Source organism: [Clostridium] aerotolerans DSM 5434, from assembly GCF_000687555.1.
Classification (GTDB): Bacteria; Bacillota; Clostridia; order Lachnospirales; family Lachnospiraceae; genus Lacrimispora; species Lacrimispora aerotolerans.
Genome location: NZ_JHWJ01000006.1, coordinates 115,063 through 172,733, shown reverse-complemented (window position 1 = coordinate 172,733; position 57,671 = coordinate 115,063). Strand labels below are relative to the sequence as shown.

Below are 57,671 nucleotides of genomic sequence, written 5' to 3'. Positions count from 1 at the left end.
ATCAGGAAACAATCAGGTACTGTCTTGGATCAAAGCCCAAGGTTTGAAATTCAGAGCACAAATAATCGATGCGCAACGGCGTGATTTTAATCAGGTATAAGGCAGTGGACAATTTTTTTAGGTTCTCCGGCGGAATCATTTTATATGCCAGTAAATCCATGTATTCCGCCGTCCATGGCTCTACAAGCTCTGCTGTGCCTGTGACCTGCATTCCTCCCAGCTGGCCAAAACCAGTATAGCTGTTAAAAATGGCAAGGCAAACATTATGATTTCCCTCCAGCCCCCGAAATTTAAGCCCCCCTTCAGAAAACAGCCAGAATTTCTTATCCTTAAATTCGTACTCAATGGGAGTACAGCGTACAAAATCGTTACAGCCCGTAGAGAGCGCACAGGTGTTGTGGGCCTTTATAAATGATTCCATATGCTGCCATAGAGTAATCTCATCCATTCGGACGGACTCTTTCTCTTTTTCCAGCCAATAGCTGGCAGCTTTCTTATAATCCATAAAAAATCCTCCTTTGATTTCGTCCAGTAACCACCTGCAAGTAACTATATTACTTCATTGTATGTATTTACTTTTCTTGTCATGTGCTCAATAATATAGGAAAAGACGAAGTAAGAAAGGTGATGCTTATGAAAACACTCGTAATTCTAGCACATCCCAATATGGAACATTCCAGAGTGAACAAAAGATGGAGGCAGGAACTGCTATTAAATCCCGATGAGGTGACCGTTCATGAATTGTATCAGGAATATCCTGATTGGAACATTGATGTATCTAAGGAACAGAAACTGCTTGAGACCCATCAATGCATCATTCTCCAGTTTCCATTGTACTGGTATAGCTATCCCCCATTGTTAAAGAAATGGCTTGATGACGTATTGACCCGTGGATGGGCTTATGGTTCTATGGGCAATGCGCTCCATGGTAAGAAATTTGGCATAGCAATCTCGATTGGGAATAAAAAGGAGAATTACTCACAAAATGGTTCCATTACATTTACTGTAGATGAGATTATCGCTCCTTTTAAAGCAACTACAATTTATATTGGAGCTACTGCATTGCCGCACTTTTCATTCTTTGGAGCATCCTTTCAAGTCACTGATGAGGAAATTGAACAGAGCGCTAAAGATTATATGGATTATATAAGGAAATATAATTTTCTATCCATGATAGAATCAAAACCAGAGATATTCCGTAAGCTGTAGAAAAGAGCTTGACGCCCAATGATTAAAATCAGTGGACGTCAAGCTCCTTTTTATAGAGGTCCTTCGCTTTAACGGACCAATATCCATATAAAATTGCCATAAAGAAAAAGAGTATCATTGGCGCAACCCTTAAAATTACAAAGGGTGTTTCAAAGAGAAATGCCTTCCAAAATAAGGAACCAGGCATATCCCAAAGCCCGGGAGTAAAATACCAGCTTTTCACATTCCAAATTTTCCAGTTATCTGAATTTAATACAAAAAGCCAGGTAATCATTAACATCAGGGACGCAAAGCATTGGGAGGAATACCGTTTGTACCGTCCTGCTTTCGATTCTTTATCTGAAAATATATCATCTGTCTGTGCTCTCCCTGGTATGGGAAGAAAGTATTGGGAACCGGAATGACGGGTGCCGTAAACATGTTCCCAGCCTGCATCCTCAAACAGAGCACAATAGTCTTCAAACTGCTTTTTGCTGGAAAATGTACGGTAATCAATTCTGTAACACAGACTTTGTGGTGCCTCTTCCCGAAATGTATATACGCCAAGTGAATTGTATTTTTCCAAATAATATCCCTGTAGGGCCATTTCATTTAAAAACTTTTCTTCATTTACAAAGTCTGGAATAATTTTAAATTTTTTCATCGTTCCTTGCCTCCAAGCTCTATTCCTTCTGATATTTGAATCAGGTGTCTTAACCGCTCAATTTCAAGCTTTAGTAACTCCTTCCCTTCTGGGGTCAGAGTGTATACTCTGCGGCGTTTGTCTTCGCTTTTCACTTCGATAATCAGCTTCTGTTTTAATAGATTTTCTATCGCTCCGTAAAGTGTTCCAGCAGCTACCTTTACTTTGTTTTCGCTTAATAACTCAACATTCTGCATGATGGCATATCCATGGGACGGAGTTGCCAGAGACAGCATAATGTAAAATGTCGTTTCTGTGAGAGGTAACAGCTTGTTATAATTCATTATCGTTCTCCTTTATATCGTATCACTTTATATCGTTTGCATTTATACAGTTTAACTGTACATTTTGATTATATATCGTCCAACTGTATAAGTCAAGTAAAAAATAAAAATGATATCTGTCTTCCGATATAGTGTTAAGACATAGTGATCCGAAATAATTCTACCAGACTATTGGCAATTGACAGAAGTGGTAATATATGATATTGTGTTTTTACTTACTAGTAGGTAAGTTTTGTAAAAAGGAGCGTGAAATAATTATGGCTGGTAAAAAAGATGATATTGTATCTTTGTCTATGCGGCTCATTAAAACAAAAGGATTTTTGTCTTTGAGCTATGATGATATTTCTAAAGATTTGGGCATCACAAAGGCTGCGGTGCATTATTACTTTGAGAAGAAAGAAGATTTGGGTGTCGCGGTCTGTGAGAAAATACAAGCTGGTTTATTGGAAAGCTATGAACATACTTTAGAGCAGATGACCAATAACAAGGAGAAGCCCTGGTTGTTTATTAAAAATAGAATTGATAAGATAATGCCCGATGAAATATGCCCTATCTCAAGTTTGCAAAGTGACTATGAATACTTACCAGAAAGTATGAAAACGATTTTGGAAGAAATCAGTAAAAATGAAATTGAGCTGTGGGCAGCTCTGGTAAGAAAGTATAACCCCAACCTGGATAACGATGACATTGCAAGAACGATACTTTTGAGTGTGAAAGGCGCTCTTCAATACAGAAGGGTTCTAAATGACAGTTCCTTCGAAAAAATGATTTCATCAATCCAAGCGCAATTCAACAAGGCGTTAAGTACGCAAGGAGGCAGCTAACATGAGAAGAGTGGTTATTACAGGCTACGGTATTATTTCGTCGTCTGGCAATACGGTAGATACGCTGTGGGATAATGTTGTCAATGGAAGGTCTGGAATTAAGAAAATAGAAGACCCTTCCTTTTCTAATATCTCCTCTCGCATTGCCGGGTATATAGATAATTTTGTTCCTGAAAATTATTTGGAAAAAAAGGAAGTAAGGCAGTATGATCTGTTTGTACAATATGCATATGCCGCGGCAAAGCAGGCAATTGATATGGCACAGGTACACGATGAAAGCTTTGATAAGAACAGGGTTGGCGTTTATGTGGGTTCTGGAATTGGTGGAGTCGGCACTCTATTAAAGAATCACGAATCTTATTTAGATAAAGGGACACGCCGGGTATCCCCTTTTATGATTCCGATGATGATAAGTAATATGGCATCTGGATTTATTGCAATTAAAACTGGATTTAAAGGGCCGAGCTTTGCTCCAGTTTCAGCGTGTGCTACCGCCAATCAGGCGATAGGAGAAGCATTTTTAAGTATCCGATATGGTCATACCGATGCAATCATTGCAGGGGGAGCAGAAGCTCCCATTAATACGCTCGCATTTTCAGGCTTTGCCAACATGAACGCAATGTCCACAAATAATGATTGTCCCGAAAAAGCCAGTCGTCCATTTGACAAATTAAGGGATGGTTTTGTCATGTCCGAGGGTTCGGCAATTTTATTTTTGGAAGAACTGGAACATGCAAAAAGCCGTGGAGCAGACATATTAGGAGAAATTATAGGATATGGCTCAACCACCGATGCCTACCATATCACCACACCAGATTATCATGGCGCTGAACGGGCGATGGAACTGGCATTACAAATGGCAAATATTTTGCCCTCACAGGTGGATTATATCAATGCTCATGCCACTGGTACAAAAGAGGGGGATAAATCAGAAACAAAGGCAATCAAAGCTCTATTCAAGGAACATGCCAAAAAAATCAAGATTAGTGCAACAAAATCCATGACAGGTCATTTGTTTGGGGCTGCGGGTGGTATAGAAGCTATTATCACATTAAAGGCGCTTCAGCATGGTGTAATACCACCAACAATCAATTTGACAAATGCAGATGACGAATGCGACCTCGACTATGTTCCCAATGCCGCCATCAGGCACACACTTGATTTTGCAATTTCTAACGGATTCGGCTTTGGTGGTCATAACGCTTCTCTCCTATTTAAAAAGTGGAAGGCAGAAGACAAATAACATTACATAATACTGAGAAAATGCATACCAAATGTCTCGTCCCTTACCAGCCAGCGCCAATCGACGCTGGCTTATACTATTGGCCATTAAAATAGCCATTTCTTTATGGTATATTACTATTTATTTTTTGTTTCACTTAATTCAATGGCAACTTTAGAGACCATTAAAATTTCCTCTTTTTGCTCCTGGATATCATACGCATGATAAAATCCTTTTTCCACCATATAGTTTGATATGACTTCCTGGGTGTCCAGGGCATCGTTTAGCTGTTTTTTAAGAATCTCTCTTATTTCAGGTGAAGCGACCTCGGTAATTGCAATGCCATAATTCTGAATTGCGCTTTTGAGGGAAGTAACAAAATCAGTTACAATAATCTGATCGGTGAGACCTGCCAGATGAGCAACCCCACTTAATACGGTCATGTTTCATTCCCCCCATCTTCTGTAAAATGATTTATAGTTTCTACGCCTTTTACGGTAGATTGTTCCATAAGGCCTCTTAGCTCCTTCACATGGCTTTCGCAGATGCCTGCGTCCTTTAAAAGTATTTCTTTTAAATCCGGGTCTGCGATCATGGGGGACATGAGGAGTGTTTTAGACAGGCTCAGGCTTTTTAATATCAAAAGTTCATTTAGCTGAAGTGTTTCGTTTGGCATTATCATATTGATCTGATTTCCTCCTGTCATGGTTTTAGTATAACTTTGATGCAGTCTTCTGTCTTTGTATCAAAAGCATGATATCCGTGTTCGGCATCATCTAAGGGCAGCCGGTGAGTTATGATATCCGTTGGATCGAACTTTCCGTCAGCCACAAGATCATAAAGCTTTCTCATATATGGGATAACAGGAGCCTGTCCAGTCCTGATGTTTATATTTCTATTGATGATATCACCAAAGGGGAATCCGTTATAACGCCCGCCATAAACTCCTGTTACCTGAATGGTACCGCATTTTCTCACGGCCTGGGTCGCCATAATGAATCCTCCCAGAGCACCACTTTGCAGCTTGGCTCCTGAAGCAACAAATTCAAGCGGCGTCATCTTTCCGTCCATACCGACACAGTCAATGACTATATCAGCACCGCCTTTTGTTAATTCCTTTAAATATTCACCCGTATTTTCATGCTGCTCGAAATTAACGGTTTCCACCTGATTATGATCCTTGGCATGCTTTAACCGGTAATCAATATAATCAACTCCAATGACTCGTTCTGCTCCCAACATCCAGCAGAATTTCTGTGCCAGAAGACCGACGGGTCCGCAGCCTAAGACGATGACGGTATGGCCTGGGCCTACCCCTGCATTGACGACGCTCCAATAGGCAGTTGACATCGCATCTGATATGAGCACCAGCTTTTCATCTTCCAGTTCACAATCTTCCGGGATAAGAAACGGTGTGAAATTTCCGTAGGGAACTCTTAAAAACTCTGCCTGCCCTCCAGGATATCCACCAAAGGTTTCAGAATACCCAAAGAATGCACCGCTTTCACCGTTGGGATTGGAATTGTCACACATACTGGTATAGCCATGCTCACAAAAATAACAGTGGCCACAGCTGATATTAAAGGGAATTATTACCCGATCCCCCTTTTTTACCTTTGTAACCTCTGATCCAACCTCCTCTACAATTCCCATTGGTTCATGACCAATAATATAATCCTGATATATGTTAGGAATCATATCGTGAATGAGATGAAGATCGGAACCGCAAATAGCAGAACTTGTTATTTTAACTATGACGTCATCTTTTTTTCTGATCTTGGGCTCAGGTACATTCTTTACCTCTACCCGTTTTATCCCCTGAAATGTTACAGCTTTCATGTTTTTTCACCTCTTTACTTTTCCGGAGTGGCAAATGTACCAAGACGGCTCGTATCTCCTGGGAACAAATCAAGAGCAGCAATCTGGCTCAATGTGGTTGACGATTCAATATCCATATTAAATTGTTTCTTTAAATCCACGGGATGAAACCAGCCTTTTGATATCATCAGACTGGCAATCTGCCCATGCAAGTCAATCCCTTTATTCAGCTGATTCCGCAGAACCTTTCTCACCTGGGGAGATGCGGTTTCTGATAAAGCAATGGCTGTGTTTCGTACACCGTTTTTTGAGTTGAGCAAAAGCATCAGTGCCATATTGGTATCGATAAGCTTTGGCATCCCTTCTGAATTTCTTATTTCCAAATAATCATTAATCATTGATCTCCCTCACACTTTGATTTCCGGGGCCATTTGTAACAGCTCCTGAAGTTCCTTAATGTCTGTCATGGTTGATTGTACACACGTTTCAAGCAGTTTTTTTAAGTCCTGGTCAAATACTACACCTTCTGTCAGCTTTGATGACGTCATGCAAACCGTCTTCAAATTCAGTAATTCATGTATCTGCATGGTCTCGTTCAAAGCCAGATTACTTTTTTCCATATAACATCTCCTTTGAATACATAAAATTTATATTGTCTAATGTATCCAAAGTTTTTGTTATTACTCTCATAATTACTATAAAATGGAATTTATTCATTCTGCCTTATGAATATACAAAGAAAAAGAGGCACTCATCTTATTCACGATGAAATGCCTCTCTTATGTTTAAATGTATAAGGGTTATATATGCTATCTAATTTTAACGAAATTGATTTAACAGACGGATAAAATGATTGGCTTCTCTCAGCACATGGTCACCAAGAAGGGGTAGAATAATACTGCGTATTTTGCATTCAGAGATTCCACTGGTACCGGCTTCCTTGAAATCTTGATACCTAAGAGTTTCCTCCAGAGTCTCTCCTGTAATCTGTTCCATGGTAGTATCTGTGGCATTTCTGGCCTTTTCCAAAAGATCTGCGTACTCATGAGCAAAATTATTTGATGTATTGATCAGTTCCCCTTCCGTAGGGTCTAAAAGTCCCCGGATGAATAGAGCATGCTCCATCATGATCTGATCCCAGAATAGTTCTGTGTCTTTTACATCGTTATAGGGATTCTCTCCACTTTCCAGCGCGGCAAGCTGACTCCGGTACATATTGGCTTCCCTCAGAATATGATCAATGAGCAGCGGATAATTCATGGTAAACATATTGCATGTCAATACATCATTTAACACTCTTGTCTTAAATTCAATTAGGCCGTCCAGCAATGGTACGGTCTGAGTATTTAACTGTCGTACCTGCTGTACCATATCCGATGTGATTTGAGGATTCTCAATGCCATAAAGGTCCGCTTCCATTCTCGTAATATCCTGATTGATTACGATACCAGTAAAATTCTGAGTCTTTTGTTCCGTACCTAAGGTATACTCTGTTACGATTTCACCGGAAGATACCACACCCGGAGTAATGATCCCATTGCCTAAAACGACTGCTCGATACAAAATATGTTCAAATTGTTCTTTGAACTGATCTGCTACATTGCTAAAATTGGGATTTGCAGGCGTAAATCCGGCTTCCAGAAAAATAGAATGTTCTTTCATGATGCGGCCGAAAAACAAATGTAATTCCAGAGATAAAATGACGTATTGCTGTTGATCGATCATTCATAACTTCCTAAAACAGTTTTTAATATAATATGATTGAAAAAATGGTTCCGTGTCTTCGTCTAAAGTGTCCGTACCACTCCCTTTTTCTCTCTCTTAACCTCATACATGGATTTATCCGCTTTTTCTATCAATACTTCGATTTCAATTCCATCCTCACTGAAAAGAGCATATCCGATGCTTGCGCTTAGCTTTACTTCCTTTCCCTCAAATTCAAAGGGCTTCTTAATCTCGTCGTCAATCCTGCGAATCATTGCCTTTACATCATCCCGATTGGTAATTGCTCCCGTAATAATACCAAACTCATCTCCGCCAAGTCTGGATACCGTATCCTCCTGGCGTATGGAATGAGCCATGCGGACTGCAATTTCTTTTAAGGCCGCGTCTCCCATCCGATGGCCCAGATTATCGTTGATCTCCTTTAATCCATCCATGTCCAGGGAAATGATTCCGAAACTTTCACTCTTTCTAAGGGACATGGATAATTTCTGACGCAAACGGTCGTAAAAAATAGACCGGTTGGATATCCCTGTGAGACTGTCATGAGTGGCCTGATAAAACAACTCGCTTTCCTCGTTCTTCATGGCACTAAACATTTCTGCTGCAATCAGTCCTGATATCAGCTCTAAAATCCTCATATTTTCATCATTAAAATGATTCACCTTTTTCGATAACACCTTAATGACACCAACCACATCATCTCTGCAGATCAAAGGCATGACAATCATAGAATTAAGGCCAATCTGACGGCAGGCATCTTTATTCACCCTGTCATCCTTCTCAATATCATTGCTTATGAGAGCTGTTTTCGCTTTGATACATTCTCCGGAAAGACTGTTTTCCACGCCAAGCCTGAGTCCAAGGAATTTTTCAGCGATTCCAGATGCCGCACTGTATACCAATTCTTCCTTTTGAATCAGCTCCACACAGGCTCCATCTGCTTCTGTTATCTTCTGAGTTTTTTCTGTTACCAGATCCATGATATTGCCTAAATCCAGACCTTGTTGAGCGATTTCTGTCTGGACATTTATAATCTCCATTAATTTGTGATTGCTGATTTTTTTCTGATTCAAAAGCTAAAACCACCCTTTCCTGCACTTCATTTGGTTCATTCCATCAAACTTTTATTTCACTGAAACGTTTTCATTTTCTTTGATATAAAATCTCCAGGGAAAGTCTTTTGCTTCCTCTGCATAATCAATACCAACACGTTTTGTAGTTACGATATCAAACTCTTCCTCAATTCCTTCTTCTATATATAACTCATTGCTGCACAAATCCATTCCATTTAAGCTCCTGTCTATGGAACATGCTCTGCATAGTTTTCCGGGTCCATTGGTAAGGTTTTTTCGCTGGCTCCTAGTCAATGTTTCATATGATGTTCCAAATCGCTTTTGTGCCATCCAATCCTTTCCATCCATTGGTTCCACTGCTCTGACTAAAACGGCCTGGGGCGTTCCTTTTTTATTCACTACCACATTAAAACAGGAGTGCATGCCATAAATCATAAAAACATAGGCAAATCCAGGCTCTCCGTACATGACTTCCACTCTGGGCGTTCTTCTTCCCTCATAGGAATGGGCCGCCTTATCTTCGATTCCCATATATGCTTCTGTTTCAACGATTTTGGCCGAAATCCTGTTACCGTCAATTTCATGAACAAGGACTTTGCCAAGAAGTTCCCTTGCTACTACAATAGAATCCCTATTATAAAACTCTCTGTCCAGCTTTTTCATTCTTACCGCCTTTTATCCAATCACATTTATTTGATTCATCACTACATTGATTTATACTCCAGCACGTCCATCTCTTAACAGAAGGAAAGCCTTCAAAATATTTCTGCATTTGAAGGCTTTCCTTGTATTATATTATTAATCGTTCAAAAAATTATTCATGGATATAGGAACAGCAATAATCTGCCACATCATCGGCAGAAACCTTAAATTTACTGTTTGAAGGAACTTCAAAAGCCTGTCCTTCCCCATAGCTAGTCCAATTTTCTTCCCCTGGCAATAAAACATGCAGTGTTCCTGCCAGCACTTCCATCTTTTCTCTCTCGTCGGTACCAAATTCGTATTCTCCAGGAAGAATGATTCCAAGTGTCTTTTTTGTTCCGTCTTCCAGATATACGGTACGGCTGGTTACTTTCCCATTGTAATATACATTTGCCTTTTTAATGACTGTTACATGCTCAAACATATTCATGATGAATCCTCCGCTTTCCAATCAAATCTTATGCTGTAATGTTATTAATTCTAATCATGAGTCCGCTGTTTCTCAATTACATAGGAAGCACCTGATCTTAAAGAAGATTCTACACTATATATTTCATTCATGCAATTTCATTATTCACGAATTTTCGGAATTTTCTGCTCCATAATTGGACATTTCTATGATTCGTTCTCTCCCAGCAGTATATCTGCGATTCGTTTGCTGGCAAAGCCATCCCCGTAAGGATTACTGGCCTGACACATCTTATTGTAGGCTGCTTTATCGTGAAGCAAGTTTCTTATGGATTGGTAGATCGCTTCTTCTTTCGTCCCTACCAGGGCAAGTGTACCTGCTTTGATTCCCTCCGGCCGTTCTGTGGTATCCCGCAGGACAAGTACCGGTTTTCCAAGGCTTGGCGCCTCTTCCTGGATTCCTCCGCTGTCTGTTAAAACGAGATAGGCTCTTGCAAGAATGTTGTGAAAGTCCAGTACATCCAAAGGCTCAATCAGATGAACCCGTTCCTCATCCTGAAAAACAGAGCCTGCAATCTCCCTGATGAGAGGATTTAAATGGACGGGATAAATGACTTTTACATCCGGATTTTCTTCCAAAATCCTTTTAATTCCGTGAAAGATACCTTCCATGGGCTTTCCGATATTCTCCCGCCTATGGGCAGTCAAAAGGATCATTCTGCTTCCCAAGGCCCATGTCAGCTCCTCATGGCTGTAATCCTTTCTTATGGTTGTTTTCAGAGCATCAATGGCGGTATTACCGGTCACATATATGTTGTCCCTGTCTTTTCCTTCCTTTATGAGATTTTGTTTTGCCTGTTCCGTTGGCGCAAAATGATACCGGGCGACAATGCTGACTGCCTGTCTGTTATATTCTTCCGGATAGGGAGAATAGATATCATAGGTTCTAAGTCCTGCCTCTACATGACCAACGGGAATCTGTAAATAAAAGCTGGCCAGGGCCGTGGCAAAGGTCGTGGTGGTATCTCCGTGAACCAGTACCAGATCCGGGCGCTCCTTTTCCAAAATACTTCTGATCCCATTTAGTATGTTGGCTGTAATTTCAAACAATGTCTGTTTTTCCTTCATAATAGAAAGATCATAATCCGGAATTACTTCAAAAGCATTTAGCACCTGATCCAGCATTTTCCTGTGCTGACCTGTGACCAGAACACTTACTTGTGCATTTTTCCGTTCTTTTAACTCTTTGATAAGAGGGCACATTTTAATGGCTTCCGGCCTTGTCCCAAATACCACCATAATGCGTTTCATGCAATATCACCTCGTTTTCATTTTCACCTGGTATATTCATAAGCCAGCATAGCCATGATCTGATCAAAGGCAATGATACCGGTTCCATCAGCCATGCCAAAGGCTCCATGATAGGCATAAGATGTATTAACAATTCTCATGGTTTCCATTTTCTTTAAGGCTTTTCCCTGCAGGTCTTTATCCCCAATTTCTCTGGCAATCATCGCTGTCAGGGCATAGACAGCTGTGGAATCATAATGGTAGCCGTTCACTGCCTTGCCTTCCACCGTATAGCGGGCTTTGATTCCTTCCCTGGAAATCTCTTTTTTCAGCCAGGCAACGCTCTCCTTAGGAAGCATATCAGCTTCTGCCAGATGTAACAGCGTGATAAGTGCCTCCGCCGTATTTAAATCGTCCCTCTCATACTCCCTGGTCTTATAATTATACCAGCTGTAATACAAAGGAAAGCTGTCACTGATTCTGCCTTCCTCAATCAGCTTTCTGGCTTTTTCATATGGCTCCTTTAAGGTTTCATCCCGCTTTGCTAATTCAGACATTGTCTTAAGATCTCCGTAGCATAGAGTGAACCGCGTTGCGTACTGCCTGTATTTCCTGTCATAAAAATCCACATACTGTCCATTATTTACACCATACCTGGCAATCGCAGCGGTGTATTCTCTCATTGCTTCCTCATAGCCGCCCCACAAATGGTCTGCTGATATGAGGGCACTGACAATTCTGAAATCATCAAGCAGGGCATTGGAATCGGCAGGCACATCTCCTGAAATCTTCCAGGCGTTCAGCCCATTAAAGTTCATCTTATCGGTAATAAAGGAAAAGACTTTATCAAACAGCTGTTTGTCATCGTTTAATACTGCAAATTCCAGCATCCCGCCCTGGGTCTCGCTCAGAACATCGCTCTTTTCTGTTTGTTCTTTGGAGCTTTCATAGCTTGTGTGGATTCCGCCTTTGTCATCCATCATATTTCCTGTAATAAAATCGCAGGTCACCTTACCGCTTCCTTCTATGGTATCCTTTAAATATCCCTCCAATACAGAAGCCTCTGTGATCTGTCTGGGACTCCACGCCCGGATAATCCCCTGTTCATCAAGAAATATTGAGGTTGGAATATTGTGTAATCCCAGTGTTTTATAGGCAGACAGACCATCGTCATAATACGTTTTTAAGCCTATCTTCTGCTCTGTCAGGTACTGGCTGGCCTTTTCCCTGGTTTCTTTCCTATGATCCAGCTTATTGATCAGTATAAAATTGATATCCCCGTATTTTTCGGCTGTCTTAAGCAACTCCTTCATAACCGACAGCTCCTCCTGGCAATCCGGGCACCAGCTGGCCCAGAACGTAAGGATAGTAGTTTTTCCTTCAAAGTCCCGGATGGATACCTCTTTTCCGTTTTCATCCTGAAATGAGATATCCGGTATTTTTTCATTTAAATTACAATATTCCGGCAGAAGGCTTGTTTTATCATCAAGAAGATTATCCTCTGTCTTTTCTTCCTCCCCTTGATTTAGCACCTGTTTTTTTGCTGGTGGGTAGACAAGAAGCAGTATGCCGCCTGAAATTACAGTGACAGCCAGAATACAGAGGATAGCAAATAAGACTTTTTCTGGTTTTGACAATGGATGGACTGGTTTCATTTTGGCTTTCTCCAAAGACTTGAGTTCGCTTTTCTTTTTCTTTCCCATAATTTTGGGGGCTTTTTCGTATGCTTTAAGTTTCCTGCAGTCTTTTTCTTAAGAGCATTCACTTTTTTTAATAATTCCTGATTGGAGCTTTCCAGGGTTTGTATCTTATTGATCAGCTCTTCTCTTTCCTTCTCATGAGATTTAGGGGGCATTGTTTCTGTCTCCCCAGTGATATCATTCTCTTTCACAGGAGCGTCTTCCATGTATTTCTTCGAAACGGTTACAATTACATTTCCTTTATCAATGGCTGATTTCATATCAAAGGCATTGGTCATTTTCTGGTAGCGGGTTTTAATTGCCTCATGCTCTTCTTCCTCAAAATGCTTTAATAAAAGATCTTCTTTAAGCTTTACTTTATCTCTATCCTGCTTTATAAGATCCTGGGATTTCACAAATCCTACGGCATTTTCAAAAATATATCCAATTCCCACGGAAGCAACTATCATAAAAACCGGAAGCACATGAAAATGATACCTGTTTTGGCTCTCCACCAAAAGGTGCATTCCTACGGTTCCAAGATAGATAAGAATGGGGACATACAGATAAGAAGCGCTTCTCTTTAGCAGATATATGAGGGTCATAAAGGAAAACAATGCAAATACCATATAGACCATATGATTTGTTTCTCTGGCCCAATTAAGAAAACCTGCCCGCTCTGGAGTGAGATGATTCTGCTCCTTTAAAAACGCCTGATTCCAGGTAACACCGTAATCATCATTTCCCCAAAGTAATTCATATTTGTTTATAAATAAATCAAACAAAGCCTTTGGATTTTCATTGATACGCTTCATCGCCTCATTCCGGCAGGCAATCTGAGCTTCTATGGGAGAACCGGTTCGCTCCAGATTTTCATATAAAAACTTAGAATCCTCCTCATTCCAGCCCCCCCTTGATTTCTCATTTAATCCCACCAGAAGATTGTAGCCAAAGGATTCTGAAAAGGAAGGAACGGAACGGTTAATGGTAAGCTCTGTATTTGTGGTCAGCACGTTTGATAGAATCAGATAGGAAGCCAGAATTAGAATCCCCCGGACCCAGCCTTTTCCCAAAAGCTGAGCCAAAACAGGAATGCTGTTCTGGGGGATATTGGGCAGCCTCATTTTCAGGGGGAGTATGCATATGAGAATGGCAACCAAAAGAATCAATGCCATCGGCCTTATGGCAGAAGTTACAGCAATCAAACAGCCTAACAGAATATGAAGGAGGAACCCTCTCACTCCATGCTTCGTATCCCCATGATAATCCATGACAAGATGAAGAAATAAAAGGAGAGATAAATAAAGGAAAAATGAAAAGGAATACTCAGATGCCAGCATATTGATATAAAGGATCTGAGACGGCCAAAAAGCTGCTGCAGTCAGTGCAATTACACCTGGAAGCCTGCCACCTATTTTCCTGGCGATCCGATAAATGATAAAAACGGTTCCAACAGAAAACAGAACATTGGCAAGCTGTCCATGAAAGACGCTGGTTCCAAATAGCACAAACACCTGCTTTAAGATATAGCAATAGCCAATGATATGAGGAAACATGGCAATGTAGTTGCAATATCCCTCCCCTTTCTCCTGTAACGTACCACGTTTCATCATTTCTGCAACTTCATAATAAGTTTTGTAGTCAGAGGCCGGCTCCATAGGCAGATGGGTTATCACTGCGTAACGAAGGAAAAAAGCCGCGCAGAGAACCAGAACCACGTAAGCGCCTTCTGTCACCATCATTAATGTTTTTTTCTTTTCCAGCTTCGTCCCGATATCAAGCCTTGCTAACAGCAATGCGATAAAATGAACTCCAACCCAGGTAAGGAAAAAGACAAGGATGAGCATGCCTTTCCTTGCATAGGGATATTCCTGACTATTTCCTATCTCCGAAACGCCGCAGATCAATATATAGGCAAAGCCCACAATGGACAGTGAGATGCATAAATAATAGAACCAGTTTTTTTCTAATTTCATACCATTCCTCATTCAAAACTTGTTATTCGTCTCGTTTCCGATACATCCGGATACGCAGCAATATGATGATAACCGCAACCAGCATCATGGACATAGCTGAAGTTGCAACAATGGTAAATATCACAGACCTTTTGTTTTGGACCAGTTTTTCCATAGGGGCTGGTTCTGCATTTGCTGCTGTGCCTTGAATGAATTGAAAGGCAGTGGTGCTGGAATCAGGTGCTATGATCACACAATCCTTCTTAAGCTCATCCCGTTTCTTGCTTTGCCTTAGATATTCCTGGATGTGAGATATGGACTCGCTGCTGCACCCGGTAACTGCAAGTAATCCACGGTTTAAGGCAAAGGGGGATTTTATCAGCTGGAGGATTCCAACTTGTCCTGCGTAGTCTCTGGATAAAATAAGCTGCTCATTGCTTTCAAATCCCGTCCCATCAGGGGTATAATGAAAGCTTAAGCTGTCATTGATCTGGGCAATCAGGCTATTATCAAGAAACGTCCCTACCGTTATGATATTATAATCCCCATCCTCCTTTTGAAACTCACTGCCCTTTCTTACGAGCAGACTTCCATAGGGCTTTATTCCGCTGCTATACATGGCTACAACCTGCCCAAGAAGGTTCAGTTCATCTCCAGAAGGCTTATCCGGTATCACTAGCATTACCTGATTAAATTTCCCCTGATTTCGAAACGGGGAGCCTTTTACATCAAAGGAAAGATTTATCCCATTAGAAGGAGGTAAGAAAAGAGTGGATTCCTTGGAAACATAAGCCCATGGCATATCGCTTTGTCTTGGTGTGCAGATAAGATCTGCAATCTCTAAATCAAAGGAAACCTTTATGCTGCTTGCAGCCGTACCTAAAATATCCCCTGGTATTTCAAAATTCAGCTCGTCCCCGGAGGCATTTTCCTTGCTTAAGCGTTTACTGGCAATCGGTATCTCTCCCCAGGATACAGTGACTAAGGATCTTGTAAAATCAAGGTTCTCACTGTATCTGAATTTTAATGCTATTTTTCCCCCTTCTGAAAGAACATAATCTCCAGTTACGGGAAGATAGACGTAATTATCCTGGTGAAAGGGACCGACGAACATCAGTCCGCTGCCCATAATATCCTCCAGCGTATAATTTCCTGCCATCATGTCGCTTTGCTTCCCTGCGTTCATGGCAATCTGTCCGCTTCCTTTTTCTATGACAGCAGTCTGACCACTCTCCTGCTTCACCCGGTTTTCATCCATAAGCATATTGGAAGCCTCTATCAGACTATCTTCATCCATAGACGTTATAATGAGAAGCGGTCTGCCCTGAGAATCATCGGTAAATGTCACGGTGGCATTTCCAGTAGAATCAGGAGCCTTGCCTACCAGGTTTTTATATTCCTGGGGAAGATTATCATAGGTAGATACCAGTATGGTTCTGGTGGTGTTTTTATTTGCCACATCAGATAAGAGGCTTACTTCAATCTCATTTTTAACTTTTGTGTCAGAGCTTAAGTCCGCCATTAAATTCATAGCCGCAGCTACCTCTCCATTAGCAGCCTGATCGGAAACAGCAATGGTAAGTCCTTTTCCCGTGGGATTATAGGTGGACATAAATGGATAAGGATAATAAGAAATCCGGTGTTCCGGGTCCTTGGCCTCATAACCGCTCCTGATATGGGACGTGTCATAAATCCGAAGCCAGTTGGCATCCGAAGCATCATCCACACAGCCTTCCTCATCAAACAGCCTGGCATAAGCGGAAATGGTCAGGGAGTTAAAACCAGCACGTAATTCACTTATCGGTATCTTTACATAGAGAGTCTGAGGACTGCCGTTATTATACTCCAGGCGGTAAGACTGAATGGGCACACCATTGACTGACAGAGTGATGGAGGATGCCTTTCCTTCCAAAAGCTGGCTGACATCATACTGAATCTGCGCATAAACATACTTTACATCCCAATAAGTGGGCACAAAGAAATAAAGATCAGCGGACGAATAAATTCCTTTTAAGGTTTTCTGAGTAAAAAAATCATCCTGGGTATAGGTGGTTGGATCATGGGCAGGCTCAGTAACTTCTGGCGCGGCCGCTCCCTCCGGATCAGCAACAGGAAGCAGCGGAGCCTCACTTTCCGTTTCCGGCTGTCTTCCACTTGTCACTGTCTGAGCAGTTGGTCTGATATCTGCATATACTCTGGGTGCCAGCCCTTCTAAGATGAAAAGGACGAGTACCAGAGATACCCAAAGCTTTTTTTGTATTTTCATCATCATCATCCTCGATTCTTCCGCAAACGGCGGCATATTCTCCAGCTTATTTCTTAGTATTCCCAGTTTTCTTCTCTTTTCTCTTCCCACCGTCTTCTTCAAAGCGCTCTGTTTTATCCCATATGACTTCCTTGTTAAAAAGCCTGTCCTGAACGCCCTGTATCATTCCGTTTAAAACCACCAGCACCCATAGCTTTGCATAGGTAAACAGCATAACAAAGGTAAGTAAAAGGTTGCTGAAATTAAACTCATTTTTTTCTACTGATAAGGTAATTGCAACATTTAACACAAATAACAGAATAGCCATCTCCCAAAGAAGGGAAGAGAAGCCTCCCAGGGTAACATACCAAAAACCCAGAATTCCCATGACAAAGATCAAATCGGAAAAAACAAGGGAAGTAAACATCAGAAGGTAGACCAAGGCATAGTAAATCACATCAAGCCTCATTCTTCCGGCTTCCGGATCAAACGCATATTTAAAATTGCTTTTCAGCACATATAAGTTTCCCTTTACCCAGCGGGTTCTTTGCTTGAACCATTGTTTTAGGATCTGAGGTTCCTGCTCCCAGGTGACTGCATGGGGAATGAACTTAATATAATATCCCATTCGGTACAGTCGAAAACTGATTTCCGTATCCTCAGCAAGGGCATTGACATCCCAGCCTCCCATCTGATCGATCAGCTCTCTTCGTATTACATAGTTGGTACCAGGTATGGTACACAGCTTAAAAAAGAAAAATCGTCCGGCCTGGTTCATGCACTGATAGGCAAGGGTCTCGATGTTGACAAATCTGGTAAGCAGAGAAGCGTACTTATTCCTGGTCCTGAATTTACCGATTACAGCACCTAATTTATCATCTGACATCAGATTCTCTACGAGAATTTTAAGTGCCTGCCGTTCCGGGGTATTGTCGGCATCATAGATTGCAATTACGGTACCTGACGCCACGGAAAGTGCGATGTTTAACGCATTGGATTTTCCCTTTCCTCCCACAATATTGTCCGTATTGATTACAATGATTCTGGACTCCGGGTTGTCATGCTGTATCTGTTTTAGCACCTCACTGGAATTATCCGTAGAATTGTCATTGACCACAATGATTTCATATTTATCCCTGGGATAATCAAGCTTTATCAAAGCTTCCATGGTCTTTTGAATCACAATGCTTTCATTATGGGCAGGAACCATGACAGTTACCATTGGATATTCCGGAATTGCTTTATGACCATCTGTGCGGTACATCCTCATAATATAGAGAAAGCCGCCAATGGAAAGCATAATATTTAGAAACATCAGTCCCCATATGGCAAAGATGGAATACAACGCCAGTACATCGACAATTGACATATACCCTCCCATAAATTAAAACGTTGAAAGAAACAGATTTTTTAACTCTGGTCTTTCTCTTTTTCTCCGCTCCCAAAGAAATAATTTCTGCGGTTGTTGTATCTGGCAAACAAGATAAACAGGAGAAAAACCAGAGATGTTATACCCACCATGAAAATCAGCAGACGGTTTTGAGAGGTTAAGTCCTTGGAAAACCGTTGGAGCATATTTCTGTGATAATCAAAATTTTTCTCATAAGTGCTTGGAAGAAAGCTCAAATCCTGTTTCTTTTGATTGAGAATCAGACCTTGATTTCCATACGTCATTAAATCCTTTTCCATCCAGTAGCTGTGTTCCATATCCCACAGGCTTTTTAAAGGAATCCTGGAGCTGCGGCAGGCATTGATCTTTGACAGGATTTCAGATGGATCCTCTTCCATGGAAATCCACACTGCAGTGGAATAAGCGGAAACATAGCTTGTACCAAGATCGTCAAGAGCCACAGAACTGCCAATCCACTGATGACCGTCTTTATAGACCTCATTGGTGTTCCCCTCTGAAGGATCAAGATAAGGATCCTCCTCGTTAGAGGTGACGATCGTCTTAAAATGCCTCATGATCTCAATGGTATCCGGGTGAAATAACCAATTACGGGGCACCTGTAAGGCAAGAGGATACACTCCCTGTTTGTTGTAGATCGCCAAGGCCTGAGCCAGATAATCCAGAACAACATTTTTATCAAAAGGATTCATCTGATTGATGGGGGCATTGATAATAACTGCTCCTCCATTTGCCTGGGCATACCGAAGAATCTCACAAAAGCGGACCATAGCCGGATAATCCCCGTTCACATACATGGGCATGACTGATATGACAAATGGTGTCTTTCCTTTTACCAGCATTTTAACCACGCCCATCAGCTTCTCTGGATCCTCATAGGGGTAGACCTTATTAATTACAATATATTGAGGAAATATATTGGGGCTTCCATTAAAGGGCCATTTCCACTGGGCTACTTCTTTTATGAATACAGCCTTTATCAGTGGATCATCGAAATCCGTTACCGGTAAATGAGTCAGGGCTCCTTCTCTTGCACAAGCATATCCTTCTTTTTCACTTACAATAAGACTTCCATTTTTATAATTATAGCTTTTTAAAAACAGAAAAAATGGTTCCTTTGCCATGCTGGTCCGCTGGGTCAGGTCATCAAAGTTATAACGAATCTTACCCGTTGTACTATTGATGTACTCATAAGCCTGGTCTCTTCCTGTCTGATCAAGATAAGCCTTTAAAAATTCATTGCCAACAAAAAAGATATGACCCCCTTCTTTCGTCTCCCCGGTGTGATTCTCCTCATACACTCTAAGCTTTTCTGGAAATTCACTGGGGTACGTGGTGATATCGTAGCAGATAACATAAGAGAATTTATTTAGATCATCCATACACTCAGCAGCAGTTCCATAGCTTACTTTAAAGCTTTGATACGTGAGAATCTCAACCATATCAGAGACCATCTTCCCCGTATTTTTATCAGAACCGTCACTGTAAATAATGAGGATATCTCCTTTTTCTATCTGCTTATGATCCGCGGCCCAAACCGCTGACTGCCAGTATATTGCGGATAAGGCATACATGGCAAAACAGATCAGCCATCTTTTACACATCGTATTGAAGTTCATTTTCTACCCTTTGCTTAAATTGCATCATGTCATCTCCAAACTCTTCTCTGCTGTATTCCATGCTGGCCATTTTTACTTCTATCTTAATGGCATGATCGGCAATGTCAGAAAAAGCATCCCTTTCTGAAATCCGGCTTCGCAGTCTCCCCATAGCAATTTCGCTTCCTTCCTTGTCACAGGTCATGATAATTGCCAGACTTCCTTTGTGATCGGTAGAGTAAGTCTTGTCCTCTACCCGGACGGTATCGGATACAATCTGAGCCAGACGCTGTATCACCCTCTCATAATTCTGGCGTGACAAAATGCTTTTAAGCTCTGATTCGTATTTAAGCACAATGACCATGAGGGACAGGGGAAGCTTGTTTCTTTCTGCATAGGATACCTGAATATACAGATCATGATACAAGCTTCTTAAGTTATATAGCTTTGTAAGTGGATTCACCATGACCAGCTCCTCCACCTGCTCCCTTAAGATATCATTTTCCAGTTCCAGTTTTCGATTGCCGGAAACAAACAAATACATGGCTGCTACGGATAGGATAGGAAGGAATATCCACACAAAGCTGATAAGTGGAATTTCCGTCTCATAGGCGAGAAACAGATAGAGGCGGTAAGCCGTATAAATGAGGACCTCCAGACCAGACAGCACAATGGACAGACCAAACAGCTTAAAGCCAGTGAGAAGTAGTGCTCCAAAGATAAAAAGAAGCATAAGCACTGCTTCAAAGAGCAATGGTCTGGGCGTGTAGCTCACGGTCAATGCCCCTGTAAACAGACAGGCGAGCAATAAGACCAGCCCCAGATCCTGGAACAGATAGCCATACGATTTATGCTTTGTCATTTGTCCTCTTTCCTCCTATTCTTCCACATCTAAGGGAACCGATTTCATACTTTTAAACTATTTTTATCTTATGCTGCAGCTCCGCAAACACACAATACGTCATAATATCAAGGGAAAGTCCCACCAGAAAGGTTCGCTGAACCATTTCAGCATCACCGCTGCCAATAATCACGATGATTGACTGGGATAACAGCACCCCTAAAACAGTAATAAGCATATCTAAAAAAATGGTGTTCCTCCGATTTTCTCCAGGCCGAATGGAATACCCTTTAAAAAACAGGAAGAAGATAAACCCCGTAAGCACAACAAGATAACCAATGGTCTTAGGCGCCGACATCAGCTTAAAGGTGCTCCAGCCGGACCAGAAAAGGCTCTTCGCTTTTAAGGGCATACCCGCAGAAATTTCATAATTTCCGCAGCTTCCTCTTCTGATATCCATTCCTGCTCCAATGGATACATCAATCATTCCTAACATGCTTCCCGGATGGCGCAGATAATAGACGGCTATGTCAGAAGCAGAGTATTGATCCAGAAATCCGTGGTACAAAGAATCATCTCCTGCCTTTACCAGGGGCAGATAATCGTAGGCCGAGGAATCGGTCAACAGCTCATAAGAAGGATTAATCCCAAATTCCTCAAGGGTTTCTGTTGGATTAGATGATACGAATAATACCCCTCTTGTCATTGCATGAAATTTACTGGTCTCACCGAAATCAGACGGATAGATGAAAATACATAAAATAGAAATCAGACTGAGAACAAAAGCAGTTCCTATACAGCTAACTCCCCAGAGAAAGCTTCTTCTTACAAAAAGAAGCCTGATGACATATATGGCAAATAAAAAACCAAGAACTGCACATTGGCGTCTGGAGCTGACTAAAATAACTGCAGAGAATAAAAACAGCATCAGACTTAAAAAATCCCGGTAGCCGGACCGTTCTTTTTGAAATGACATAGAGGCACCGACGCAGTAAAGCATTGCAATGAGCCATATGGCTTCCGGATAAAAGGAGTTAAAATAGGTTACGTATCCGATATCAGAAAATATTACGAGACCGGCTGCCGCAATCAATGCTCCCTCAGTAAATTGTCTCACCCGCTTACATACCTCCCGGATCAAGAGATACACGGCTGGAAGATAAAGGATCAGATAAAGAAGTCCTAAAAACCGGATATCAAAATAATGGTCTCTTGTAAATAAATAATCCAGAGATTTTGCTATCCTTAAAATAATTACCTGGCTGTTTATAGTCTTGCCCGGTATATCCTCACCCGATGCAACGGTTGAGTAGGTTTTTATAAAATAATTGTTATAAATGAGGTCCGGCTCTTTTTCCATATAATAAATACCAGCTGATCTCATCACCTCATCGGTAGAACCATCTCCTGCCACTCCAAGATAATTGGGTAAAAAGAGAATGACGGAAGCAATTATCCCAGTTATAACCGTAACAAGAAGAGCCAGTCGGGAAGGGGAATACCTGCCTTCCATCTTAAAATTCACATTTCTTAAAAATCCCCTGATTTTACTTAGAAACGTCATTAATCTGGTAAGATGCCTGGCTGCAAATGACTCTTCACGATTCTTCATGCTGTTTCTCCAAAAGATTATTTATTTCCACGTTATACCTGGGACGCTGTTTTACTTCTATATAAATCTTTCCGATATAAGTTCCTATGAGGCCAACCGACAGAAGCTGAACCCCGCCGATAAACCATATGGATAAAATAATAGAGGTCCAGCCTGCTACCACCCTTCCCGATAAATAGGAATAAAACCCATAGATAGCTGCCAAAATGCTAAAAAGCACAATCAACAGGCCAAGATTCGTAATCATGAGGATTGGCTGAATGCTAAAGGAGGTAATACCTTCAAAAGCCATGGAAAGCATCTTGCTTAAAGGATATTTGGATTCACCGGCAATCCTTAATTTCCTGTCATACGTAACGACTGCGGAACGATATCCAATTAAGGGAATGATTCCCCTTAAAAAGAGATTCCTCTCCTCATAACGGGAGAACACCTCTACTGCCCGTTTAGACATGAGCCTGTAATCTGCATGGTTGTATACAATATCAATCTTCATTGCCCGCATTAACCGGTAAAAACCAAGGGCGGTTGTCCTTTTAAAAAAAGTATCGGTATCTCTTTTCTTTCTGACTCCATACACAATATCATAGCCTTGTATAAATTTATCAACCATCTCTTCTATGACAGAAACATCATCCTGCAGATCAGCATCAATGGATACGATCATATCTCCGTAATCCTTTGCCGCAAGAAGACCTGCTGTAAGCGCATTTTGATGACCACTATTTTTAGTCAGCTTTAATCCATAGACAAAGGGAGACTCTTTGTGATACCTCTCTATGATATTCCATGTCTCGTCCTTGCTTCCATCATCCACATATAGAATAAAGCTACTGCGTGCCACCTTGCCCGCTTCCACCAGCCTTTGTATGATGTTGGTCAATTCCTTATTGGTATATGCAAGTGCTTCTTCTTCGTTATAACAGGGTACTACAATACAAAGTCTGTTCATACACGGCCCCTCTTTTGCTTCAAATTCCCGGCTTCCGTCAAATTAAATAGATTTGTTTTATTTTGCCACATATTCTCTGTAAAATACTCTATAAATACATAAAAAAACCAGTGCCAGGAATTCCATCCTGATACTGGTTCATCTTCTATCTGTTTTCGGTATTAAATTAACTATGAAATAACATCTGTAACCAGAAATGGCTGCTTCTATTTTACTTGATGTTCTTCCAGATTATTATATTTAGAACTTAAAACAATGATATCAATACGTCTGTTGCTTGATCTTCCTTCTGCTGTTCCATTGTCTGCTACCGGCTTATATTCTCCGTAACCTACTGCAATCAGCTTATCCGGAGGGAAATTGCATTTGTTAATGAAAAGCTTTACCACGTTAACCGCTCTGGCAGTGGATAATTCCCAGTTGGAAGCATAGGGACTCCGTCTGATGGGAGTATTATCTGTATGGCCTTCAATACGTATGTAGTTATCTGTTGTATTCAGAATACTTGCGACTTCAACCAAAGTATCCTCGTGTTTTTTTATCTCTGCACTTCCCGATTCAAACAGTACCGCATTGTTTAACCGGATTACCAGACCACGCATGTCAATCATGGTGGAAGCAGACTGGTCCATACCATCTGAGTGGATTTTAGTATCAAGCTCTGTCTTTAAAGCTTCCAGTTTTTTAAGTTCATATTCTCCGAAAAAGCTCTCAAGCTCACTTTTTGTTTCAATATTTAAGGGGCCTCCGCCGCCACCTCCGCCGCCACTGCCACTACCACTTCCTGACCCATTGCCAGTATAATTCTTATCCATGTTGGCTGCGGCGAACTGTTCTGACATCTCCTGTGCTTTACTGGCATCAATCTTACTAACCGCAAAAAGTACAATGAAAACTGCCAGGAGAAGGGTCATTAAGTCGGAATAAGGCAGCAGCCAAGCTTCTCCAGCTTCCTCTTCCTGATGTGCATGCTTTCTCTTTTTTGACATTCGTAATCACCTTATCCCTTTTTATCTTGTCCGTTAATTTTTTTCTGTGTAGATTTCGGTAAAGAGGCAAGTAATTTCTCTTTTAAAATAAACGGAGAATCTCCATTCTGCATGGATAAGATACCTACTATAATCATTTCTTTTGTCATTATTTCCTGCTGGCTTTTAACTTTAAGCTTTTTCGCAAATGGATTCCATAATACATAGCCTGTAAAGATACCTAAAATGGTAGCAATAAATGCCGCAGAAATCGCTTCCGCCATCTGGTCAGTATCATTAATATGGGACATGGCTGCAATCAGACCGAAAACCGCACCCAATACACCCAGGGTAGGAGCATACATACCAGCTGAGGAGAAAATACTTGAATTGATTTCATGACGCTTCTCGATTCCCGCTATTTCCGTTTCTAAAATCTCTTCGATCAGCTCAGCTCCAGTACCATCGACTAACAATCGAACCCCTTTCTTTAAAAAAGGGTCCTGAATCTCTTCTACCTTAGCTTCCAGGGATAAAAGACCTTCGGAACGAGCCTGCTTAGATAAATTATAAATTAAGTCGATCAACTCAGCCTCTGATGCTTCCTTCTTATTTGTAAAAAGGATCTTGAACAAAGAGCCGACTGCTTTTAAATTTTTGCCTGGAAATGAATTTAAAATCGTCGCGATGGTGCCAACAATAATTACAAAAAAGGCTGCCGGATTTAAAAGTACAGCAAAATCAATGTGCTTAAAAATCATCGCTCCAACAACAGCGACAACTCCGACGATAACGCCTAGGATGGTAGTTAATTCCATAGTTTCTCCTTTGTAAATACAGTTTAGTTGTTATATATGTGGCTAAACTCAGTAATTCCAATGTGCCGATCCGTTCTAGTATAATATATTTGTTACTAATCTTGTGTTAAATAATCGTTAAATCTCGTTTTTTAACTGTTTTTTCGACACTTTAACACTATTTAGCACTAATTGTTTGTCGAATGCAAAAAAACATCTGAACTTTGGATCAAAGGCAATTACATGCTGCCGTCATAGATTTTATATAGTCTACCACATTTTAACTTTAAAACCAATCAATTCCTAAATAATTAATTATTTCACAAATTACATCAGATCAAAAACCTCCATTCTATGGGAAATTCTTTCTTAATCCCATGGTCCCCTTGCTTTTAATCAGGATTTCTAAATCAGACTGACTGCCCTCCATAAGACACAAAGTTTGAGTCCTATATTTGCAAACTGATTTATTTTTTTAATCTCATGTATATTATATCGGCCGATTACCCGTATTTCAACAGGGAAAAAAGAGGAATATTTTGTCATTTATTGTATTATTTTGGAAAATGGTTACAAATCCTGGTTTTTTTCCATATAAATGGTCCCTCATAAAACATTATGTATTTTTAAGAGAACAATTTATTTCATTCCATTTCCTCTTTTTTCCAGTTTCTTCTTATTTAAATAGTATCTTTTCTTTCCGCCTGTCCATTCCCCACATCAGTTATCTTATCTGCCCCCATAATCAGGCTTTCCTATAATAGTTTCTTTATTAAGATTTTATTTGAAAGGATACGTAACCTCAATATTCATTTACAATTGATTGATAATATGACCAGATTCTTACTGGCGGCTTACTGGCCGCCTTGGAATACAACTCGATCAGTATAAAAACTGCTGCAATGAAGGAATATCTCCCCACTTGCAGCAGTTTTTATTAAGGTGAATCGATGTTACAATGAGTCTCAAACTATTCCACCATAAAATCAGATACCCCAATATTTTTAAGCGTAATAATAGGTTTGCACCAGAAAGACTTGCAACAATTTTCAACCATTCTTATTTTTAAGATATAAAAGCCTTCGTATGGTACGGAAAATTCAAACTCTCCCCAGCAGTTAATGGGAATCCAAAACAATAAAACATCCGTATCATCACATCTCTTATATAGCTTTACATCCCATTGATGAGACTTCTTGCATCCACAACCCCAGATACATCCCTTTATGATGCAAGGTTTAACCAGGCATTCCTCGCAAACCGGGCATTCCGGACAAGCGGGACACTCTGGGCAGGCGGGACATTCCGGGCAAGTCGGACAGACTGGACAGGGCTCTGGTGTCGGGCAGACTGGGCAGGCTGGACAGGGCTCTGGTGTCGGACATACCGGACAAGCAGGGCAGGGTTTCGGTGCCGGGCACTCTGGGCAAGGCTCTGGTGTCGGGCAGACTGGGCAGGGCTCTGGTGTCGGACACGGTTTGGGTGTTGGACATTCGGGGCAGGGCGTAGGTGCTGGGCATGGCGTAGGTGTCGGGCAAGGCGTAGGTGTCGGGCAAGGCGTAGGTGCCGGACAGGTTGGGCAAGTCGGACATGGAGCTGGCTGTTCCGGGGCTGGTTGTTCTGGAGCAGGTGATACAGCCTGACAATTCACTCCTCCGACAAAGGGATAAAAATGAAATTCAAACCCGCTGTTTGCATTGACCGCAAAGGATCCTAAGGCCGCATTGCCGCTTACATGGCCTCCTGTTGGGTGGGCGTGGAACATGGCCTGAGGTGCCAAAATGCTTCCCCAGATATCAGAGGATTTCTCCATATAAATATTTGTCGCATCCTCAAACACATACAATGTATTACGCGCCTTACTGCTCTCTCCGTAAAGACCGTATTGCAGATGTGCATTAGGGCCTGTTCTCAGCCTTACGATTACAGTACTACCCTGTGGAACTTCTGCACGCAATCCTTTGTTAATCAAACCATTGGGTCTTACATCCACAAGAAATACGTTCTGAACAGGATCATTTCCCCTTAAAATCCATTCATAATTGTTATCTATGACGGAACCATTGGGAGTTAATGCTTCAATACAGCTTTTATAGTTTCCAATGCTTTCTTTTGCATCACTAAAGAACTTCTGTAAATTGGCATTTACTCTGCTTGCAGGAATAAACCTTGGAACATCATAGCTGGGGACCACATAGTGATCTCCCTTATCTGTGGGGGTCCAGTATTGGCTGCCCCCATTGGCCTGATATAATTCCTTTAATCTCGGTATTCCATCTGTGTTGCCATCTTTTCCTATTAAGTAGGTACTTCCATTGCCTGCACGGAATCCACCGCCGACAACTACGTGGCCAATAACAACCAGAGGTTTCGTCATTGATACGTTACCGCCAACTAAAAAACGTACCAAATCCGGGGAGTAACCGATTTCTTTGAAACGGCTGTCTCTGGCAAAGCCAACGCTTAAGCCCCTTGGGCTGTAAAAACTTCCGCCAATCGCCACAGGCCCCTCAATATCCACTATGTTATTGGCATCATTAAATACAATAACATTAAATCCGGAGGCAGGACCAAAGGGCTGGCCTTCTACATTAAACCAGTTTATATTATCATAAGGTAAACCAGTGCTTACCATGGTTTCATTTGTGTAACTGTTATTATCCATATGAACTCCTGAAAACTGCCTGAAATGCAACTCATTTTTATTCTTAGTTCAGTTTATTCGTATGAAAATGGTTCTGTGCGATTTTCTATTCAATTGGACATAAGTTTATGAAATTTTTTTCATATTATAACAAGGAAACTTGTTCTAAATGGTTAAAATCCTCGCTTTATAAAACTGTTTTTCTTGTCAGCCTTGTCTGTATTGTATCATTTCTTGTCCTTTCAAAAATCAACCCCCATGCAAAATTAAAAGAAACAGCTTGCCATTAGATAAGCCCTTCTCTCCTGGCCTTTTCCACCGCAAGCATACGGGATGAAACTCCTAATTTCCCATAAATACTAAGCACATGAGTTTTCACAGTTGCTTGTGAAATACAGAGTTTATCTGCTATCTCACGATTGGTAATTCCCAAGGACAGCTGACCTAATACTTCATGTTCGCGAGCAGAAAGTATTTCCGCCTTACCGGCTTCAACCTTTTGATCCTCACAAATTCCAATGATATCTCTGAGAAATGATGTTTCAGAGGCTGTTAATAAACTCCTGTCCGTTGATTTGTTGTACATATCCTTAAGTATTGGTAACAGTGTTTCTCGGTCTAAATAAAAAGGCATAAGAATACGTTCTTCCTGTGCATAGTGAATTGCTTCCACCAATAGGTTATTAATCTCCCGCCGACTTCCTGTTTTTTCTGGAATATGACATAACATATATATTTTTTGGATATCAGCTTCTACAAGACGAAGCTTATTATGTTGCAGGCGGGTATACATCAATAAGTCTTCCGTTTCTTTCAATGCCTCCTGGGTTTTATTGCACTTAAACAGAATACGGGCACGCAGCATTTTCATAAACGGCTGCTTTTTATACTTTTTTGCACCTTTCAGTTCATTTAAAAAATCTGCTGAAATATTGTCCGAAAGTCTTTCGGAACAGGCAAGCTCATGAATCAGACGTCCCAGATTTAGCATGCTGTAATCAGGATATTCTTGTAAAATTTTTTCCACATAGACTGCTGCTGTATCATTATCACCTTGAAGAAACTTCATTTCTGCCAGATGGTATGCTAAAGTTATATCAGTTATACCCACATGGATATGACGTTCCTCCATTAATTGCCTGGTCTTTTCTAATAAATCACCTGCCTTATTAAGCTCCATTCTTCTCATATGAACTCCGACCAGGCCGAAATAATAATTGGTCTCTATTCCTAATAAGCCCTTAACCGGTCTAAGACTCTCTTTTGATTTGGAATAGCAGATAAGGCTGTCATTCAGCCGTCCGACTTCCTCATAAACCTGACCCAATTGATTATAAGCAAAAAATTTAATAAACTCATTGAAACCGGAAGCAAGTTTAATACCTTTTTTGATACAGGCTTCTGCTTCCTCGTATTTCATATTTTCCAAATAGACACCAGCATTTTCAATCAAAAGCATAGCTTTTGCCACGGAACCGAAAGGAATACGGTCGATCTGTTCATCAGTCAAAGCAGTATACTGAGGCAGAGTTCCATCTTCATTGGTAAAATAGACTCGTACAAAGCTAACAATACTAAATAGATCCGTCCCTTCATATAGTTCCTTGAATTTTTCGTATATCACTAAGCAGCGTTCCATGTTTAAATTTCCCAGATTGTATAAAAAACACTGGGCTGCAAGATCAACATCCTGAAATAAGAGATCTACGGGAACTTCATCAAGATAATTCCAAGCTTCCATCTTGCCTTCCATCAATTTTGCTATACGTAAAACAGCTTTATAATTACCGGCTGCAAAATGTACCTGTATGGCTTCTTCATAATCTCCCTTTTCTTCAAATGCCCCTGCTGTCATTTGATAGCACTCTGCTTTTTTCGCTTCAGGAAGGGAAAGAAATTGCTGCTTTAAATAGTCCGACAAAATATTGTGATAACGGTAAATTCCATGTTCCTCGTCCAGGCAGATAATAAACAGATTTTTTTCCGTAAATCCTTCCATCATTGCTACAAAATCCTGTTTTGAGAAATCAGGGAAAATCTTTTTGCAGATATCTTCATCAAAATAAGAAAGATATCCCGTTTTTATAAGAAAATCCTGTTCTTTTTCCGTTAAGGAATGAAAAATCTCACGTGTTAGATATTGGGAAGCAATTCCTCCTCCGGCACGCAGCAGCTGACCGGAATACTTGCCTGCTGCTTTGGCAGCGGCTGCAAGCTGAAGACCACCAATCCACCCTTCCGCATATTGGTTCAACTGATTAAGTTCTTCATCACTGTCCGTCAACTTCATGGTTTCTTTTAAAAATACAATACCCTCAGCTTTTGATAGCTGCATTTGTTTTCCGTCAATAAACAACAAACGCCCTGAAACTGCCAGCGGCCCCAGATATACTGGTGGATCCTCTCTCGAAAGCATGAAGAAATGGAAATTAGATGGCATGGATTCAATAAAGAATTCAAACGTCCGAATGAGTGAAGTATCCTGTATCATATGGATATCATCTAGTACCATGTAATACGCTTCTTCTCCCCATAACTGGTTAATCAGCAGAATTAATAGACTTTCTATATTTGCAGAATCTGGATTTGTTCGCATCAGATTTAAAAGATTTCCATCATCCTGTAAAAAGGGACTTACTGCCGCAGTAAAATAAAACCAAAAGGAATAGACATTGGTATTCGTAGAGTCCAAAGACAGCCAGCATATGTTTTTAAGCCCTTTCTCCTGGATAAATGACGAAAGCAGTGTGGTTTTACCAGTTCCGGCACCACCGCTTAGAAAAATAACATTCATATCTCCACAGAGTGAAAGCTTATCAAATAACCCTTGACGCACAATATAGTGTTTACGGGGTGCCGGTATTTTTAATTTTGTAGTAAGAAGTAATGTATCTGAAAAATGCTCCATTGTTTGTTCACCTGTCATTTATTTAATACAACCATTGTAATCCAGTCCATTGGCTTTGACAAGATGCGTCTGGACCTCATACCCTTTTTATATATTTCATACGCAACATGTAGCAGGCAATTACAAACAGAACAAAAGAAAATGAAATTACATATATCATGCTGAACCTATGCTGATATGCCTCTCCCCGCTCCATGTATTCAACGAAATTCATCAGCTGTTTCTGAGGCAGCAGCTTAATCATAATGTCCAGTACCGCATTTTTCTTGCTAAATAAATAAAAGGTTCCTGCAAGCATGGAGGTCAATACGCTAACAGACCTACCAAGCATGGATGCATTATCTGGCTTTTGAATCATTGTATATAATAAAAGCGCAAAGGAAATCCCCATAAAGATGAGTACTACCATCAGACCAGCGTATTCAAGAAGGGAAAATCCAATGTCAAAACCGCAGTACTTTAAGACTATCAGAAGAATATATTCCGGCAAAAATAGAGACAGGCAATAGAAGCAATGGGCCAAAAGATAACCTACAAAGGATACCGGAGCTGCTGTAATTCTGCGAAGCTTCCCCTGCTCCTTATCATCTGCAAAAGCATATAGACTTCCAAAAATCATCAACAAAAGAAACATCATCATAAAGCCTATTATATTGGCGCCAACGCCACGGGCAGCTTTACTATCCTTAAGTTTGGAATTAGGATTTTTAAGCAGTTGAAGCACCAAATTTTTATAGCTGTCATTTCTCAGTGTTTCAATTTCATAATCCCCTTTTTGTGAAATGGTTACGTAAGCATCGTATTTTTGCTCCACAAGTGCTGAATGAGGTGGTTTCACTGTTGAAACAGTAACACTAAGTTTTGACGAACTTTTTGGTAAAGTCTCCCCGGATTTGTCAGTTACTAAAACGATACGTCCTTTTACCTGCTGTACCTCTGTCATATGGACTGCCAGAACCATGGAAGCAAGGGTAAATATGGTCAATAAAATGAAGGAAGCCATTCGGGGAACGGTTCTTAAATAATTGTTTTTTAAGGTAGTTAAAAAGGTTCTCATATATAATCCTCCGTTCTAAAAAACAGGCCACATCCAAGTGTCATAAGCGCAGAAAGTATGGTTCCGCTGATAAATACCGGCCAGAATAGCCTCAAACTGTTGTCACAAGACAGGATAAAAAAAGCTTCATTCAACCATTTAACCGGTGACAGCTTTGTTGCAAAGGCAAGAACTTCCCCCATTCCATCTAGAGAAAAGAAAGTGCCTCCCAAAAAGCAAAGAATACTGATTGCCAAACTAAGCAGTGTACTGGTGGTTTCTTCACAATGAAACACACAGCAAAAAAAGATTCCCAAAGCGGCTGCTGCAAATTCCACCGGTGCCATTAAAAGCATGAAAAAAACCGGATTCCTGCCAAGGCTGACATTTAGAAGGGGACACAGAACTATCAGCAGAAGCGAATGCAGGGTATAATTAAATAGAAAAGACGAAACAATTTTTGACACATAGATTTCAAAATTTCTTGCCGGTGAATAAATAATCCTTAAATTGGGCCTCTTAATGTCTCTCTCCATAAAGCAGTTGGAAGCAGTCATTGCCCCATTTAACATTCCATAAATCATAAGTGAAATAGTGTAGTATTGATACGCAGTCTTACCGTCAGCATAATCTCCTCCACACAAATAGCCCAAAATTAATATCATTAGTGCTGCAAATGCAGTGTTGTATCCTACCAAAACAGGATTTTTAAATAAGTTCCTTAAATCCATCGTTAAAATCGAAATGAAACGTCGCATATTATCCCCTCCTTTTTCAATCACGAAGTTTTCGGCCTGTAAGCTTTAAGAAAACCATCTCAAGACTTGCTGCCTCGCTTGTTATATTTCGTATCTTTTCTCCATGATCGCTTAACAGTGATATGATGCGGTCAAGATTCTCAATTCCCTTTAGGGAAGTAATTTCGATAACATTGCCATCTATTTTTACAGACCTCACCCCTTCTACTGCAAAAAATTCATCATGCCCTATCCCCCCATGCTCTTCTACTTCGATGATATACTTCTTTTCATTTTCAATCTCCTCTTTTAAGCTTTCCTTGGTTCCCTCTGCAAGAATCGAACCATGGTCCATAATAATAATGCGAGAAGATATTGCCTCCACTTCTTCCATGTAGTGAGTCGTATAAATCACTGTCATCCCCTGGCTTTGCAGTTTTTTAATGGAAGAAAGAATGTGATTACGGCTTTGGGGATCAATTCCCACCGTTGGCTCATCCATAATAACCAGGTCTGGGTGATGGGCAATGGCACATGCAATATTAAGACGCCTCTTCATGCCACCGGAAAAAGTTTTCACCTTATCCCTTCTGCGGTCATTTAATCCTGCAAATGTAAGTGCTTCTTCTACTGCTTTATTAAGACGATTACCATAAAGCCCGTAAAGAGAAGCAAAAAATCTCAGATTCTGCTCGGCACTTAATTCTTCATACAAAGAAATATCCTGGGGGACAATTCCGATGGATTGTTTGTAACTCCGTAATATTTTACTGATTTTTGTACCTTTAAATAGAATCTCTCCTCCGTCACTTCTAAGAGCAGCCGTAAGGATATTTATAGTGGTACTTTTACCTGCACCATTAGGCCCTAAGATGCATAGCACCTCACCTTGTCGGATATAGAAGCTGATTCCTTTTAAGACACTGGCTTCTTTAAAATTCTTTTTTAAGTGATTGACTGTCATAATCGTATCCATTGTTTAATCTCCTTTTCTTTTCTTTGGATATCATACGGAATTATGACAATAAAAAAATCAACCGTTTGGCTGATTTAACCGGTTGATTTTTAGTTTAGAACATGATGAGTGCTTGGCATAATCCTGAAAGGATGAATAATCCAATGATGGCCCAAAAGATCCATAGGGATATCCTGACAATCATTTTAAATATATGTTTCATTTCTATGTCCTCCCTGCTGCTATGTTAGATTTTCATTGCTTTTTACCATCATAGCAGACAAACTATGCCATAAGAGTGTCAGGGTTTTAAGAGATGGTTAAAAAAACCGCCAGAGAGCTTTTACACTCTTGACGGTTTTACGTGCTTAACCATTGGCATTTTATGTAATGCCTGTTTCATAGGGAGACTTCATATGTTCTTCTCCCCATTGATACAATAACTCCAAAATTGGTATCATTGTCTTCCCTTCCTCTGTCAGAGAATATTCCACACGGGGAGGGACTTCGTTGTATTGCTCTCTGTGTATCAGGTTACTGGCTTCCAGTTCTTTCAGCTGGGTACTTAAGGTTTTATGTGCAATCGGTTGTAGCTCTCCACGTAATTTATTATATCGTACAACACCTGCCTGATAGATTTTCCACAGAATGATCCACTTCCATTTCCCCTCCACAACTGACATCGCATAGTACATTGGGCAATTTCCGTAATTACTATTAAAATCCGACATTCTTCCTCCATGCTCACTAATTAGTTAGTATCTAACAATATTGTGCATTCTTTTTTCTTTTAATAAAAGGATATATAATTTAGCTATAAAAATCAAGGAGGAATTTAAATTATGAAGATAATAGGAATCAATGGAAGTCCCAGAAAAAATTTTAATACAGCCACTCTCCTAAAAAAAGCTTTGGAGGGCGCACAATCAAACGGGGCTGAAACAGAGCTGATAAATCTGTATGATTTAAACTATAAAGGCTGTACCAGCTGTTTTGCCTGTAAACTGAGGGGTGGAAAAAGCTACGGGTCATGTGCGTATAAAGATGACTTAACGCCTGTACTAGAGAAAATCAAGCAGGCTGATGCCATTATCATGGGTTCCCCCATTTACCTTTACGATATCACAGGGGAAATGCATTCCTTTTTAGAGCGGTTGGCCTTCCCTTATATCGCATATACGGAAAACTACAGATCATTATTTGGGCGAAATATAAAGACTGGATTTATATATACCATGAATGTGACTGCTGAGCGAATGGAGAAAGCGGGTTTACGTACCACCTTAAGCTGTAATGAAAACTTCATGGAAATTGCCTTTGGCCATTGTGAATCTTTATTTTCCTTTGATACTTACCAGTTTACTGATTATGATAAATACGTGGTTACCGTTTTCGATAAAAATGAAAAAGCAAAGGTTAGAGAAGCTCAGTTTCCAAAGGACTGCGAAATGGCTTTTCACATGGGGCAGCGATTTACCGAACAGTCAGATACTATTTAAAACTTATAGGAGCTGTAAAAAATATTTCTCATATATTTTTTGGACTAATACTTTAATCTCTTCCACAAAATAATCTGGCTTTAAGAGCGTTACCTGTTCCGGATGGCATAATACTAATTTACTTATTTCATCTTTGTGTTCCGTCCGGACGATCAGATGCAGACTGTCCTTTGAAGATTTGATCTCAGCATCCTGAAGATAAAAGTCTTCTTTAATAATCCGGTAAAGAGCAGGGTCAAGAATCAGCTCATAGGTATCCAACTTAAACTTATCTTTTTGAGGTGCAGGCAGTTGACTGTTCCTATAGCGATTCTCTTCCTTCAGGCACGTGATCGATACAATTCGGTCAAGTCTGAAGGTTCGCTTTTCCTGCCTTAAATGGCAGTAACCATTCAAATACCATCCTCCTTCTCCAAACAACAGCTTGGTAGGAGAAAACTGACGGTGCTCTGTTGTATTCCTTTCAGGATGATAATAGCTTATTTGCAAATCACAGGATTTCCAAAACGCCTCCAAAATAGGTTCTAATACATCCTCCACATAACCTTTAGGCATAATTCGAATTAAGTCAAACTCAATGCGGGAGATGACCTCTAAGGCTTGTTTCTTTTCTTCTTCTGACAGAACATTAATCAGCTTACCGCTTAGTAAATTATAATCGGTTGTCATGTTGGGCACACGAAGTTCTTCCCCTGCTTTTAACACCATTAGCAGCATTAAAATTTCCCTCTCACTAAGCTTAATGCTGGGAAAGAAATAAGAAGAATCTATTTCATAACCGCCTCCCAAACCCTCATGGGATATGATTGGAACACGCAGCTGGCTAAGGGCATCAATGTCTCTGTAAATCGTCCGCTCACTCACTTCAAAATAATCAGCCAGCTCATTAGCCGTCATTTTTTTCCGGGCTCTTAGTAAATGTACAATTCCATTTTGTCTCTCTGTTTTCTTCATATGATATTATTCTCACTTCATTCTGGTGTTCAAACGATCCTAACAGAATCGAAGGTAAAGCATCTACAGTATCTGATCTCATCATATCATATTTAAAGAAAAAATAGTATTAAGTAAAACATCTAATAACAAAGAGCCCACTGATTTATTCAGCAGGCCCCTTGCAACTTCTTATGATTCTATTTTCTCACGCCGTCCTGATCAACCTCGTAGCCGTCTATTTTAGTGTTCTTTGCTAAGGAACCATCGGCATTGAAATAATAATATTTTCCTTCCATTGCAAACCATTTTCCGGACACCGCGATACCGTCCTTATAATACATGCTTTGTCCAGCATCGTTTATAGCCCATCCCCTTGCGGTATTCGAATGAATGGTCAATTTTACATAACGATGCAGCATAGAAGAAACCTGAGCACGGGTGGCATTCCCTTTCGGGTTGAATTGATTGCTAGCTTCACCCATTATAATGCCAGCCTGCTGCATGGCTTTTACAGAGTCTTTATAAGAGGTGCTAATGTTAAAAGCATCGGAATAAGCTACTGCTTCTCGACTCAGTGGCAGGCTATAACCTGTGGCTTTGGCATAATTTGCTAACAGAACTGCCATTTCTTCACGGGTAACAGTACTGTCCGGTGAAAACTGCTCTCTTTCATTTGACGGAATGATTCCTTTATTCTTTGCCCATTCTATAGCAGATATAGATGCATCTAATCCTGCAAGCCTTCCAAGAGCTGTTATCACGGCTCCCTTTGTTACCGTCTTATCCGGATCAAAGGTAGTTGCTGAAGTTCCCTCCAGAAGTTCTCTTCCTACCACATAATCAATGGAATCTTTCGCCCAATGAAGTGAGGTGTCCGTTATCATAGCAGCTGGATCTTCATAGCTGATTCCATATACGGAGAAATGATTGGTGGTAAAAATGATACTTTTCGTATTAACATCATAGGCAGATCCAGGAACACGGCTAACATTTCCCTTGCTGTCTACATAAACGGCATATAAGTGTCCAACCATTTCGTTGCTTTGGGGAGTATATGGGATACTTACATAAACTGCACCGTTTCCAAAATCTGTCACATTTCCCGTTCCACTCTCATAGCTGGCTTTGAAATCAAATGCCGGGCGGTCACCAATGGCATCCTTTGCTGCTTTTCCAAGACTTGAGCTGTCTATTTTAGATGCCATAATCTGCACATCACGATTGGCCTGACGGTAGATTTCCTCAATTGCTGTATGGTTCATTCCAATTACAATATCAGGTCTTTCAATCGTTAGCTCTACACCAGAAATTTTATTATTTAAAATCTGCTGCTGTGTACTCTTAGGGAGATTTATAGTAACTGCCTTAGCAGCTGTTCCATCCGTGGAAACACGGATTGCCACAGTTATCTCTCCTGCGTTTACTCCTCTCCTTAAAGCTTCTGCATTGGCATTAACAATGGCATCTGTAATATTTTTATCCGTCACCGTTGTGCTTGCATTTCCCTTATTATCTATGGCAGCTTTATTTTCTGCTGCTCCGGTAACAGGTGCAGTTGGTTTGGTTGAGGTGTTGGAAGAACTTCCTCCCTTGCTTCCTCCAGAGCTTTTATTTGGTGCTGGAAGATTAATTATGATAGCTTCTGAATCCTCACCAGCATCGTAGAGATCATTGCCTTTAAGGCGCAGTACATAGGTGCCTGCAAAAAGTCCTGTAATCTCTCCCAATTCGTTGGAATTGACTGTTACATAAGACCCACCATCTTTTTTATACTCATATGTTTGACTCGTTAAAAGACCAGTGATTTTACCGTCATTACTTCCAATGGCAGTCACGTCACTTTTATTCAAGCCTTTTGGTGCTGATTGTACTCCTTTGTTCACGGTTAATACACCGGTGACCTCTTGCCCTGACTGATGTGTATTTGTTTCTGAAGTTACAAGTCCTATATAAATAGTTCCTGTTTTTGTAACTGTAAGTCGGGTTCCTGTAATACTCCCTTCTCCTGTACCGCCTTTTTCCACTGTATATGTGGGAGAGCCCGCATTGTTATCTAACGTAAACAGTCCATCGATTGATGTAAGATCAATGTCTTCTCCAAGATAAACAACTGTCGCTGTGCCTCCTGCATTGTTAACAGGAAATTGGGATTTTAATACCCTAATATCAGTGGCCTGTCTGGCATCGTCAAAAATATAACTATAAAATGACCCATCATTATGAGTAATGGACACACTTTTTGTATATGTATCTTCCACCTTTTGAAAAGCAGCCACACCATTTTCTATTATCCCATTTACCGAAGAAACGGCAAGAGATTTTCCATCCGAATTACTCACTTCTCCTGAGCTTGCATATACAGTACCACCTGAAAAGGACACCATTCCCTCTGAATAAATGCCACAGCTAAGCTTTGTTGCATTTTGACCAATTGCATTTACTTCACCGCCCTGAAGAAATACACCCTGAGAGTGTTCACTGCCACCGCTATAAATACCATAGCTTCGCCAAGAGCCACGGAATCCTTGGGTGGTTATGACACCACCCTGTATGGTAACAGAAGACACGCTTCCAATTCCTGCACTAGGGGAATCAGAATTAGTGGAAAAACCTCCAGTCACATTTAAGGTGCCGTCAAATCCTCTTATTATCAGATTCCCTTCTCCAAAGATACCAAAGCTACCAGCAAATCCTTCATAGATGCTTTTTACAGTGTTTTTACTGGTGTTCTCCAGTAAAACAACAGCATTGTCAGGAAGACTAATGGCAATGGCATCGTAAGATTCCAGATTTATACCATTTAGTAACAGTGTATTATCCCCATAGGAACCAGTGGCTGTTCGATACCATTTCCAGCCTTCGGAGGTATCAGTAATGTTTTCTTTCGTAGGATCCTTACTCACCAGATTGCCATTGACATTTCGGTATCTTATTTCACTATCCAGTAAATTTAAGGACTCTTTACGCAGTCCAGCCTTTACGATATCAAACTTTGCCTCATCATTAGAAGTTACCGTTAGGTTACTTTCGCTCATTACTTTATCTGCAGGAATCGTAATTTCCATAACATCGTCTGACACTTCACCTGGAGTCCCAGAAAATATAATGCACACAACAGATTCCGAATAAAGACTTTTCACTTTAGCTGTAATGCCCATCGGCAAGTGGCTAAACCAGTCAGATACATCTTCTCCTTCCTCTATTTGTGAATATACATCATTTGTCAGGGAAATTGTTATCGTACTATCCTCTGAAAGGGGTGTTGCAGTTATACCTGAAACCGTTTTGTTAGCTACAAAGGCCGATGGTATTGATATCGTACCATTTACAAACATGACGTCAGTGGCCCGAATGATGGAACTTCCGCTTTGATAAGTTAGAGTATAAGTTTCTTTGTCTCTCATCACAGGTAGATCGTAATCATTCCCCGAGTTTTGATATACTTTTATATCTGAATTCATATTCTTTAAAAAGGCTGGATTTGTATCTGAAATATTAGCACCATACACTTTACTAAATACAGTTCCACCCTTCAATGAAAATAATCCAGTTACAAATAAACCCACACCTCCTAAAGCGCTAGTATTCCCAGCTGTAATGAATAGTTTCCCGTTCCCTACTATGGTAAGATCGCCAACGACATCAATACCATAGGCATAACCTTCATTCGTCGTACTAATTATATTTTCACTTTTATCAGCGAGTACAATCGTGCTTCCAGGAGGAAGCTCAAGAGCAGTCTGCTGGAGTGTTTCTAAATCTATTCCATCAAGTACCAATGTTTGTGCTGAATAGCCTAGCGCCTCATTTTCATAGCGATACCATGCCCAGCCTTCACTGGTATCCACAATATCATTGTCCAAAGGATTACCAGTAACTGCATCACCATTTTTATCTTGATAGTCTACATTTGAATCATTTAAATTTAGACCAGTTTTACGCTTTACAATGCTGGTTTGCGCATTTTTAACTGATATTAAATTTCCATACTCTGCTAAGTTATTCATGGCTTTATATGCTGCTACACTATCTTTTGTGGGAACATAGATATGTTTCAGCGCTGTACACGAATAAAATAAAGACTTATCTATGAATGTTGGGGGCGTTTCTCCAATAAATGTTACTTCTTTCAGAGCAGTACATTCTGCAAATGCTTGATTGCCCATGCTAGTTACAGAAGCAGGTATATGAACATTAACTAATTTTGTACAACCTACAAAAGCTCCAATGCCAAGGCTAATCAATGAATTAGGCATTTGTATTTGTTCCAAAGCAGTACAATAGCCGAATGATTGACTACCAATACTTGTAACTGATTCTGCAATTTCAACTTCTGTTAAATTTGTACAATAGTAAAAGGTAAAGTCATCTATTCTAGTCACACCGCTTTTTATCACAACACGTTTTATATCTTCATTATAAGCCCAATCCGTCATGTAGACATCACTTTCAATGGTTAGCACTCCATCCTCGAGAGTCCATCCATCACCAGTTTCTGGCTGCTTTCCAGCTAAATTATTCCCCTTTGCATTCAAAGAACCTGACAAAACTGAACCATCTACTGTCACAGTAATCTCAGGAATCTGTAACCCATCTGCCAATGTGTAATCACTCAAAAGCTCTGGCGTTAAAAGATAATCCCTCTCCTGCTCGCCATCATACTCTGGCTCTGAATGCCAGGTCACTGGAATGGAAACCTCATATTCTTTTGGTTGTCCAGTATCGTACTCCTGTTCTTCTTCCAAAAATTCATTATACTTGTTACTTGCAAAACTTGGAGTTGCTTCTGTCAGCTCCTCCTCTGATTCATCATTTTCAAAAGTTTCCGCCTCTGGCTGATAAGGATTACAATTATCTGTCGGTGCAAGCATTGTTGCCCATAATGTATCCGGTAGATTCAATTCTTCCATTGAGGTACCTAAGGGCACTGTTTGTTTTTTTAAATCCTTTTCCAATGGTTGAAATGAGATTATCTCTCCGCCTTTTTCTGTTGAGAGTGGATATCCCAGCACATTCCATGGCGTCGTTCCCAGCACCATGACAATGGACAAGGTCATTGCCATGACCCGCTGGGAAGTTTTGTTTTTTTTCATATCTGTTCCTCCTTATAAATGGCGGTTTTCTTGGCCGTAAATAACAGCCAGTATCCTTTTAACATACATGCAACATTATACAGCACGTTAATCAACAAAGAATAAACAGACAGGTTAATAAAATCAAATATGGATACCATCTAAAATATCTGCAAAATCTTATCCACTGTGTTTACATTTTTCATATAAATTACTTTTTACATAATGAATGCATTCAAAACCTCATATCAAAATTCAAATATGTAAAGGAGATTAATTATGGCGACTAACTCATTAGGAACTAAAGGTGCGGATATAATAAAGGAATCTGAAGGCTTTAGTTTAAAATTTTATGGTGATCCAAAAGGATATCCAACCGTTGGTTGGGGACATTTAATTACAAAAAGTAAGGTATATACCAAAAATACAACTGGTAATCCTAAAGATTCTCTGCTGACACAAAAAGAAGCAGATGCTTTATCAAAGTCTCTTGGCTTAGGTTATACTTCTCCAATTACGCAGTCAAAAGCAGATGCTTTTTTCACCAGTGATACAAAGAGCGCGGTTGATGCAGTAAATGATCTAACCCTTCCCTCCGGCTCTTCATTTTCTCAGGAACAATTTGACGCTCTCGTCTCATTAACATTTAATGCAGGCTCTGGAGTTTTAAAGACCAACGATGTTGTTACCATGCTAAAAGATCCAAAAATATATCCAACCTACACAAAAAAGCTTTCATCAACTGAAAGTGATAACTGCTCTAAATTAGTGAGCAAAGCATTCTCTTACGACAAAAATTTAAAAACCAGAAGAAACAAAGAGGCAACTTTATTTTGTACAGATATGAAATACACACATAAATATCCTGTGTATAGTTTGTAATCATCAAGATCGTAGAGGAAAGGTCAGCCAATTGGCTGACCTTTCCTCTTTTGATATCTTACAATTAATTATATTCCCTACTCAGCAACTCTTTTAAGTTCAAATACCGTTGCTTCTAATACCAAAAGCAGCCTGTCATTATTTACCTCCAGAAAGCTTACAGGTATAGCAAGGCCGGTAGATGGGTCAGATACGCTCAATACTTTTATCTGGTCATTCATATTTAAACTTGGTAAATCAATCTTATCTACTCGATAAAAAGAATCTGTATTATAATGAATTTCTCTGATTTGATAGACCGGGTTTTCAATCTTAAATTGATACGCGCTATAAGCTTCAAATCCCTTTGATGAAAAGTTATCTTTATCAACGGTAATTTGATCACCTATGACCTTTTGCCCTGTTGGATATTCCGATGCATCATTATAAGAATCTGCAAATCCCAATAATTTTTCTACCTCCCAGGTTCCATAGAAAAATTTCTCTGTTTCAGGATCCAGGTCTTTGCTTCCTATCATAGGTTCTGATGTATTCGCTGTCACATCAGATGATATGCTTGCCTCCATTGAAGTTTCCAGCCCAGGCTTATTGTTTGACGTTGATGCACTGCTGCATCCGGCCACACTGGCAGATATTATAGATAATAATGTTAGTATCATTACTTTTCGTCTCATATTTTCCCTCCATTTTACTTTCATTTTATCATGGAATCATGAATGCCATAACAACGGAGTCAAAATACCTCCCATCAATGTAAGTTTCTCCTTTCAGAATACCTTCTGTTTCAAAACCAAATTTCTCATATAAAGCTATTGCCCCTGGATTATCTTTTCTTACAGTCAGACTGATTTTGGTAGTCTCCTTGTTACTTTTACACCACTCAATTAAATACTCCATCATGATGGAACCAATTCCAATATTACAATACTCTGCCTTTATAACAATGCCCAGAACGCCAACATGTTTACTTTTCTTCCTCTTATTATTTGAAGATATAGTTCCTATGCCGACGATGGTTGAATTTACTATGGCAAGTATCATAAGGTTGTTATGGGAGGCCATGATTTCCTTAATGCTTGTTGATTGCTGTTCCTCTGTTACCTGATATTCTCCATCACTAAAACCTAAATAGGTTGTTTCTTTGCCAACCTGCTTATAGAACTCTATGATTTCTTTGGAATCCGTCTCTTCTGGAAGCCTTAGCTTCACCTCAATTCCATTCTTTGTCTTATCAATGATCATGTCCGCTCTCCCTTAATATTCCGGATTGTATTCCTAATTGTTCACATCGTAAAAATTGGCGGGATTATCTGTCATCATACCTATAATTTCCTGCTTATCCAACCCATGTTCCCCACAATAAGGAATAAATTCATCAAAAATGGTCGTACAGGGGTGAGTTGTTAGAGATTCTTTCCCTTCCGAGTAAAAATCGTAATCCTGGGAAAGCAGTACTTTGTGTCCATAATTAAGTGATATGATATCCTTTAATAATTCATACTTTTCAGGACTTGTTCCCTTTCTTATACTGTCAATTCCCAACCACATACCTTTTTCTGCCGCCAGCTTTATGGTTTCCTTATCCGCCTCTTTATCCGCATGAGCCCAGAGAAATTTATGGTAGTCTGTATCTTCTGCATCCAGGACATCGATTACCTGGTGAACCATTTTTGCCTCCATGATATGGCAATGTATGGGCAGACCAGTTTCCTTACTGGCCTTAACGGCTGCCACCAGCATCCCTTTATCTGCATTTGACAAATCTCCTCTATCTAACAACAGCTTTATATGTCCAGGACGAATAACTACTCCATCTATGGTATCCAGGCCTTCCTTAAAGTCTTTGATCCAGCGGTTAGCCAGTTGTTCCTCAAACTGCATGGGAAATACGTCATAAAGCTTTTTTGTCATATTCCAGCCGGTACAGGGGATGATGTGCATATCCGCCTGCTGGGATAACATTCTTAATAACCTGACATTTTGACCACCAATAGGAGGGGAAGCTTCTGCCACACTCATTCCACCTCTTGCTTTTATCTCAAGCAGGATTGGCAAAATATATTTCATGTCGGAGAGAATTTCCTCTTCCCTGTAAATTTTATCAAAATACATGGTGTTTGCATGAGACTCATCGTCTTCCCACTTCATGTGTTCGTGTCCTAATGTAACTCCAAGCTGACTTTTATGAATTGGCCCTCTAACTGTATAAATCATTTTATTTCCTCCCTGCTCTTTCCTTCAGATTTATTTATGATATCTCTCATCATAACAAATAAACTCTGACATAAGGATGTCAGGGAAGTTAACTATTTATTGTTATTTTCACGTGCTATGGCAAGCATACCACATAAAAAAAAGAGTTTCAATGAGAGTTCTCCAATGAAAAAAGCCAGGCTCTAAATACAATAGAGCCTGACTGTTCCTTTCCTCACCTAAAATAACTTATTTACTGGTCTCCCTTTCATAACACCATGCCGCAATCTCCGCAATCAGTGTCAGAGGCAGGGGCTTATCATACGGAAATTGTATTGCGCCTTTACTTGTTTTAAATTCTGTCAAACGGTCAGCAAAATGTACGATGGCCTGTTCTCCGGGATACACTCCGATATGCTTTTTAAATGCTGCAAAATGGATGATATTATGTCCGCTCCAGTAAGTTGGCATTCTCCAGGAAATTCGTTCCTGGGCTTCTGGCAGAGCCGTTCTTATGGCATTGCGAACCTGATGCAATAACGGCCGAACCGCCTCTGCCTGGGCACTGATATAGGCATCGATTGTTTTTTCTATTTCCTCACAAGTATGATTCTCGTTTTGATGCTCAAATTCTTTTCCGCAGGTTGGACATTTCCACATAGTTTCTTATCCTCTAAACTCAATCATTTCCCCGTCTGGTCCCTGAAAAACAACTCGTTTCCAGCCTGTTTCCTTTGGTGTTCTGGGCTCTGGAATATGTGGCTTCGTAATAACCGGTATTCCAGCTTCTTTTAGCCTTTGATAATCAGCTTCAAAATCATCGCTGATGAGGCAGAAATGATATCCCTTATTCTCCTTGCCATTTGTCCAGTGTTCAAACTCCAACACCGTATCACCTAATTGTAGGTAAACGACCTTTTCTAAGTCAGATACTCCTGGAACATCGTGCTCATAATATTTTTTAAATCCAAAATGTTTTTCATAAAAGTCAATGGACTTTTCTCTGTCCTTTACAGATAACGCGACATGGTCTATTCTCGTAAACATAATATTAACCTCCTTTAATCTTTCCTGGTTTAGTATTCTTTGATTTAATCCATTTTACCCGTATTAATTTTAATTTGCAGTACGACCCAGTTATCCGAACTGGTATTATAGAATCCATGCTTCTCGCCATTCGGTGAGAAAATGACGTCCTTTTCCTTTACAAGTACCTCTTTATCATCTATGGTAATGGTACCTTCACCAGAAACTACATAAAAGACCTCATCAATGTCAGAATGCTTATGATCCGGTGTGGTTTGACCTGGCGTATATAGCAAAAGCCCTGAGTCCAAATACCCCTCTTTAAAAAGAGCCTTACGTGCACTTCTATCTGCTGCAAATTCCAGAATATCATTAATATTTATTTTTTCCATTTGGAAAACCTCCTATAAGTTTATTCGTATTTATGTGAATTTCTTTCTGTATACTTACTATAATAAAGTTACAAACCTTTTGCAAGAAGGCACTTTTTTGTGTTATACTAACCATATGGTAAGTAAAATTATTATTTTTTAGGAGTGAATTGAAATGCCTTGTGATAAATCATGCCCCATTGAGCATACTGTAAACTTAATCGGCCACAAATGGAAGGTGCTGATTTTAAGGAATCTATTTAACAACGGCACACAACGTTTTATTGAACTAAGTAAAGGGATCAACGGCATCAGCCAAAAGATGCTGACACAGCAGCTTCGCCAGCTGGAGGCCGATGGAATCATTCATCGAACTGTGTATCCTGAGGTACCGCCAAAGGTAGAATATTCCCTTACGGAGCTTGGAAAATCCTTAAGTCCCATAATGGAAGAAATGAACATTTGGGGAAAAGAGCATATGAAGCTCATTGATCTCAAAAAGCAAAAAGAGGAATAGTTTTTCATGCATAAAGGGAATGCCGGTGTCGTAAGTAACACCAGCATTCCCTTTGACTTATACGAAATTCAAATGTAAGAAAGCATTTAATATTTTAATCCAAATCCCACTGGAAACAACACTTTATCTGTCCTGATATCTTCGACCCGTGAGTAATATGGCATAGGTAAAGTTCCTTTAAAGCTGCTCTTTCCCGTGAGCACATTTGCTACGCCATTCCCTTCACTTCCTGGAAGGTAACACATAACAATTCCGTCCCACTGATCCATATAATCTGTGATGATTACATTTCTTCCTGCAACAATTAAAGCCACGGTGGGGTGATTCAATTTTTTAGCCAGCTCGATTGCATCTGCATTGGTGCTGAGACCGGATTCTTTGGTAATACTGATACTGGTACTGTCCCCTTTCCATTCGGCATAGGGCCTTTCTCCAAGACATAATAAGGTAAGATCAGCTTCTCCTGCCTTTTCCGGATCAGTGATAATCGTCAGATCATATTCTGCCGCCAGCTCATTTAAACCGTCCAGGATGGTTTTTCCATCTGGTATCCACTTATGATTTCTGTTTCCTGCATCGGTATTTCCAAGCCAGGTTATGGTCCAGCCGCCACACTGCACTCCCACATCATTGGCTGCAAGCCCCGTTACGAATATCTTGGTTCCCTTTTTAATAGGCAGTATGGAATTATCGTTCTTTAGTAAAACAAGACTTTCTTCCACCAGGGTTCTCGCCAGATTCCGGTATTCTTTAGAACCTACACTGCTCTCCTTTGTTGTTACCTTTTCCATCATGGGGTCATCTAAGATTCCCATCTCTTTCTTTACCGTCAGGATACGTCTCACAGCATCATCTACACGTTCTTTGGATATCTTTCCTTCATTGACTGCTTCCACAATGTATTGCCGGCAATCCTCGAATTCGTCAGCCTCCATCAGCATATCAATCCCGGCATTGATTGCAGTAATGGTCTGATCCTTTCGATTGTCACCGGGTATGTTGTGGATTGAGTCCCAATCGCTTACGATAAAGCCTTTAAAATTCATTTCATTTTTAAGCATGGAGATATAGGTTTCATTGGCATGCATCTTAACTCCGTTTACACTGCTGTGGCTGATCATGATGGTCTTGACACCAGCATCAATTGCAGCTTGATACATCTTTAATAGCTCCTTAATCTCTCCGTCTGTCAGCTTGGCATCTCCACGATCGATGAGTCTTTTTTCACCGTCCAGTGTTTCCCCTGTTCCGTACAAGACATTTCCGTCTGCAAAAAAATGCTTTGCACAGGGAAGAACTCCCCCATCCATTAACCCCTTGGCAAATGAAGTTCCAAGCTCCGTTACAATACCTGTTTCGGAGGAATAGCTTTCATAGGTGCGCCCCCATCTTGGATCCATAGCAGTGGTTAAGCAGGGAGAAAAGCTCCAAAGCATGCCTGTCAATTTTGCTTCATCTGCTACAGCCAGGCCCATCTGGTACGTTAATTCTTTATTATTGGCAGCACCGATTCCAATGTTATGAGGGAAAATGACCGCGCCCTCACAGGTATTGACCCCGTGAACCGCATCATTTCCATATATGTAAGGGACGCCAGCTTCTGATTCCACCGCATATTTTTGATATTTAAGAATCAGATTCTTCCATTCGGTGGCATTAAAGGAATTCTCGCCAAAGGTAGAAAGGATGCTGCCGTAGCAGTTCTTCTTCATGCTTTCATCTGATACACTATATATCGCCCCCTGTACCATCTGGGCGGCTTTTTGATCTAAGGTTAATCTGGCAAGAATATCGTCTACGGAAGTACTGTTTTCCTTGTTATCTGATACAACAGCTGTGCTCTCTATCGTCGTTTCCCCAGAATTGACCTGCTTCCCGGCACACCCCGACAGAATAAGTGACAACATCAAAAATACCCCAATGAACCTACGTTTCATCCCTAATTTCCCCCTCATTATAATATGTTTCAGAAACCAAAAACCATTACCCCTTAAAATGTGGAACAGCTGTAATAATGTTATATTATTTCAAATATATTATCCCTTTCAGCAATGATATACAATTATATGTTGAGATCCTAAAGCTAGTTTGATGGCGCCTTATGATTCCTCTGCATAGGTGATTAGCTTTCGAAAAGATTCCTCAAAATGCTTATCGTCTTCCTGAGTTCTTTTTCTTGGACCGCTTATATGATGTTTCGATTTTGCTCTTCTTGCGGCTTTTGCCACATGCCGTTCCATTAAAAGCTGGTCGATATTATCATTGGTAAACCATCTTCCAGACTGATGGATGGCATAAGCCTTCTTTCCAAGTGCCATTGCCGCCACGCCATAATCCTGTGTCACCACAATATCACCAGCCCTGCAAAGGCTTATCAGTGCAAAGTCCACGGCATCCGCTCCTGCTCCGATGATCTTTATCTCACTATAGTCAGACTGCAATACATGATTGGTATCACACAGAAGACAAACTTCTATCTTATGATCCCTTGCTGCTCTTTCAACAATGCTGACCACCGGACAGGCATCTGCATCCACATATATTTTCATTCCCTCTTCCTCCTCATGTCTACAAAAATGAAACTGTTCCGCCTAAACAGGAATGAATTCTGCAATTATGTCACTGATTTACTTCATCTGACTGGCAAAACGTGTTATGTTGTCTTCCGCTATATGCGTCTGGCTTTGACTTGAGCCGGTTATCTTTTTCATGATAAATTTCTCCAGGAAATTCATCTTATCATAATTGCATTCCCCGCCCAATGATTCCTTTGCAGCAGCAGCAGCAGACAACAGCTCCCTTGGAAAGGAAGCCTCAAGCTGTTTCTTGGCATCTTCCTCTTTTGCCATTCCACAGATAAAAAGCCCTAACTTTTTCTCTGCGAGATCTTTTAAATTCTCTGAACAAAAACGAGTGACTGGCTTTCTGATTTTCCCCGCATAAATAGAACCACCGATGATGACCTTATCATATTTTTTAAGATCCGGCTGATTGCTGCCTAAATCACAAAGTTCCACCTGATCACCAAGCTTTTTAGCCAGATGCTCGGCACACGTTTTTGTAAATCCGTATTTGCTTGCATATGCAATTAATGTACTCATAATTAAAACCTCCCATATTTAATATTCGCCTTTGGTTTCTTACTGTAGGATTTATAACTTAGATTACTTCGTCATGATGTGAGTTTTTATGAATTGTATGGTTGATAAACTTGTAAATGAGAATAAAAATAAAATTTTCATTCTCATTTTAACATGTGTGTACCTCATCAGCAAGCATCAATTTTCCATTATTTAACAGAATTATTAAAAAACTTAAGCTTATTAGACGACCGCATAAAAAGTCCGGTACAGAAAAAAACTGTACCGAACCATAAAAGAATCATATACATATTACTTATCGTCCGCTTAAGAAATTCCCAATGCTTCCGCCAAGAGAACTTTCCTCCCCTTGGGAAGGCATTGACTGGACAACACGAGCTGCCAGCCGATTAAATGGCAGAGACTGAATCCATACGGTTCCAGGGCCAGAAAGCACTGCATAAAACAATCCTTCTCCGCCAAACAAAGCTGATCTCACGCCTTTTACCATCTGGATATCGTAGGTGACATCCTTTGTAAAGGCCACCAGGCAGCCAGTATCGATCCGAAGTCTTTCTCTTGGACCTAACTGACGCTGTATCACGGTGCCGCCAGAATGAACGAAAGCCATACCATCGCCTTCCAGCTTTTGCAAAATAAAGCCTTCTCCTCCAAAAAAACCGGCACCCAGCTTTTTCGTTAATTCTATTCCAATGGAAACGCCTTTGGCGGCGCATAGAAAACAATCCTTTTGACAGATCAGCTCATTGCCATATTCAGATAAATCCATGGGGATAATTTTGCCTGGATATGGAGCAGCAAATGCGACCCTCTGCTTACCATAGCCCTGATTGGTAAACAGTGTCATAAACAGGCTTTCTCCGGTCAAAAGACGTTTCCCTGCGCCCATAAGCTTTCCCATCAGCCCGTTTGAACTGCTCCTATCTGAGCCATCACCGAAGATCGTATCCAGGGAAATCCCCTCATCCATATACATCATGGCACCAGCTTCTGCGACTACACTCTCTCCTGGGTCCAGCTCAATCTCAGCTACCTGCATCTCGTGACCGATAATCTCATAATCAATTTCGTGATTCATAAGTAATCCTCCTGCCTTCGCATTTCCTAAACTATTATTATGGATATATGAGGATACTATACGGCTTTAAAGCAACTCTATTTTATCAATAGATTCCACATGAGAACTTAAGTCTCGATATGCTTTCATGGTAACCTCGATTATCATATATTCTATATCGGACAATAGTATTCTTTACTGTATGCTCTTTCCCAAATTTTCTGCATCTGTTAGACTCTGTTTTCCTTCGATATCTCCCTTATTCAAAACCTCTGATTGAGTAATAATTCCACAGTCCTTCCACCCTAAGTATTGTATCATAGATTTATATTGACTGATGGTTGGTTTTATTGTGTCGGTATTTGTATCTTCATAAACAGCCAGCAGTGCGGTAGATGTGATGGGCATTTCCTTGTAGGACGCTGCATACATTCTGTCAATGGCTGATTTTATATGAGCTGTCATTCCAAACCAATAAACAGGACTTGCAAACACCAGCATATCCGCACGGTATAAAGCATTGTAAATTTCTTGCATGTCATCTTTTTGCACACATTCCCCAGGATGAGAATGGCAATATTTACAATCCATACAGCCACCGATTTTCATTCTTCCTACATGAAAGCTGGTTACAGTATTGCCACTATCCTTAGCTCCCTTTATAAATGCATTGGCTAAAAGTTCTGTATTCCCGTTTTTTCTTGGGCTCCCATTCAGTAAAACAATCTGTTTTGCCATGATCAATTCTCCATTTTTTTAATATCAGATGCTGTAATTACAACAATGAAAGCAGCGTTGCATTTTACCCTCCAACTGTGGTATCATACTAACATGATTTTTATAATCAGTAAAATTGATTGTTTCTATTATTATTATCAATATATTCGATGAAAGGATTAAGAGCATGGACGTACGTTTACTGAAAGCATTTGTAACGGTAGCTTCCCTTCATAACTTCACAAAGGCGGCGGAACAGCTTGGATATGCCCAATCAACAATTACCTCCCAAATTCAGCTTCTGGAGAAAGAATTGGGTGTAAGATTATTTGACCGATTGGGTAAAAAGGTTTCTCTTACTCCGGAAGGAGAACATTTTCTGACTGACGCAAGACAGCTGCTTTTTTCATGGGAAAAAGCAAAAGGCTCACTCTCTCATTCAACGTCTCCACATGGAATACTGACCATTGGGGTAAATGAATCGGTTTGCTCTGTAAAATTACCAAAGCTGTTAGAAGAATACCGCAAACAGTTTCCGGAGGTAGAATTTCATATTAAAATCGGTTCCACAGATGAATTGGAATTGTGGCTGAACGAAAACCAGATTGATGTGGCAGTCTTATTGGACAAACTCTGGAATGTTCCAGAGCTTACGGTTAAAATCTGCGAGGAAGAAACTTTGGGCTTCTTTGTTTCCCCAAATCACCCTTTATTAGACGTGAAACATATACTTCCCCATGACGTGTCAGACCAGCCCATGCTTTTGGTATCCCACAGCAGCTGCTGGAAGAATATTTTTCAGGCCGTCATGGAAGAAGCAAATGAATCTTATAGAATTATGCTGGAAACAGCAAGTATCTCTGATTTAAAGCAGTTTGCCATACTTGGCTTTGGAGTTGCAGTCTTACCGTTATATGCCGTTTGGCAGGAACTGGAATCAGGTAAGCTTTCCATGCTTGACTGGAAAGGGAAAGAGTTAGAGCTATACGTTCAGGTGGTTCATCACAGAGATAAATGGCTCTCTCCCTCTCTGGAAGCATTTTTAGAAATATGCAGGAATGTGACATGGTAATACTGACTAACCAAACCACGGAAAACAACTTCTTTACTTAGTATCTATTCCGCCTTGTACTCTGCCTACAATTCCCCCTTCTAACATCACCTTAATGCCTCTTGGGTGATTGGGGGAATTGGTTAATATTCTCTGTACCACACCTTCGGTCAGTTTTCCGGTTCTCTGGTCCTGCTTTTGCACGACCATGACCCGGTCACCGATTTTAATCTCTTTTCTCACTGTTCCATCCATTTTATTGTTCCTTTCATTCTGTCATTTAAGTCTGATTTTTCATATACTTCTATAATATCCAAACATCATCGTTTAGTAGGGAATACTTATCTTTTCAAACTCATATTGCCCCGCGTTCACTGTCATGCAGCACATGGTAAGCTCCAAATCAAAACGCCGTTTTCCGCAGCTTCCTGGGTTTAAGAACAGCACCCCATCAATCATTTCCTGGGAATACTTATGAGAATGTCCATAAATCACCACATCTATATTTGACAGATCCTCAGGGACATCCTTTTTATTATGAACGATAAAAAAGCACACGCCTTCTATGGTGACTGTAATGCTTTCAGGCAGATTTTCTGCCCAATTCTTATCGTTATTTCCACGGACTGCATAGATTTCCCCCAGCCGCTCCATCTCATAATAGATGAGGGAATTATCTATATCACCGGCATGAATGATACAATCAGCGGCTGCCAAATGAACCCTGACTTCCTCTCGCAGCAAACCATGAGTATCCGATAAGATTGCAATGTGTTTCATAGATGCCTCTTTCTAAATTACTTTTATCTGTTTACTTAACAACAATCCCAATTATAAAGAATCTTGTCAAAGTTTCGATTCTTTAAATCTTCACTGTTGATGAAGAAATTGCCTACGCCGCAATCTCCCCATAGCACCAGATCGCCATATTCTTTGTCATAATCTGAATCCAATTGAAACAGCACGGTATCGTAATAGCTGTATTTCTCATTGTACTGTCTGGGATCGGTCTGTGTGAAGAATGGATAGCCTAACAGCCAGTGACCTGTACTTGAAAGTTCCTCAATCATTTGCTCATATACTTCATCATCCATTAAATCATAAAGGTTTTCTTCTTCCTGGAGGTCAATCCCTATTTCTTTCGCAATCTCACGGAATAAAGGTTCAAACCGGTAATCACATTCCCCTAAGTATACTTCTTTTTTTGAAAACTCTAAGGCATACTCCTTGGTGACCGGTGTGTATTCCTCTAATATCTCTTCCAGATTCGTTGGAGCTCCAAGGCTCATAACAGCTTCTTTTGCTATGGTATCATTTATTGTTTCATGATATATCACTCGAAACGTATCCTGTTTGTCCTGCTCATCAAAATCCAGACCAAAAACATCATCAAGTCCAGTAAAAAACTGCAGCATGCCTTTACCAGGCAGCCGTTGTCCAAAATCATATTGTTCCAGATTTATCTGAGCTAACATCATGAGCTTCTTTCCCTGGGAGTCAACGGGATATTCTTTTTCTATATCCCAATAGGGAATCCCGCCCAACTTACTGTCCCGCAAATCCGGCACCTTATCTTTACAGATTTTAATAGAAAATGCTTCCTTTTTAGTCCTTACTTTCAGTTCTTCTATGATTGGCTTAATATCGTTATAGTTCATCATCATGCACCTCTTCCTTTGTAGTTGTATGTTAGTGAATAAAACTTCTCCTGTTTCTATTCTTATGTCTGCGAGTATGTCCATACGCATCATAAGACCGTTGTCATCTATCATCGGCTTTTGGGGAGACCTGAGACAACGGATACTTCAACGCTATATTTACAATATGGCCTATGTTCTGCTCACCAGCAAATCTGTCCTCATCGGCAAAGTTTTCTGTCAGAGGAAACCACTCTAAGGGATTGATTTCTTGTACCAATGTTATATCGTCTCTTAGCTGCCCTACGAAAAACTCCAATATAAGATCCTGATAATAGTATGTTATGTCCATCAACCTGTGTAATGTAATATGGCACCTTGATATCCCAGTTTCCTCTTCCAATTCCCGGTATGCAGCATGAGCACTGCTTTCCCCTGCTTCAACTTTACCGCCTACAAAGTTATATCGTCCTTTGTATGGGTCTTTAACTCTTTTACAAAATAGTATTTTATCTTTCGTTTTATTAAATACAACGATACAGTTATATGTTTCCATGTTATCATCTGTCTTTCGTATATCTGTCTATTTTTTAAGGCTGGCATGGTATTATCTATCATGCTACCCATTATTCTAACATAATTTATCACAACATTCCATAATTGCTGAAAAGCAAAAGGAAATCACCATATTTAAAAACAGAGAGCTTTGCTTTACAAGGCTCTCTGCATTAACTTTATTCATCTCATTTAAATTTATTATTGGTGTTTCATATATTGAGAAACTACCAAACCAGCTTCATGGCCTTGCGCAATTGGATACCCTTCCTAATAATACATTTAATCCATGGGGTAACTGATCTGCAATACATTCCATGCTTTCTTTTACCGCTTTAGGGCTTCCGGGAAGATTTACGATTAATGTCTTTCCCCGAATTACACTGACTCCGCGGCTGAGCATGGCTCGCTTTGTAATTGCCATGCTGTATAGTCTCATGGCCTCTGCAATTCCGGGAGCATTTCTGGTGGCTACCGCGAGAGTTGCCTCTGGTGTACAGTCTCTTGGAGAAAATCCGGTTCCGCCGGTTGTCACGATTAGATTCACCTCTCTTTGATCAGAAAGTCTGATCAGCTCTTCCTCAATCTGGCTTTGTTCATCGGGAAGCAGCAAGGATTCCACTATACGGTAGCCGTTTTCTTCTAACAGCTCTTTTAACAGCACTCCGCTCCTGTCTTCCCGTTTTCCTGCAAAACCAGAATCACTGAGGGTTATAACGGCAGCTGTCAATCTCTCATCCCGATCCTTAAGCTGAATCACCTCATCTCCCACAGAAATTGTCCCGCCCTTTATAACTTCTGCAAACGTTCCCTCTGTGGGCATGATACATTTCCCCATTTTGTAATAGATCTGACAGTGGGAATGGCATTGTTTGCCATGCTGTGTCAACTGCAAGATTACATCCTTGCACTGAAATCTGGTGCCTATTGGAATGGAACTGAAATCAAAGCCTTCCACAATCAGATTTTCTCCAAAAGCACCGGGGAGAACATCCGCGCCCTCTCTTTTAAATGCCTCAATCTTTTCATGAGACAGAAGACTTACCTGACGATGCCAGCTCCCCCCATGAGCGTCTCCTATAATCCCATAGTTCATGGCAAACTCAGCTGTTTTCACATTTACCTTTTGGGTTCCCCGATTCTCACTGATACATACTGCCTTTACAATTCCCATATCTCTCACCGATCCCTGTTATTTATCTGTTTCTGTCTGCTAAGAAATCCCCACTTTTTCCGCCTGATTTCTGCTCCAGATAGATATCCTTTATCATCATCCCTTTATCCATTGCCTTACACATATCGTAAATGGTCAAAAGAGCAACACTCACACCAGTAAGTGCTTCCATTTCAACACCGGTTTTTCCAGTTGTCTTTATGGTACAGACTGCTTCAATCTCATAGCTATGGGAATCCATATTAAAATCCACTGACGCTTTGGTGATTGGGAGGGTGTGACACAGGGGAATCAGGTCCGGGGTCTTTTTGGCTCCCATGATTCCAGCCACTCTGGCGATTCCAAGCACATCACCTTTTTCTATGTTTTTATTCCTAATTGCTTCATAGATGGCTTTGCTGATCTTGATTCTTCCTTTTGCTACTGCTTCCCTGACGGTTTCTTTTTTATCTGTCACATCTACCATGACGGCGTTTCCATTGGTGTCAAAATGTGTAAAACCAGTCTCTATCTCCATGTTCTCTGACTTCCTTTCTTGTACACTGCTTCCTTTGTGCATCTGGCTGCTTATTTCATTGATGAAGGAAAATTATTTCACCTGCCATATCATATTGATACCCGCCGATCTCATCCATACGACGGTGAAGCTCTTTTGATTTTAATACTTGAAGAAAGGACTGCATTTCAGGAAGGTCTAAATATTTGACCGGCACTGCAAAATCATACTCTTCTTCTCCAATGGGAAGAAACTCCAAATCCATGGCACTTGCAGCCGCATATATTCCCAGGGCAGCGTCCGCGCTGTTGCTGGCCACCAGGGCCGCTGCTGCCATATGGGTCGATGCTTCTCTGTCGTAACCAGAGATCAGAGAAGCATCCATGCCTGAAAGCTTTAGCTTGTAATCAAAAAGCACACGGGTCCCCGCTCCTCTTTGCCTATTTACATAACGGCAATCAGCCAGATCTTCTATTCCTTTTATCATACGTGGATTGCCCTTTTGGATCATCAGGCCCTGAATCCGTTTGACTCCTTTTATAAGTGCCATTGGTTCTTTGAATAACCGGATTAAATAAGGGATGTTATATACTCCGGATTCCTCATCGAGGAGATGAACCGGAACCATATGTGCCTCTCCCCGCCTTAAGGCCATAAGACCTCCCATGCTCCCTACATGAGTGCTGGACATATAGATTCCCGGATTGTGAATCGACATCAAATCTCCAATGATATCAAGAATAAGATCATGGCTCCCAATGGAAACCAGGGTATGTCTGATCTCTGATAAGCTTCTGTAAAGCTCTACATTTACGGCTTCTCCTGCTTCTATGCCTTCGCAGTTCTGATCGATCACACAAAAACCATCTGCACGTACAAGACTCATAGCCGCACCGGCACCTCTGGAAAGGGGGGATGCCACCAATCTTCCATCCACCTCTCCGACCTTTACTCTCACGTATTCCTTGTGCTTTAAGGAAGAGACGAGACGCTTTGAGAGTACGGCATTTACCTTGTTGCTATCATATCCGTGTTCTCCCGTAAACATGGATAAAATTGGCTTTACAAAAGTTTCAAATCCAATGTAGGCGGATACCGGATAGCCGGGAAGTCCAATGACTGGCTTATTCTTTATTACGGCAAGTATGACTGGCTTTCCTGGCTTTATGGCAACTCCGTGTACCAAGACTTCCCCAAGCTCCCTTAAAACATGAACCGTATAATCTTCTGTTCCTGCGCTGGAGCCAGCGTTTACAATGACCATATCGCAGTAATCCAGGGCGCCGGACACCGCATTTTTAATCTTATCGTAATCATCTTCAATGGGAGAAAAACGCTCTGCAATTCCACCGTAAGAGTCTACCATCGCTTCAAACATTCTGGAATTGGATTCTATGATATCTCCATCTTTTGGCACTTCTCCAGGTTCGATGATCTCCGTGCCCGTAGGGAAAATGGCTACCTTTGGTTGTTTTACCACTTTGACGTTTGTAATTCCTCCGGAAAAAAGAACCCCGATGTCAATGGGGCGGATTTTATGCATACTGGCTAAAAGCATTTCTCCGACAACAATATCCTCTCCCACAGGCCTGATATGCTGCCAGGGTGTTGCTGCTTCCAAGATTTTTATGGAGCCGTCCTCCATCTCTATCACATCTTCTGCCATAATTACAGCATCGTATGGATATTTAACAGGATCACCGGTATCCACGATAATAAAATCCTCGTGTTTTTTCAGTTCCAATGGTTCCCGGTCGGATGCTCCCTTTGTCCTTTCGGCGATTACAGCAATTCCATCCATGGCGGCTGCGTTAA

56 protein-coding genes (1 of these 56 running past the window's edge) are annotated in these 57,671 nt (G+C 40.6%); 7 read left to right on the top strand and 49 right to left on the bottom strand.

All coding sequences use genetic code 11. From position 1 onward, the window contains the following. Window position 1 precedes the first annotated feature (1 nt). Window positions 2–505: a pyridoxamine 5'-phosphate oxidase family protein gene (locus T546_RS0110770; protein ID WP_026891621.1), complete on the bottom strand. Its 504-nt coding sequence runs from the start codon at window positions 503–505 to the stop codon at window positions 2–4. A 128-nt stretch (window positions 506–633) separates the two neighbouring features. Here T546_RS0110770 and T546_RS23345 point away from each other — a divergent pair, with 128 nt between their 5' ends. Beyond that, entirely contained in the window at window positions 634–1,209 is a 576-nt protein-coding gene (locus T546_RS23345) for an NAD(P)H-dependent oxidoreductase (RefSeq protein WP_051629754.1), read from the top strand. Window positions 1,210–1,237: 28 nt separating this feature from the next. Here the strand turns inward: T546_RS23345 and T546_RS0110760 are convergent, their stop codons facing one another. Both T546_RS0110760 and T546_RS0110755 read right to left on the bottom strand, forming a co-directional pair. Beyond that, complete coding sequence (locus T546_RS0110760) at window positions 1,238–1,852, bottom strand: DUF2812 domain-containing protein (protein WP_026891620.1); 615 nt, start codon at window positions 1,850–1,852, stop codon at window positions 1,238–1,240. Then, on the bottom strand, window positions 1,849–2,175 hold the full coding sequence (locus tag T546_RS0110755) for a PadR family transcriptional regulator (protein WP_026891619.1): 327 nt from the start codon (window positions 2,173–2,175) through the stop codon (window positions 1,849–1,851). The genes T546_RS0110760 and T546_RS0110755 overlap by 4 nt, the downstream gene beginning before the upstream one ends. Window positions 2,176–2,432: 257 nt before the next feature. Between T546_RS0110755 and T546_RS0110750 the strand changes: the two genes are divergently transcribed. Both T546_RS0110750 and fabF read left to right on the top strand, forming a co-directional pair. Then, a complete protein-coding gene (locus T546_RS0110750) occupies window positions 2,433–2,999 on the top strand; it encodes a TetR/AcrR family transcriptional regulator (RefSeq protein WP_026891618.1) in 567 nt (188 codons plus the stop codon). Between the two features lies 1 nt (window position 3,000). After that, window positions 3,001–4,242 (top strand): beta-ketoacyl-ACP synthase II, encoded by a 1,242-nt coding sequence (fabF, locus tag T546_RS0110745; protein WP_026891617.1) that lies wholly within the window; start codon window positions 3,001–3,003, stop codon window positions 4,240–4,242. A gap of 116 nt (window positions 4,243–4,358) precedes the next feature. Here the strand turns inward: fabF and T546_RS0110740 are convergent, their stop codons facing one another. The 26 genes from T546_RS0110740 to T546_RS0110610 all read right to left on the bottom strand — a co-directional run bounded on the left by T546_RS0110740 (window position 4,359) and on the right by T546_RS0110610 (window position 34,303). After that, the gene (locus T546_RS0110740) at window positions 4,359–4,664 is read right to left on the bottom strand and encodes a spore coat protein (RefSeq protein WP_026891616.1); all 306 of its coding nucleotides are present in this window, start codon (window positions 4,662–4,664) and stop codon (window positions 4,359–4,361) included. Continuing rightward, window positions 4,661–4,903, bottom strand: a complete 243-nt coding sequence (locus T546_RS23340) for a hypothetical protein (RefSeq protein WP_051629752.1) — start codon at window positions 4,901–4,903, stop codon at window positions 4,661–4,663. The genes T546_RS0110740 and T546_RS23340 overlap by 4 nt, the downstream gene beginning before the upstream one ends. A 20-nt stretch (window positions 4,904–4,923) precedes the next feature. Next, window positions 4,924–6,060, bottom strand: a complete 1,137-nt coding sequence (locus T546_RS0110730) for a zinc-dependent alcohol dehydrogenase (protein WP_026891615.1) — start codon at window positions 6,058–6,060, stop codon at window positions 4,924–4,926. A 14-nt stretch (window positions 6,061–6,074) separates the two neighbouring features. After that, window positions 6,075–6,437 carry a spore coat protein gene (locus T546_RS0110725; RefSeq protein WP_026891614.1) on the bottom strand — a complete coding sequence of 121 codons (363 nt, stop codon included), beginning with the start codon at window positions 6,435–6,437 and terminating at the stop codon, window positions 6,075–6,077. Between the two features lie 9 nt (window positions 6,438–6,446). After that, window positions 6,447–6,659 (bottom strand): hypothetical protein, encoded by a 213-nt coding sequence (locus T546_RS0110720; protein WP_026891613.1) that lies wholly within the window; start codon window positions 6,657–6,659, stop codon window positions 6,447–6,449. Window positions 6,660–6,858: 199 nt separating this feature from the next. After that, window positions 6,859–7,764 (bottom strand): DUF2935 domain-containing protein, encoded by a 906-nt coding sequence (locus T546_RS0110715; RefSeq protein WP_026891612.1) that lies wholly within the window; start codon window positions 7,762–7,764, stop codon window positions 6,859–6,861. Between the two features lie 62 nt (window positions 7,765–7,826). After that, on the bottom strand, window positions 7,827–8,837 hold the full coding sequence (locus T546_RS0110710; RefSeq protein ID WP_026891611.1) for a sensor domain-containing diguanylate cyclase: 1,011 nt from the start codon (window positions 8,835–8,837) through the stop codon (window positions 7,827–7,829). Window positions 8,838–8,888: 51 nt separating this feature from the next. Beyond that, on the bottom strand, window positions 8,889–9,500 hold the full coding sequence (locus tag T546_RS0110705; RefSeq protein ID WP_026891610.1) for a DNA-3-methyladenine glycosylase: 612 nt from the start codon (window positions 9,498–9,500) through the stop codon (window positions 8,889–8,891). Window positions 9,501–9,651: 151 nt separating this feature from the next. Continuing rightward, on the bottom strand, window positions 9,652–9,969 hold the full coding sequence (gene ppnP / locus T546_RS0110700; protein WP_026891609.1) for a pyrimidine/purine nucleoside phosphorylase: 318 nt from the start codon (window positions 9,967–9,969) through the stop codon (window positions 9,652–9,654). Between the two features lie 185 nt (window positions 9,970–10,154). Continuing rightward, window positions 10,155–11,258 carry a non-hydrolyzing UDP-N-acetylglucosamine 2-epimerase gene (gene wecB, locus T546_RS0110695; protein WP_026891608.1) on the bottom strand — a complete coding sequence of 368 codons (1,104 nt, stop codon included), beginning with the start codon at window positions 11,256–11,258 and terminating at the stop codon, window positions 10,155–10,157. 23 nt (window positions 11,259–11,281) lie between these two features. Then, window positions 11,282–12,892: a glycosyl hydrolase family 8 gene (locus tag T546_RS0110690; RefSeq protein WP_026891607.1), complete on the bottom strand. Its 1,611-nt coding sequence runs from the start codon at window positions 12,890–12,892 to the stop codon at window positions 11,282–11,284. Continuing rightward, window positions 12,889–14,892, bottom strand: coding sequence for a glycosyltransferase family 39 protein (locus T546_RS0110685; protein WP_026891606.1), 2,004 nt, complete (start codon window positions 14,890–14,892; stop codon window positions 12,889–12,891). The genes T546_RS0110690 and T546_RS0110685 overlap by 4 nt, the downstream gene beginning before the upstream one ends. Before the next feature lie 22 nt (window positions 14,893–14,914). Further along, complete coding sequence (locus T546_RS0110680; protein WP_026891605.1) at window positions 14,915–17,239, bottom strand: cellulose biosynthesis cyclic di-GMP-binding regulatory protein BcsB; 2,325 nt, start codon at window positions 17,237–17,239, stop codon at window positions 14,915–14,917. Then, the gene (locus tag T546_RS23335) at window positions 17,184–18,485 is read right to left on the bottom strand and encodes a glycosyltransferase (RefSeq protein ID WP_051629751.1); all 1,302 of its coding nucleotides are present in this window, start codon (window positions 18,483–18,485) and stop codon (window positions 17,184–17,186) included. The genes T546_RS0110680 and T546_RS23335 overlap by 56 nt, the downstream gene beginning before the upstream one ends. A 41-nt stretch (window positions 18,486–18,526) precedes the next feature. After that, window positions 18,527–20,128 (bottom strand): DUF2334 domain-containing protein, encoded by a 1,602-nt coding sequence (locus T546_RS0110670; protein WP_166429815.1) that lies wholly within the window; start codon window positions 20,126–20,128, stop codon window positions 18,527–18,529. Next, the gene (locus T546_RS0110665; protein WP_026891603.1) at window positions 20,121–20,984 is read right to left on the bottom strand and encodes a GGDEF domain-containing protein; all 864 of its coding nucleotides are present in this window, start codon (window positions 20,982–20,984) and stop codon (window positions 20,121–20,123) included. Before T546_RS0110665 ends, T546_RS0110670 begins: the two co-directional genes overlap by 8 nt. Before the next feature lie 52 nt (window positions 20,985–21,036). After that, entirely contained in the window at window positions 21,037–22,575 is a 1,539-nt protein-coding gene (gene wsfD / locus T546_RS0110660) for a glycan biosynthesis hexose transferase WsfD (protein WP_026891602.1), read from the bottom strand. Beyond that, window positions 22,562–23,527: a glycosyltransferase family 2 protein gene (locus T546_RS0110655; protein ID WP_026891601.1), complete on the bottom strand. Its 966-nt coding sequence runs from the start codon at window positions 23,525–23,527 to the stop codon at window positions 22,562–22,564. The genes wsfD and T546_RS0110655 overlap by 14 nt, the downstream gene beginning before the upstream one ends. Window positions 23,528–23,733: 206 nt before the next feature. Next, window positions 23,734–24,516, bottom strand: coding sequence for an OmpA/MotB family protein (locus T546_RS0110650; protein ID WP_026891600.1), 783 nt, complete (start codon window positions 24,514–24,516; stop codon window positions 23,734–23,736). 11 nt (window positions 24,517–24,527) lie between these two features. After that, window positions 24,528–25,313, bottom strand: coding sequence for a flagellar motor stator protein MotA (gene motA / locus T546_RS0110645; protein ID WP_026891599.1), 786 nt, complete (start codon window positions 25,311–25,313; stop codon window positions 24,528–24,530). 949 nt (window positions 25,314–26,262) lie between these two features. Beyond that, window positions 26,263–27,957: a collagen-binding domain-containing protein gene (locus T546_RS24620; RefSeq protein WP_026891598.1), complete on the bottom strand. Its 1,695-nt coding sequence runs from the start codon at window positions 27,955–27,957 to the stop codon at window positions 26,263–26,265. Between the two features lie 265 nt (window positions 27,958–28,222). Beyond that, window positions 28,223–30,862, bottom strand: a complete 2,640-nt coding sequence (locus T546_RS0110635) for a LuxR C-terminal-related transcriptional regulator (RefSeq protein ID WP_084326340.1) — start codon at window positions 30,860–30,862, stop codon at window positions 28,223–28,225. A 58-nt stretch (window positions 30,863–30,920) separates the two neighbouring features. Further along, on the bottom strand, window positions 30,921–31,901 hold the full coding sequence (locus T546_RS0110630; RefSeq protein ID WP_026891596.1) for an ABC transporter permease: 981 nt from the start codon (window positions 31,899–31,901) through the stop codon (window positions 30,921–30,923). Beyond that, entirely contained in the window at window positions 31,898–32,638 is a 741-nt protein-coding gene (locus T546_RS0110625) for an ABC transporter permease (RefSeq protein ID WP_026891595.1), read from the bottom strand. Before T546_RS0110625 ends, T546_RS0110630 begins: the two co-directional genes overlap by 4 nt. A 16-nt stretch (window positions 32,639–32,654) precedes the next feature. After that, window positions 32,655–33,593 carry an ABC transporter ATP-binding protein gene (locus T546_RS0110620; RefSeq protein WP_026891594.1) on the bottom strand — a complete coding sequence of 313 codons (939 nt, stop codon included), beginning with the start codon at window positions 33,591–33,593 and terminating at the stop codon, window positions 32,655–32,657. A 362-nt stretch (window positions 33,594–33,955) separates the two neighbouring features. Then, window positions 33,956–34,303: a winged helix-turn-helix transcriptional regulator gene (locus T546_RS0110610; RefSeq protein WP_026891593.1), complete on the bottom strand. Its 348-nt coding sequence runs from the start codon at window positions 34,301–34,303 to the stop codon at window positions 33,956–33,958. Between the two features lie 111 nt (window positions 34,304–34,414). On the opposite strand from T546_RS0110610, the gene T546_RS0110605 reads away from it, so the two are divergent. After that, a complete protein-coding gene (locus tag T546_RS0110605; RefSeq protein WP_026891592.1) occupies window positions 34,415–35,071 on the top strand; it encodes a flavodoxin family protein in 657 nt (218 codons plus the stop codon). Between the two features lie 3 nt (window positions 35,072–35,074). On the opposite strand, the gene T546_RS0110600 is transcribed toward T546_RS0110605, so the two are convergent. Both T546_RS0110600 and T546_RS0110595 read right to left on the bottom strand, forming a co-directional pair. After that, entirely contained in the window at window positions 35,075–36,025 is a 951-nt protein-coding gene (locus tag T546_RS0110600) for a helix-turn-helix transcriptional regulator (RefSeq protein WP_026891591.1), read from the bottom strand. Between the two features lie 179 nt (window positions 36,026–36,204). Further along, entirely contained in the window at window positions 36,205–41,046 is a 4,842-nt protein-coding gene (locus T546_RS0110595) for a leucine-rich repeat protein (RefSeq protein ID WP_166429814.1), read from the bottom strand. Window positions 41,047–41,358: 312 nt separating this feature from the next. Here T546_RS0110595 and T546_RS0110585 point away from each other — a divergent pair, with 312 nt between their 5' ends. Continuing rightward, window positions 41,359–41,961 carry a lysozyme gene (locus T546_RS0110585; protein ID WP_026891589.1) on the top strand — a complete coding sequence of 201 codons (603 nt, stop codon included), beginning with the start codon at window positions 41,359–41,361 and terminating at the stop codon, window positions 41,959–41,961. Between the two features lie 77 nt (window positions 41,962–42,038). Here T546_RS0110585 and T546_RS0110580 read toward each other — a convergent pair whose 3' ends face one another. The 6 genes from T546_RS0110580 to T546_RS0110555 all read right to left on the bottom strand — a co-directional run bounded on the left by T546_RS0110580 (window position 42,039) and on the right by T546_RS0110555 (window position 45,572). Further along, window positions 42,039–42,635, bottom strand: coding sequence for a hypothetical protein (locus T546_RS0110580; RefSeq protein ID WP_026891588.1), 597 nt, complete (start codon window positions 42,633–42,635; stop codon window positions 42,039–42,041). 28 nt (window positions 42,636–42,663) lie between these two features. Next, a complete protein-coding gene (locus T546_RS0110575) occupies window positions 42,664–43,203 on the bottom strand; it encodes a GNAT family N-acetyltransferase (protein ID WP_026891587.1) in 540 nt (179 codons plus the stop codon). Window positions 43,204–43,236: 33 nt separating this feature from the next. Beyond that, on the bottom strand, window positions 43,237–44,175 hold the full coding sequence (locus tag T546_RS0110570) for a phosphotriesterase family protein (RefSeq protein WP_026891586.1): 939 nt from the start codon (window positions 44,173–44,175) through the stop codon (window positions 43,237–43,239). A 228-nt stretch (window positions 44,176–44,403) separates the two neighbouring features. Further along, the gene (locus T546_RS0110565) at window positions 44,404–44,814 is read right to left on the bottom strand and encodes an iron chaperone (RefSeq protein ID WP_026891585.1); all 411 of its coding nucleotides are present in this window, start codon (window positions 44,812–44,814) and stop codon (window positions 44,404–44,406) included. Between the two features lie 6 nt (window positions 44,815–44,820). Then, on the bottom strand, window positions 44,821–45,201 hold the full coding sequence (locus T546_RS0110560) for a VOC family protein (protein ID WP_024836581.1): 381 nt from the start codon (window positions 45,199–45,201) through the stop codon (window positions 44,821–44,823). 44 nt (window positions 45,202–45,245) lie between these two features. After that, window positions 45,246–45,572 carry a cupin domain-containing protein gene (locus T546_RS0110555; RefSeq protein WP_026891584.1) on the bottom strand — a complete coding sequence of 109 codons (327 nt, stop codon included), beginning with the start codon at window positions 45,570–45,572 and terminating at the stop codon, window positions 45,246–45,248. Window positions 45,573–45,726: 154 nt separating this feature from the next. Here T546_RS0110555 and T546_RS0110550 point away from each other — a divergent pair, with 154 nt between their 5' ends. After that, window positions 45,727–46,068, top strand: coding sequence for a winged helix-turn-helix transcriptional regulator (locus T546_RS0110550; RefSeq protein WP_026891583.1), 342 nt, complete (start codon window positions 45,727–45,729; stop codon window positions 46,066–46,068). 86 nt (window positions 46,069–46,154) lie between these two features. On the opposite strand, the gene T546_RS0110545 is transcribed toward T546_RS0110550, so the two are convergent. The 5 genes from T546_RS0110545 to T546_RS0110525 all read right to left on the bottom strand — a co-directional run bounded on the left by T546_RS0110545 (window position 46,155) and on the right by T546_RS0110525 (window position 50,964). Then, complete coding sequence (locus T546_RS0110545; protein WP_051629749.1) at window positions 46,155–48,005, bottom strand: glycoside hydrolase family 3 protein; 1,851 nt, start codon at window positions 48,003–48,005, stop codon at window positions 46,155–46,157. A gap of 162 nt (window positions 48,006–48,167) precedes the next feature. Further along, window positions 48,168–48,617: a YaiI/YqxD family protein gene (locus tag T546_RS0110540; protein ID WP_026891581.1), complete on the bottom strand. Its 450-nt coding sequence runs from the start codon at window positions 48,615–48,617 to the stop codon at window positions 48,168–48,170. A gap of 78 nt (window positions 48,618–48,695) precedes the next feature. Continuing rightward, entirely contained in the window at window positions 48,696–49,169 is a 474-nt protein-coding gene (locus T546_RS0110535) for a flavodoxin domain-containing protein (RefSeq protein ID WP_026891580.1), read from the bottom strand. Between the two features lie 295 nt (window positions 49,170–49,464). Then, window positions 49,465–50,247, bottom strand: coding sequence for a TIGR00266 family protein (locus T546_RS0110530; protein ID WP_026891579.1), 783 nt, complete (start codon window positions 50,245–50,247; stop codon window positions 49,465–49,467). A gap of 174 nt (window positions 50,248–50,421) precedes the next feature. After that, window positions 50,422–50,964 carry a flavodoxin family protein gene (locus T546_RS0110525; RefSeq protein WP_026891578.1) on the bottom strand — a complete coding sequence of 181 codons (543 nt, stop codon included), beginning with the start codon at window positions 50,962–50,964 and terminating at the stop codon, window positions 50,422–50,424. A gap of 166 nt (window positions 50,965–51,130) precedes the next feature. Here T546_RS0110525 and T546_RS0110520 point away from each other — a divergent pair, with 166 nt between their 5' ends. Then, entirely contained in the window at window positions 51,131–52,015 is an 885-nt protein-coding gene (locus T546_RS0110520) for a LysR family transcriptional regulator (RefSeq protein ID WP_026891577.1), read from the top strand. Window positions 52,016–52,048: 33 nt separating this feature from the next. On the opposite strand, the gene T546_RS0110515 is transcribed toward T546_RS0110520, so the two are convergent. From T546_RS0110515 to T546_RS0110485, 7 genes are all read right to left on the bottom strand, one after another. Beyond that, complete coding sequence (locus T546_RS0110515; protein ID WP_026891576.1) at window positions 52,049–52,249, bottom strand: YwbE family protein; 201 nt, start codon at window positions 52,247–52,249, stop codon at window positions 52,049–52,051. 72 nt (window positions 52,250–52,321) lie between these two features. Next, the gene (locus T546_RS0110510; protein WP_026891575.1) at window positions 52,322–52,774 is read right to left on the bottom strand and encodes a metallophosphoesterase family protein; all 453 of its coding nucleotides are present in this window, start codon (window positions 52,772–52,774) and stop codon (window positions 52,322–52,324) included. A 35-nt stretch (window positions 52,775–52,809) separates the two neighbouring features. Further along, window positions 52,810–53,658 carry a YwqG family protein gene (locus tag T546_RS0110505; RefSeq protein WP_026891574.1) on the bottom strand — a complete coding sequence of 283 codons (849 nt, stop codon included), beginning with the start codon at window positions 53,656–53,658 and terminating at the stop codon, window positions 52,810–52,812. Between the two features lie 97 nt (window positions 53,659–53,755). After that, a complete protein-coding gene (locus T546_RS0110500) occupies window positions 53,756–54,187 on the bottom strand; it encodes an NUDIX hydrolase (protein WP_026891573.1) in 432 nt (143 codons plus the stop codon). Window positions 54,188–54,427: 240 nt separating this feature from the next. Beyond that, window positions 54,428–55,360, bottom strand: coding sequence for an MOSC domain-containing protein (locus T546_RS0110495; RefSeq protein WP_026891572.1), 933 nt, complete (start codon window positions 55,358–55,360; stop codon window positions 54,428–54,430). A gap of 22 nt (window positions 55,361–55,382) precedes the next feature. Continuing rightward, on the bottom strand, window positions 55,383–55,877 hold the full coding sequence (gene moaC / locus T546_RS0110490; RefSeq protein ID WP_084326336.1) for a cyclic pyranopterin monophosphate synthase MoaC: 495 nt from the start codon (window positions 55,875–55,877) through the stop codon (window positions 55,383–55,385). 55 nt (window positions 55,878–55,932) lie between these two features. Then, on the bottom strand, window positions 55,933–57,671 hold the 3' portion of the coding sequence (locus tag T546_RS0110485; protein WP_026891570.1) for a molybdopterin biosynthesis protein. 172 nt of this gene lie beyond the right edge of the window; the window shows 1,739 of its 1,911 coding nt (coding positions 173–1,911); its start codon lies beyond the right edge, outside the window — the gene reads right to left on this strand; it ends in the stop codon at window positions 55,933–55,935.

Coding starts and splice junctions, on each gene's coding strand:
- T546_RS0110580 (WP_026891588.1), bottom strand. CDS start 42,635: ATGAGACGAAAAGTAATGATACTAACATTATTATCTATAATATCTGCC.
- T546_RS0110515 (WP_026891576.1), bottom strand. CDS start 52,249: ATGGATGGAACAGTGAGAAAAGAGATTAAAATCGGTGACCGGGTCATG.
- fabF (WP_026891617.1), top strand. CDS start 3,001: ATGAGAAGAGTGGTTATTACAGGCTACGGTATTATTTCGTCGTCTGGC.
- T546_RS0110520 (WP_026891577.1), top strand. CDS start 51,131: ATGGACGTACGTTTACTGAAAGCATTTGTAACGGTAGCTTCCCTTCAT.
- T546_RS0110595 (WP_166429814.1), bottom strand. CDS start 41,046: ATGGTGCTGGGAACGACGCCATGGAATGTGCTGGGATATCCACTCTCA.
- T546_RS0110550 (WP_026891583.1), top strand. CDS start 45,727: ATGCCTTGTGATAAATCATGCCCCATTGAGCATACTGTAAACTTAATC.
- T546_RS0110650 (WP_026891600.1), bottom strand. CDS start 24,516: ATGTCAAAAAAGAGAAAGCATGCACATCAGGAAGAGGAAGCTGGAGAA.
- T546_RS0110545 (WP_051629749.1), bottom strand. CDS start 48,005: ATGAAACGTAGGTTCATTGGGGTATTTTTGATGTTGTCACTTATTCTG.
- T546_RS0110530 (WP_026891579.1), bottom strand. CDS start 50,247: ATGAATCACGAAATTGATTATGAGATTATCGGTCACGAGATGCAGGTA.
- T546_RS0110625 (WP_026891595.1), bottom strand. CDS start 32,638: ATGCGACGTTTCATTTCGATTTTAACGATGGATTTAAGGAACTTATTT.
- T546_RS0110575 (WP_026891587.1), bottom strand. CDS start 43,203: ATGATCATTGATAAGACAAAGAATGGAATTGAGGTGAAGCTAAGGCTT.
- T546_RS0110690 (WP_026891607.1), bottom strand. CDS start 12,892: ATGAAACCAGTCCATCCATTGTCAAAACCAGAAAAAGTCTTATTTGCT.
- T546_RS0110740 (WP_026891616.1), bottom strand. CDS start 4,664: ATGACCGTATTAAGTGGGGTTGCTCATCTGGCAGGTCTCACCGATCAG.
- T546_RS0110570 (WP_026891586.1), bottom strand. CDS start 44,175: ATGATTTATACAGTTAGAGGGCCAATTCATAAAAGTCAGCTTGGAGTT.
- T546_RS0110685 (WP_026891606.1), bottom strand. CDS start 14,892: ATGAAATTAGAAAAAAACTGGTTCTATTATTTATGCATCTCACTGTCC.
- T546_RS0110525 (WP_026891578.1), bottom strand. CDS start 50,964: ATGGCAAAACAGATTGTTTTACTGAATGGGAGCCCAAGAAAAAACGGG.
- T546_RS0110495 (WP_026891572.1), bottom strand. CDS start 55,360: ATGGGAATTGTAAAGGCAGTATGTATCAGTGAGAATCGGGGAACCCAA.
- T546_RS24620 (WP_026891598.1), bottom strand. CDS start 27,957: ATGGATAATAACAGTTACACAAATGAAACCATGGTAAGCACTGGTTTA.
- T546_RS23340 (WP_051629752.1), bottom strand. CDS start 4,903: ATGATAATGCCAAACGAAACACTTCAGCTAAATGAACTTTTGATATTA.
- T546_RS0110600 (WP_026891591.1), bottom strand. CDS start 36,025: ATGAAGAAAACAGAGAGACAAAATGGAATTGTACATTTACTAAGAGCC.
- moaC (WP_084326336.1), bottom strand. CDS start 55,877: ATGGAGATAGAGACTGGTTTTACACATTTTGACACCAATGGAAACGCC.
- T546_RS0110655 (WP_026891601.1), bottom strand. CDS start 23,527: ATGAACAGACTTTGTATTGTAGTACCCTGTTATAACGAAGAAGAAGCA.
- T546_RS0110555 (WP_026891584.1), bottom strand. CDS start 45,572: ATGGAAAAAATAAATATTAATGATATTCTGGAATTTGCAGCAGATAGA.
- T546_RS0110635 (WP_084326340.1), bottom strand. CDS start 30,862: ATGACAGGTGAACAAACAATGGAGCATTTTTCAGATACATTACTTCTT.
- T546_RS0110505 (WP_026891574.1), bottom strand. CDS start 53,658: ATGATGATGAACTATAACGATATTAAGCCAATCATAGAAGAACTGAAA.
- T546_RS0110670 (WP_166429815.1), bottom strand. CDS start 20,128: ATGTGTAAAAGATGGCTGATCTGTTTTGCCATGTATGCCTTATCCGCA.
- wecB (WP_026891608.1), bottom strand. CDS start 11,258: ATGAAACGCATTATGGTGGTATTTGGGACAAGGCCGGAAGCCATTAAA.
- T546_RS0110730 (WP_026891615.1), bottom strand. CDS start 6,060: ATGAAAGCTGTAACATTTCAGGGGATAAAACGGGTAGAGGTAAAGAAT.
- T546_RS23345 (WP_051629754.1), top strand. CDS start 634: ATGAAAACACTCGTAATTCTAGCACATCCCAATATGGAACATTCCAGA.
- T546_RS0110725 (WP_026891614.1), bottom strand. CDS start 6,437: ATGATTAATGATTATTTGGAAATAAGAAATTCAGAAGGGATGCCAAAG.
- motA (WP_026891599.1), bottom strand. CDS start 25,313: ATGGAATTAACTACCATCCTAGGCGTTATCGTCGGAGTTGTCGCTGTT.
- T546_RS0110585 (WP_026891589.1), top strand. CDS start 41,359: ATGGCGACTAACTCATTAGGAACTAAAGGTGCGGATATAATAAAGGAA.
- T546_RS0110705 (WP_026891610.1), bottom strand. CDS start 9,500: ATGAAAAAGCTGGACAGAGAGTTTTATAATAGGGATTCTATTGTAGTA.
- T546_RS0110715 (WP_026891612.1), bottom strand. CDS start 7,764: ATGATCGATCAACAGCAATACGTCATTTTATCTCTGGAATTACATTTG.
- T546_RS23335 (WP_051629751.1), bottom strand. CDS start 18,485: ATGTCAATTGTCGATGTACTGGCGTTGTATTCCATCTTTGCCATATGG.
- T546_RS0110510 (WP_026891575.1), bottom strand. CDS start 52,774: ATGAAACACATTGCAATCTTATCGGATACTCATGGTTTGCTGCGAGAG.
- T546_RS0110540 (WP_026891581.1), bottom strand. CDS start 48,617: ATGAAAATATATGTGGATGCAGATGCCTGTCCGGTGGTCAGCATTGTT.
- T546_RS0110720 (WP_026891613.1), bottom strand. CDS start 6,659: ATGGAAAAAAGTAATCTGGCTTTGAACGAGACCATGCAGATACATGAA.
- T546_RS0110755 (WP_026891619.1), bottom strand. CDS start 2,175: ATGAATTATAACAAGCTGTTACCTCTCACAGAAACGACATTTTACATT.
- T546_RS0110630 (WP_026891596.1), bottom strand. CDS start 31,901: ATGAGAACCTTTTTAACTACCTTAAAAAACAATTATTTAAGAACCGTT.
- T546_RS0110610 (WP_026891593.1), bottom strand. CDS start 34,303: ATGTCGGATTTTAATAGTAATTACGGAAATTGCCCAATGTACTATGCG.
- T546_RS0110760 (WP_026891620.1), bottom strand. CDS start 1,852: ATGAAAAAATTTAAAATTATTCCAGACTTTGTAAATGAAGAAAAGTTT.
- T546_RS0110560 (WP_024836581.1), bottom strand. CDS start 45,201: ATGTTTACGAGAATAGACCATGTCGCGTTATCTGTAAAGGACAGAGAA.
- ppnP (WP_026891609.1), bottom strand. CDS start 9,969: ATGAATATGTTTGAGCATGTAACAGTCATTAAAAAGGCAAATGTATAT.
- T546_RS0110605 (WP_026891592.1), top strand. CDS start 34,415: ATGAAGATAATAGGAATCAATGGAAGTCCCAGAAAAAATTTTAATACA.
- T546_RS0110565 (WP_026891585.1), bottom strand. CDS start 44,814: ATGTGGAAATGTCCAACCTGCGGAAAAGAATTTGAGCATCAAAACGAG.
- T546_RS0110535 (WP_026891580.1), bottom strand. CDS start 49,169: ATGAGTACATTAATTGCATATGCAAGCAAATACGGATTTACAAAAACG.
- T546_RS0110750 (WP_026891618.1), top strand. CDS start 2,433: ATGGCTGGTAAAAAAGATGATATTGTATCTTTGTCTATGCGGCTCATT.
- wsfD (WP_026891602.1), bottom strand. CDS start 22,575: ATGAAGAATCGTGAAGAGTCATTTGCAGCCAGGCATCTTACCAGATTA.
- T546_RS0110665 (WP_026891603.1), bottom strand. CDS start 20,984: ATGACAAAGCATAAATCGTATGGCTATCTGTTCCAGGATCTGGGGCTG.
- T546_RS0110500 (WP_026891573.1), bottom strand. CDS start 54,187: ATGGAAACATATAACTGTATCGTTGTATTTAATAAAACGAAAGATAAA.
- T546_RS0110620 (WP_026891594.1), bottom strand. CDS start 33,593: ATGGATACGATTATGACAGTCAATCACTTAAAAAAGAATTTTAAAGAA.
- T546_RS0110770 (WP_026891621.1), bottom strand. CDS start 505: ATGGATTATAAGAAAGCTGCCAGCTATTGGCTGGAAAAAGAGAAAGAG.